Source organism: Alteromonas sp. MTD1, from assembly GCF_042848195.1.
In the GTDB taxonomy this organism is placed as follows: domain Bacteria; phylum Pseudomonadota; class Gammaproteobacteria; order Enterobacterales; family Alteromonadaceae; genus Alteromonas.
Window position 1 is genome coordinate 288,358 of the sequence record NZ_BTGG01000004.1, and the last position, 57,671, is coordinate 346,028.

Annotated in this window: 46 protein-coding genes (1 of these 46 running past the window's edge); 24 read left to right on the plus strand and 22 right to left on the minus strand. The window is 44.5% G+C overall.

Annotation, left to right across the window (positions count from 1 at the left end):
* Positions 1-26 precede the first annotated feature (26 nt).
* Together dps and nadK are read right to left on the minus strand one after the other, a co-directional pair.
* Positions 27-536, minus strand: coding sequence for a DNA starvation/stationary phase protection protein Dps (gene dps / locus ACGHAV_RS07415; protein WP_390378491.1), 510 nt, complete (start codon positions 534-536; stop codon positions 27-29).
* Between the two features lie 262 nt (positions 537-798).
* Positions 799-1,674, minus strand: a complete 876-nt coding sequence (gene nadK / locus ACGHAV_RS07420) for an NAD(+) kinase (RefSeq protein ID WP_390378494.1) — start codon at positions 1,672-1,674, stop codon at positions 799-801.
* A 195-nt stretch (positions 1,675-1,869) separates the two neighbouring features.
* On the opposite strand from nadK, the gene ACGHAV_RS07425 reads away from it, so the two are divergent.
* Positions 1,870-3,027: an iron-containing alcohol dehydrogenase gene (locus tag ACGHAV_RS07425; RefSeq protein ID WP_390378497.1), complete on the plus strand. Its 1,158-nt coding sequence runs from the start codon at positions 1,870-1,872 to the stop codon at positions 3,025-3,027.
* Here the strand turns inward: ACGHAV_RS07425 and ACGHAV_RS07430 are convergent, their stop codons facing one another.
* The 4 genes from ACGHAV_RS07430 to ACGHAV_RS07445 form a co-directional block, all read right to left on the minus strand.
* Entirely contained in the window at positions 3,028-3,795 is a 768-nt protein-coding gene (locus ACGHAV_RS07430) for a 3-hydroxybutyrate dehydrogenase (protein ID WP_390378500.1), read from the minus strand.
* Between the two features lie 18 nt (positions 3,796-3,813).
* On the minus strand, positions 3,814-4,890 hold the full coding sequence (locus tag ACGHAV_RS07435; protein WP_390378503.1) for a prolyl oligopeptidase family serine peptidase: 1,077 nt from the start codon (positions 4,888-4,890) through the stop codon (positions 3,814-3,816).
* Between the two features lie 2 nt (positions 4,891-4,892).
* Positions 4,893-6,047 (minus strand): homoserine O-acetyltransferase, encoded by a 1,155-nt coding sequence (locus tag ACGHAV_RS07440; protein ID WP_390378651.1) that lies wholly within the window; start codon positions 6,045-6,047, stop codon positions 4,893-4,895.
* A 238-nt stretch (positions 6,048-6,285) separates the two neighbouring features.
* Positions 6,286-7,581 (minus strand): GntP family permease, encoded by a 1,296-nt coding sequence (locus ACGHAV_RS07445; protein ID WP_390378506.1) that lies wholly within the window; start codon positions 7,579-7,581, stop codon positions 6,286-6,288.
* Positions 7,582-7,893: 312 nt separating this feature from the next.
* Between ACGHAV_RS07445 and ACGHAV_RS07450 the strand changes: the two genes are divergently transcribed.
* The 3 genes from ACGHAV_RS07450 (at position 7,894) to ACGHAV_RS07460 (ending at position 11,811) form a co-directional block, all read left to right on the plus strand.
* Complete coding sequence (locus ACGHAV_RS07450) at positions 7,894-10,206, plus strand: TonB-dependent receptor (RefSeq protein ID WP_390378654.1); 2,313 nt, start codon at positions 7,894-7,896, stop codon at positions 10,204-10,206.
* A 156-nt stretch (positions 10,207-10,362) separates the two neighbouring features.
* A complete protein-coding gene (locus ACGHAV_RS07455) occupies positions 10,363-10,995 on the plus strand; it encodes a response regulator (RefSeq protein ID WP_390378657.1) in 633 nt (210 codons plus the stop codon).
* Between the two features lie 93 nt (positions 10,996-11,088).
* Entirely contained in the window at positions 11,089-11,811 is a 723-nt protein-coding gene (locus tag ACGHAV_RS07460; protein WP_390378509.1) for a hypothetical protein, read from the plus strand.
* Here ACGHAV_RS07460 and ACGHAV_RS07465 read toward each other — a convergent pair.
* The gene (locus ACGHAV_RS07465; RefSeq protein WP_390378512.1) at positions 11,808-15,299 is read right to left on the minus strand and encodes a PAS-domain containing protein; all 3,492 of its coding nucleotides are present in this window, start codon (positions 15,297-15,299) and stop codon (positions 11,808-11,810) included. The two genes, ACGHAV_RS07460 and ACGHAV_RS07465, sit on opposite strands and share 4 nt — an antisense overlap.
* A 277-nt stretch (positions 15,300-15,576) precedes the next feature.
* Here ACGHAV_RS07465 and grpE point away from each other — a divergent pair, with 277 nt between their 5' ends.
* The 6 genes from grpE to ACGHAV_RS07495 all read left to right on the plus strand — a co-directional run bounded on the left by grpE (position 15,577) and on the right by ACGHAV_RS07495 (position 25,304).
* Positions 15,577-16,203: a nucleotide exchange factor GrpE gene (gene grpE / locus ACGHAV_RS07470; RefSeq protein WP_390378515.1), complete on the plus strand. Its 627-nt coding sequence runs from the start codon at positions 15,577-15,579 to the stop codon at positions 16,201-16,203.
* Positions 16,204-16,322: 119 nt separating this feature from the next.
* Positions 16,323-18,248 (plus strand): molecular chaperone DnaK, encoded by a 1,926-nt coding sequence (gene dnaK, locus ACGHAV_RS07475; RefSeq protein ID WP_390378518.1) that lies wholly within the window; start codon positions 16,323-16,325, stop codon positions 18,246-18,248.
* Positions 18,249-18,464: 216 nt separating this feature from the next.
* A complete protein-coding gene (gene dnaJ, locus ACGHAV_RS07480) occupies positions 18,465-19,598 on the plus strand; it encodes a molecular chaperone DnaJ (RefSeq protein ID WP_390378521.1) in 1,134 nt (377 codons plus the stop codon).
* A gap of 285 nt (positions 19,599-19,883) precedes the next feature.
* Complete coding sequence (locus ACGHAV_RS07485) at positions 19,884-20,366, plus strand: c-type cytochrome (RefSeq protein WP_390378524.1); 483 nt, start codon at positions 19,884-19,886, stop codon at positions 20,364-20,366.
* A 375-nt stretch (positions 20,367-20,741) separates the two neighbouring features.
* Positions 20,742-23,270: an EAL domain-containing protein gene (locus ACGHAV_RS07490; RefSeq protein ID WP_390378527.1), complete on the plus strand. Its 2,529-nt coding sequence runs from the start codon at positions 20,742-20,744 to the stop codon at positions 23,268-23,270.
* A 129-nt stretch (positions 23,271-23,399) separates the two neighbouring features.
* Positions 23,400-25,304: a propionyl-CoA synthetase gene (locus ACGHAV_RS07495; RefSeq protein WP_390378530.1), complete on the plus strand. Its 1,905-nt coding sequence runs from the start codon at positions 23,400-23,402 to the stop codon at positions 25,302-25,304.
* Positions 25,305-25,371: 67 nt separating this feature from the next.
* Here the strand turns inward: ACGHAV_RS07495 and ACGHAV_RS07500 are convergent, their stop codons facing one another.
* The gene (locus ACGHAV_RS07500; protein ID WP_390378533.1) at positions 25,372-26,079 is read right to left on the minus strand and encodes a cytochrome b/b6 domain-containing protein; all 708 of its coding nucleotides are present in this window, start codon (positions 26,077-26,079) and stop codon (positions 25,372-25,374) included.
* Positions 26,080-26,443: 364 nt separating this feature from the next.
* Between ACGHAV_RS07500 and dapB the strand changes: the two genes are divergently transcribed.
* From dapB to ACGHAV_RS07535, 7 genes are all read left to right on the plus strand, one after another.
* Positions 26,444-27,247 (plus strand): 4-hydroxy-tetrahydrodipicolinate reductase, encoded by an 804-nt coding sequence (gene dapB, locus ACGHAV_RS07505; protein ID WP_390378536.1) that lies wholly within the window; start codon positions 26,444-26,446, stop codon positions 27,245-27,247.
* 397 nt (positions 27,248-27,644) lie between these two features.
* Positions 27,645-28,775 (plus strand): glutamine-hydrolyzing carbamoyl-phosphate synthase small subunit, encoded by a 1,131-nt coding sequence (gene carA / locus ACGHAV_RS07510; RefSeq protein WP_274743036.1) that lies wholly within the window; start codon positions 27,645-27,647, stop codon positions 28,773-28,775.
* A gap of 13 nt (positions 28,776-28,788) precedes the next feature.
* Positions 28,789-32,010 carry a carbamoyl-phosphate synthase large subunit gene (gene carB, locus ACGHAV_RS07515; RefSeq protein WP_390378541.1) on the plus strand — a complete coding sequence of 1,074 codons (3,222 nt, stop codon included), beginning with the start codon at positions 28,789-28,791 and terminating at the stop codon, positions 32,008-32,010.
* A gap of 118 nt (positions 32,011-32,128) precedes the next feature.
* Positions 32,129-32,605: a transcription elongation factor GreA gene (greA, locus tag ACGHAV_RS07520; protein WP_334013213.1), complete on the plus strand. Its 477-nt coding sequence runs from the start codon at positions 32,129-32,131 to the stop codon at positions 32,603-32,605.
* Between the two features lie 212 nt (positions 32,606-32,817).
* The gene (locus ACGHAV_RS07525; RefSeq protein ID WP_390378545.1) at positions 32,818-34,803 is read left to right on the plus strand and encodes a methyl-accepting chemotaxis protein; all 1,986 of its coding nucleotides are present in this window, start codon (positions 32,818-32,820) and stop codon (positions 34,801-34,803) included.
* 90 nt (positions 34,804-34,893) lie between these two features.
* Complete coding sequence (locus ACGHAV_RS07530; protein ID WP_390378548.1) at positions 34,894-35,286, plus strand: DUF3224 domain-containing protein; 393 nt, start codon at positions 34,894-34,896, stop codon at positions 35,284-35,286.
* A gap of 226 nt (positions 35,287-35,512) precedes the next feature.
* The gene (locus tag ACGHAV_RS07535) at positions 35,513-36,928 is read left to right on the plus strand and encodes a cytochrome-c peroxidase (RefSeq protein ID WP_390378551.1); all 1,416 of its coding nucleotides are present in this window, start codon (positions 35,513-35,515) and stop codon (positions 36,926-36,928) included.
* A gap of 73 nt (positions 36,929-37,001) precedes the next feature.
* On the opposite strand, the gene ACGHAV_RS07540 is transcribed toward ACGHAV_RS07535, so the two are convergent.
* Positions 37,002-37,445 (minus strand): Hsp20 family protein, encoded by a 444-nt coding sequence (locus tag ACGHAV_RS07540; protein WP_390378553.1) that lies wholly within the window; start codon positions 37,443-37,445, stop codon positions 37,002-37,004.
* Between the two features lie 381 nt (positions 37,446-37,826).
* Between ACGHAV_RS07540 and ACGHAV_RS07545 the strand changes: the two genes are divergently transcribed.
* The 4 genes from ACGHAV_RS07545 (at position 37,827) to ACGHAV_RS07560 (ending at position 44,427) form a co-directional block, all read left to right on the plus strand.
* Entirely contained in the window at positions 37,827-39,008 is a 1,182-nt protein-coding gene (locus ACGHAV_RS07545) for an acetate/propionate family kinase (protein ID WP_390378556.1), read from the plus strand.
* 89 nt (positions 39,009-39,097) lie between these two features.
* Positions 39,098-41,239: a phosphate acetyltransferase gene (pta, locus tag ACGHAV_RS07550; protein ID WP_390378559.1), complete on the plus strand. Its 2,142-nt coding sequence runs from the start codon at positions 39,098-39,100 to the stop codon at positions 41,237-41,239.
* Positions 41,240-41,325: 86 nt separating this feature from the next.
* Entirely contained in the window at positions 41,326-43,062 is a 1,737-nt protein-coding gene (locus tag ACGHAV_RS07555; protein WP_390378562.1) for a DUF1800 family protein, read from the plus strand.
* Positions 43,063-43,074: 12 nt separating this feature from the next.
* On the plus strand, positions 43,075-44,427 hold the full coding sequence (locus ACGHAV_RS07560) for a DUF1501 domain-containing protein (RefSeq protein WP_390378565.1): 1,353 nt from the start codon (positions 43,075-43,077) through the stop codon (positions 44,425-44,427).
* A 65-nt stretch (positions 44,428-44,492) separates the two neighbouring features.
* Here ACGHAV_RS07560 and lnt read toward each other — a convergent pair whose 3' ends face one another.
* From lnt to miaB, 5 genes are all read right to left on the minus strand, one after another.
* The gene (lnt, locus tag ACGHAV_RS07565; protein WP_390378568.1) at positions 44,493-46,031 is read right to left on the minus strand and encodes an apolipoprotein N-acyltransferase; all 1,539 of its coding nucleotides are present in this window, start codon (positions 46,029-46,031) and stop codon (positions 44,493-44,495) included.
* Between the two features lie 170 nt (positions 46,032-46,201).
* Positions 46,202-47,059 carry a CNNM family magnesium/cobalt transport protein CorC gene (gene corC / locus ACGHAV_RS07570; protein ID WP_390378571.1) on the minus strand — a complete coding sequence of 286 codons (858 nt, stop codon included), beginning with the start codon at positions 47,057-47,059 and terminating at the stop codon, positions 46,202-46,204.
* Positions 47,060-47,229: 170 nt separating this feature from the next.
* Positions 47,230-47,700, minus strand: coding sequence for an rRNA maturation RNase YbeY (gene ybeY / locus ACGHAV_RS07575; protein ID WP_390378574.1), 471 nt, complete (start codon positions 47,698-47,700; stop codon positions 47,230-47,232).
* Positions 47,697-48,800 carry a PhoH family protein gene (locus tag ACGHAV_RS07580; protein WP_390378577.1) on the minus strand — a complete coding sequence of 368 codons (1,104 nt, stop codon included), beginning with the start codon at positions 48,798-48,800 and terminating at the stop codon, positions 47,697-47,699. The genes ybeY and ACGHAV_RS07580 overlap by 4 nt, the downstream gene beginning before the upstream one ends.
* A 41-nt stretch (positions 48,801-48,841) precedes the next feature.
* Positions 48,842-50,275: a tRNA (N6-isopentenyl adenosine(37)-C2)-methylthiotransferase MiaB gene (gene miaB / locus ACGHAV_RS07585; RefSeq protein ID WP_390378580.1), complete on the minus strand. Its 1,434-nt coding sequence runs from the start codon at positions 50,273-50,275 to the stop codon at positions 48,842-48,844.
* 255 nt (positions 50,276-50,530) lie between these two features.
* Here miaB and ACGHAV_RS07590 point away from each other — a divergent pair, with 255 nt between their 5' ends.
* Positions 50,531-51,706: an FAD-dependent monooxygenase gene (locus ACGHAV_RS07590; RefSeq protein ID WP_390378583.1), complete on the plus strand. Its 1,176-nt coding sequence runs from the start codon at positions 50,531-50,533 to the stop codon at positions 51,704-51,706.
* The gene (locus tag ACGHAV_RS07595; RefSeq protein ID WP_334013230.1) at positions 51,706-51,882 is read left to right on the plus strand and encodes a hypothetical protein; all 177 of its coding nucleotides are present in this window, start codon (positions 51,706-51,708) and stop codon (positions 51,880-51,882) included. Before ACGHAV_RS07590 ends, ACGHAV_RS07595 begins: the two co-directional genes overlap by 1 nt.
* A 125-nt stretch (positions 51,883-52,007) precedes the next feature.
* Here ACGHAV_RS07595 and ACGHAV_RS07600 read toward each other — a convergent pair whose 3' ends face one another.
* Entirely contained in the window at positions 52,008-52,976 is a 969-nt protein-coding gene (locus tag ACGHAV_RS07600) for an aldo/keto reductase family oxidoreductase (RefSeq protein ID WP_390378586.1), read from the minus strand.
* 142 nt (positions 52,977-53,118) lie between these two features.
* Between ACGHAV_RS07600 and ACGHAV_RS07605 the strand changes: the two genes are divergently transcribed.
* Complete coding sequence (locus ACGHAV_RS07605) at positions 53,119-54,009, plus strand: LysR family transcriptional regulator (RefSeq protein WP_390378589.1); 891 nt, start codon at positions 53,119-53,121, stop codon at positions 54,007-54,009.
* Here ACGHAV_RS07605 and ACGHAV_RS07610 read toward each other — a convergent pair.
* The 7 genes from ACGHAV_RS07610 to ACGHAV_RS07640 all read right to left on the minus strand — a co-directional run.
* Positions 53,987-54,604: a PEP-CTERM sorting domain-containing protein gene (locus ACGHAV_RS07610; protein ID WP_390378592.1), complete on the minus strand. Its 618-nt coding sequence runs from the start codon at positions 54,602-54,604 to the stop codon at positions 53,987-53,989. The genes ACGHAV_RS07605 and ACGHAV_RS07610 overlap by 23 nt on opposite strands.
* 212 nt (positions 54,605-54,816) lie before the next feature.
* Positions 54,817-55,161 carry a hypothetical protein gene (locus ACGHAV_RS07615; RefSeq protein WP_390378595.1) on the minus strand — a complete coding sequence of 115 codons (345 nt, stop codon included), beginning with the start codon at positions 55,159-55,161 and terminating at the stop codon, positions 54,817-54,819.
* A 152-nt stretch (positions 55,162-55,313) separates the two neighbouring features.
* Entirely contained in the window at positions 55,314-55,538 is a 225-nt protein-coding gene (locus ACGHAV_RS07620; RefSeq protein ID WP_390378598.1) for a hypothetical protein, read from the minus strand.
* Positions 55,539-55,917: 379 nt separating this feature from the next.
* Positions 55,918-56,172: a hypothetical protein gene (locus ACGHAV_RS07625; RefSeq protein WP_390378601.1), complete on the minus strand. Its 255-nt coding sequence runs from the start codon at positions 56,170-56,172 to the stop codon at positions 55,918-55,920.
* A 262-nt stretch (positions 56,173-56,434) separates the two neighbouring features.
* Positions 56,435-56,935 (minus strand): hypothetical protein, encoded by a 501-nt coding sequence (locus tag ACGHAV_RS07630; protein ID WP_390378604.1) that lies wholly within the window; start codon positions 56,933-56,935, stop codon positions 56,435-56,437.
* Between the two features lie 135 nt (positions 56,936-57,070).
* Positions 57,071-57,442 (minus strand): hypothetical protein, encoded by a 372-nt coding sequence (locus ACGHAV_RS07635; RefSeq protein ID WP_390378606.1) that lies wholly within the window; start codon positions 57,440-57,442, stop codon positions 57,071-57,073.
* 80 nt (positions 57,443-57,522) lie between these two features.
* Positions 57,523-57,671, minus strand: partial view of a hypothetical protein gene (locus ACGHAV_RS07640; protein ID WP_334013239.1) — the final stretch only. 274 nt of this gene lie beyond the right edge of the window; only the last 149 of its 423 coding nucleotides appear in the window; the start codon falls outside the window, past its right edge; it ends in the stop codon at positions 57,523-57,525.

Below are 57,671 nucleotides of genomic sequence, written 5' to 3' on the forward strand. Positions count from 1 at the left end.
TCAACAATTCAAAAACCTTTAAGCATTTATTGCTGTAGTTCACCGTCGCTCGATTCGATGTGTGCACGTACAAACCATTGAAATTGCTCTAAATCAGCTAGCTGTCCTGTAATCATGTCCTCAGATACAGCGTCTAGTTCGCCAATGGTTTCAATGGCAGCACGATGATCGCCGTTTACGCCATCGTATACTGCATCCAGCGCTTTCAAATGGTCCATTACCAAGCCTTTACCAATGCTGTAGTCATCCCAGCTTCGGCCCTCTACAATTGCTTTCGGTGTACCTTTTGGCACGCCACCTAATGTTGCAATGCGTTCGGCAATAGTGTCTGTCATATCACGCACCGCATCAACTTGTGGGTCTAACATTTCGTGTACACCGATGAAATTTGGACCCACTACATTCCAGTGAATGTGTTTCAATGTTAGTTGTAAGTCCAGCAATGCAGTTAAACGCTTCTCCAATACCTCAATGGTTTTCGCAGCCGCATCGTTATCCATACCTGGTGCTGTAAATTTGATATTGGTATTACTCATGACATCTCCTGATTATCTAGTGTAAAAGTGTTTAAGCCGTTGTAAACACGACTAAACTCGATGTAGAAGATGTTGCAACGCGTGTGCCGACAATACAGCTTTTTATAAGCTCATGAAACGCATGGAAAAAACGCGGTAGGTTAAAAAGTCTTTATTTTTCAATGCGCTAAAGGTGAGTAAAAGGTACAGGGGCATGTAAGAAGTGCAGAGCGCTACCGTCTTTAGTACGTTAAACCACAAACGAAGCGCATTTCAACTTGAATTAATATAATTTACTGCCCCAGCCCAGCTTTTTACGTAACACGTTAAAGTAACTGTAGCCCTTAGGGTGAACAAGGTGCAGCTTGTCGGCGCTTTTGTTTATTCTTATTTCGTCGCCAGGAAGCACTGGAAGGACAATATGGCTGTCGCAGCTCACCTGCAGTGAATCGCTGTTTACTTTAGACACCTTCATCGATACCTGGCTATCGGCATCAACCACAATTGGGCGGCTGCTAAGGGTGTGCGGAAACATAGGTACCAGTGTTAATGCATCTAATTTGGGCATTATAATTGGCCCGCCAGCAGAAAGAGAATAAGCGGTAGAGCCTGTTGGCGTAGCAACAATAAGACCGTCGCTACGCTGACTGAAAACAAACTGATCGTCGATGTAAATTTCAAACTCCATCATGTGTGCTACTTTGCCATGATGCAGAACCACTTCGTTCATTGCGGAATTATTACTTTTAAGTTTCTCGTGTCGATACACTTCCACTTCTAGTAAGAAACGCTTTTCTACTACGCAGTCACCGGTGAATATTAAGTCTAATTGTTGAACAATCTCGTCGGGATGAATATCGGTTAGAAAGCCCAGATTGCCGCGGTTAACACCAACAACGTGAATATCGAAGCGCGCAAGCACGCGTGCTGCTCCCAACATACTTCCATCGCCACCTACAACAACCGCTAAATCGGCTTCTTTGCCTATGGTCACTAGGTTGCAGCTTCGAAAGTTGTCTGTTTCGAGTTCTTCTGCAATACATTCTTCTACCAATAATGAACACCCTTTGGCCAGTAGATATTCTGCAAGAATATTTAGACTGTCGTGGGTGGCGGCGTGTTGAGGTTTTCCAATTAAAGCAACGGTTTGATAGGGCATGGAACGCAACTATCCTTTCATTTCCAATATTTGGACAGTAGCACAGGTTTTTTGCAAAATAAAAGCGTTTAGCGTGCAATTACGCGTATTAATGACGTCTTATTTTCTTTATTTATTTCATTGGCGAGTAAATAGACGATACTGTTACAAGAAACATCAGCTTTGCTGTCAGGCATTAAATTTAAGGAGTTGTTTATGTCACATCATATTTTGCTGCCAAGAATGATGGAAATCGGAAAGGGCGCAAGTGAAAAAGTGTCTGACATACTTGCAAGCCTTCATTGTAGCAAGCCGCTTATTGTCACAGATAAAATGATGGTTGAGCTTGGTTACGCTGAAAAAATAACAGCACAGCTTGCGGACATTGGAATAGTGGCTGATGTTTTTGCCGACACGGTTCCCGAGCCTACAGTGTCTTCAATTGAGTTTGGCGTATCTATGGTGCGGGAAAATGAGTACGACTGCATTGTTGCGCTTGGTGGGGGCAGCCCAATTGATAGCGCTAAAGCGATTTCCATACTTGGGAAATACGGTGGTCAAATGCGTGACTATAAATTTCCAACCGTTACTGATGCAGCTGGATTACCTATTATTGCAATACCGACTACAGCCGGTACTGGGTCAGAAGTTACTCGTTTCACTATTATCACCGATGAAAAAACAAGTGAGAAAATGCTGTGTGTAGGGCGTGGTTTTATGCCAACCGCGGCACTGGTCGATTACACGTTAACGCAAAGTTTACCTCAACGAGTTACTGCCGATACTGGCATAGATGCACTAACACACGCTATTGAGGCGTTTGTTAGCAAAAAAGCGAACCTTTACAGTGATGCACAAGCCTTGTCTGCCATGGCGCTTATCGCCCCAAATTTGCGCGCTGTTTTCGTAGATGGAAATAACGAGCAGGCACGAGAAGCGATGATGTTGGGTTCTACTTTAGCGGGTATTGCATTTTCCAATGCATCTGTTGCACTTGTACACGGTATGAGTAGGCCTATTGGTGCAGCGTTTCATGTACCTCATGGGTTATCAAACGCCATGTTGCTTCCAGCAGTTACCGCTTTTTCGTTGCCAAGTGCAGCAACTCGATATGCAATGTGTGCACGAGCGATGGGGGTTGCTTCTCAAGCCGACGCCGACGATGTTGCAAATGAAAAGCTGCTGCAAGAGCTAAACGCATTAAATGCGGATCTGCAGGTTCCCACACCTGCAGATTTTGGGATAGATAAGGCTGACTTTTTTGCCATTGTGGATAACATGGCTGAACAAGCGATAGCATCGGGTTCGCCAGGCAATAATCCTCGCGTGCCAACGGCGGATGAAATCGTCTCTATTTACACATCGTTGTGGTGATTAGCGCGCAGTCCAACCACCATCTAGGATCATGGTTTGTCCAGTAATGTTTCTCGCACTGCTTGACATCAAAAACGATGCTGTATCTGCCAGTTCTTCAACGCTGATAAACTGCTTTTTAGGCATGGGCTCAAGCATTATCTTGTTAACCACATCCTCTTCGGTAAGGTTGTTTTCTTTTGCTTGCGCAGCTATTTGCTGCTCAACTAGGGGCGTTTTCACGTAGGCGGGGCACAGTGTATTAATAGTAACGTCACAGTCGCCCGTTTCTAATGCTACGGTTTTTGCAAAGCCAAGAAGCCCGTGTTTTGCTGCAACATACGCCGATTTATAGGGCGATGCTACCACAGAATGAATAGAGCCCACGTTTATTATCCGCCCAAAATTTTGCGCACGCATTGCAGGCAAAAATGCTTGAGTAAGAAGGGCTGGGCCAACTAACATAATGTTGATCAGTTGCTGCCATTTTTGTGGGGGAAAGTCCTCTAGCTTGGCAACATGTTGGATACCCGCATTGTTTATAAGAACATCTACGCTTAGCACGCCCAACGCTTCGGGCAACATTGCAACTTGTTCGGCGTCGCAAACGTCAACGGCAATGGCACTGGCCGAGCCTTCAAACTGCGCTAGTTTAGCCGCAGCCTCTTGGGCTGCTTGTTCATTAATATCGGCAATAATTACGTGATGCCCCTGTTTAGCCATGGCTTCTGCAATGCCAAAGCCAATACCACTAGCACCACCAGTAATAAAAACTGTTCTTTTATTCATTATTCGTCTCTTGCCAAATTAATTGGCTTTCTTGTGCGAAAGCGCTGCACTGTCGCTTGCAAGATAATGCACCATGCTTGTTACCGCTTTTACTTGCGACCCTTCTCTGTTGGCGTAGTCGGGTGACGCATATCCCCACCAGTCCCAACAACCTTGAGGGTTAAGCGGCATAAATAAAGACTTTTTCGTTTGCGGATAAAGTACAACAATTGCGTTGTCGTCAGCCCATTCATTAATGCCAGTTTGAGTTACGTAGGCATCTCCAACCGTTTCTGCGTACTGGTTGCATCCATGAAAGCTGATGTGTACGCGGCATTCGTCTCCCTCAGCGCAAGACGCCGGAACATATACAAACCCTTCACTGGCAAGCGTTTTGGCGCTGTCGCCCGCAATCGCTTGCTGATCAAGTGAATGTACGGTACCGCTAAGTGCATCGTCTGGCATTTTAAGGCCATCAATTAGATGGTTAAGCATGTCGCCAGCGGCGTCATAATAACAGTTTCCAATAAACGGGCTTTCCGATTTCATACAGTTAACGCCGTTGTTTTGGGTTGGAAATACATGAGCGATGGGTTTGTCGTTTATGTACTTAACATTTTGAGTGTCTGTCCACGTTAGGTATTGTTCGTGGAGCTTGTCGGAAACGTCACCAATAACGCGGTTGTCTTGTGTGCCGTGAAATAGCCATACTTTTGCATTCTTTAAATTATCAAGAGACGCAATTTTGCCTTGTTCTTCGTATTTTTTGGCAGTTTGCGCAAGTTCTGTCGCTGATGTGTCACCTTCCACCTTGTTTACGCATTGGGAAAGTGCTGTTGTGATATCACCTTTTGCACAAAAATACGGGCCAGCCGCAAGCACACCTGCGCCTTTCACCCAATCGCTGTGCGCTATGTGAAATTGCGTTGCCATATATCCGCCAGAAGACAGACCTGACACTGTGACGTTAGTTAAATTCAGGTTTAGCCCGCCCTTTTGCTCAGAATTCAACGCCATTTTACTTTCATCATGGCTATCTGCAGTGCAGACGTTCGTGGTAAATAGCGTACCAAGTGCAACTACACATGCTGCTGAAAGTCTATTTCGTTTTGTCATAATTAGTCCTTTTCTAAAAACGTTTTGATGGCTGCCGCTTGTGCACTAATGTTTGAGACGCCTTCTAGGTGTCCAAGGTTGCCGTCGAGTTCTAGGTAATGCGTATTGTTGCCCAGTTCGTTAAGTTGCTTATGCGCTTCTTGCGATAAGTAGGGCATTAATAGCAAGTCTGAATTGGACGGAATAAAAAGGGTTTTCGCTTTAATGTTAGACAAACCCGCTGTAAGTGAGCCTTGATGACCTGCGATAAAAAGCTGGCACGCTCTAACCAAATACAATAAATGATTTGCATCCATTTTTGCGCTTCGCGCTTCGGCGCGTTTTCTTAACCACTCCACGATGGCAGGTTCGTTGTTGATGTGCGCAAGCGCGCTGGCATCTTCAGCTTGAAGCTTGCTATCTTGCAGATTAAAAAAGGCAGGAGTAAGTGCGTTTTGAGTTATCAGCATTAACGATGCCACTAAGCCTGAGGTAGGTGCCGAGGCGGCGTAGTAATCACCGTTATTAAAGTGTGTGTCCAGCTTAATAGGTGTTGCCCAATGTTCCAGTGCGCTGGTGGTCCATGCATCACTTTGCGCGCTTCCTATCACTGATATCATGCGCTCCACCCAATCTGGATATGTTGCTGCCCAGTCGATTGCTTGCATTGACCCCATCGACGGGCCCAAAACAGCATGAAGTTTGGTTATGCCTAAGCTTTCCAGTAAGGCTTTTTGTACATTTACAAAATCACGGATGGTGACCACCGGAAAGCTTAACCCATATGGCTTTCCGGTATCCGGGTTAATGCTAGCAGGGCCTGTCGTAATCACGCGTTCATCAAACGCATTCAAATTCGCCAGTGTATCGATAGATACTACATAGAATTTGTTGGTATCAATGGCTTTTCCTGGCCCTATGATACTGTCCCAATAGCCCGGCGATGCATCATCTGGCGAGTATTTTCCTGCGGCATGCGAAGAGCCAGAAAAATAATGGGTAATTAACACTACATTGTCTTTATTGGTAGACAGCGTGCCGTAAGCTTCCCAACCCACTTTTACTTGCTTGATGGTTTGTCCGCCATAGGTTGTAAAGCTGTCTAAGCTAAATGAACGCTTTTTAACTAGCATACTGCTATGCTGATTAACTGCTTGTGCGGTAAGTTCAGCCGCCATAAGCGAAGCAGAAGGCAGCAGGCCACCGCTTACTAAAGCCAACAGTGGCTGCCCAAGAACACTCGCAATAAAACCTGCAAGTAATACAGCACACTTCAACGTGCGGTTCTTATTTCTATTAGAGGTTGAGCATTGTTGGGCGTTAAACGCTCTAATGGACGTCGTCATACATTGAAACCTATTATAATTTAGCATCTTGCATAATCTGCTGTTCAGTATTCATTGGTTTAGTCACTGGTTATAAAATACTAAATAAACCAATGGCCATGGCTAAGCCAATAAGCGGTACAACCACGGTTAATGCGCCCACAGCCCAATACGCAGCCTGATGGGTTTCATGGCAAATGGCGCGAATGGTGGTAACCACATAGCCATTATGCGGCAATGAATCTAGTGCACCGGATGATATAGAAACTATACGATGTAGCTGGTCGGGCTCTACGCCTTGATCTAGGTAATGAGGTGCTACTAAGGGCAGAGCAATTGCTTGTCCGCCTGAGGCGCTTCCCGTCAATCCTGCAATTACGCTCACCGCGATGGCTGCGCCAATAAGTTCGTTGCCTGGAATTTGTGTCATCAAGGCTACCGTGCTTTGAAACGCTTCAGTATTTTTGGCAATTGAACCAAAACCTACCACCGCTGCGGTATTGCCGATAGCTATTAAAGCGCCTGTTGTACCGGCATTTATGGCTATGGGTAAGCTGTTAAAGTGTTTGAAATTGATGGCCAGCAAACAAAGTACACCGCCGCCAAGTGCCAAAATTAAGGCTAACTGTGCTAGCGATTCGTGGAAGAAAAATGAGATAAGTAAAACCACTACAAGAGGAAGAATTCCAGTCATTGGGTGAGGTAATGCACGTTCTCGAATTTCAGGGTCGCTGTCGCGCGCCTCGAACACTTCACCGTTATTCACGGCTTTACGAATCATTTTAGCAAGCCACCAATAGCCGAATACGGCCATGAAAACGGCAACAATTAAGCTTACTTCCCATGCGGCAAAAGGTGATGTGCCCAAATATTTAATGGGGATCCAGTTTTGGATTTCAGGTGAACCTGCCGATGTCATGGTAAACGTCACCGAGCCAAAGGCCATGGCGGCGGGAATAAAACGTCGAGGTAAATTGGCGTCTTTAAATAGGCTTACTGCCATGGGGTACACTGAAAAAGCAACAACAAAAACGCTTACACCACCATATGTTAGCAGGGCGCATGCGATAACAACGGCCAGTACTGCGCGTTTGTAGCCTATTTTATTAATGATCCAACCCGAAACTGCATCTGCAGCTCCCGTATCTTCCATAAACTTGCCAAACAAAGCGCCAAGTAAAAACATAAAGAACCAAGACGCAATAAAGCCCGAAAAGCCACTCATGTAAGTTTCAACAAAGTTTACCTCACCGGTAAACACGGCAATATTATTGGTGAGGGCGACAACAAGCGCACACAAAGGGGCCGCAATAAACAAATTCATACCGCGTATTGTTAAAACAATAAGCAGTACTAATCCACCTACTAAGCCAATCATACTTAACATAGTTATTATCCTTTAAAAATCTGTGACCGCAGATGCTCCGGAACAGTTAAGTCGATGAGTAACTGATATGCTATGTAAAAAGAAAAAACGTAAAAGCATATACAAATCAATAAAAAAGCATTTTATAACCAGATGAAGTTTGACGTTACTTTTCCGAAAATCCCATAGTACGATGGTACTACATACTGTTAACAAATAATTAACTAAAGTGATTTGGACCGTAGGCAATACATCCGGCAGTGAAACAAAACCTAGAACAAAAAAGGACTCACTATGTCACTAACAACACACAATGCTTTTAGCACTACAAAAATGAGAGCAGCCATGTCGAAACCTTTATCAATTGGCAGCACGCGCGCTAGCCTATGTGCCATAGCGGTAGCAACTAGCTTGTTTGCACTACCATCCTACGCACAAGACAACGGCGAGGCCGCAGAGAATGAAAAGGGCAAACTCGAGCGTATTGAAGTTACCGCGCGTAGAACCGTTGAGTCTTTACAAGAAACGCCTGTCGCCATCACATCAATAGGTGCAGCAGAGCTTGGCGAAAAGGGCATAGCCGTATTAACCGAAGTTCAGCAGTTCTCTCCAAACACCACACTTCAAACAAGCCGTGGTACCAACTCAACGCTTACTGCGTTTATTCGAGGGCTGGGTCAGCAGGATCCGCTTTGGGGTTACGAGCCAGGCGTGGGTATTTATGTTGATGATGTATACATAGCGCGTCCACAAGGCGCGGTTTTAGACTTACTCGATGTGCAAAGAATTGAGGTGCTGCGCGGCCCTCAGGGTACACTATACGGTAAAAACACCATCGGCGGCGCGGTTAAGTATGTTACTAAAGAGATGTCTGGCGACACTCAAATGAATGTAGAAGCGACGGTGGGTAGTTACAATCAGCGTGATATACGAGTAACCGGTCAAATTCCGCTGGTAGAAGATACGGTTTACTTAGGCGTGGGCTATGCCAACCTTAATCGTGACGGTTTTGGTGAGTATCTAGTAAGTGCTTTGCCAAACCAAGATAGAGAAAACTATAACAAAGACTTATGGGCAGCCCGTGTTTCGCTAGAAATTCACCCAAGTGAAGATTTATTCTTTAGAATTGGTTGGGATAAAACCGAAGATACCTCGAATGCAAAAGGGGGCTACCGTTTGCTTCCAAGCATCTTAACTGACGCACCAGTGCCAGATTCAGTGTTTGATTCTTACACCAGTCTTCCAACGTGGAACAAAGTTGAGCTTGAAGGCTACAACTGGCTTGCGCGCTACAATGTAAGTGACAAATTAGAGCTTAAATACATAGGGTCGCACCGCGAAAGCTACTCACCAACAAACATCGACTTTGATAATACGCCGTTGCCAATTTTCGACGTGCCTGCAGAGTATGATGACAGCAATGACACGCACGAACTTCAAGCAAACTATTTTGGAGATAACTTCAGCCTAGTTTCTGGTCTGTATTACTACGACGGTGAAAGCTGCGGTAACTTCGATGCCATACTTGGCGTGCTAGGTGTAGCGCTTGGTGCTCCTGGGTTAACGCGTGAAGTAACGGGGTGCAATAACTCAGAAAGCTGGGCGGCTTACACACAGCTGAACTACGATATTAACGACAAGCTATCACTTTCTTTGGGTGCCAGATACACAGACGAAGAAAAGTCGGCGTTCGTAAACAACGGGCTTATTTTCGACAACGTTTACCCGTCTACTGGCTGGATTGACGGTTATGTACGTCCTGATGGTCAGCTTGTTCCACAAGCACTAGGTACTGATACTGACGGCGACGGCGTGCTGGATGCGCCAGCTGTACAAAGCTGGTCACGCTTTACACCACGCGTAGGTGTTGAATATCAAATGAACCGCGACACTATGTTCTTTGCTAGTTATTCGCAAGGCTTTAAGTCAGGCACGTTTAACCCAAGAGCGACAGTGAACGAGCCTGGCGTGGCACCAGAGGTGGTTGATAGCTTTGAAGTGGGTATGAAAAGCGACATTAACGACGCGCTTCGTTTAAACGTTACCTTATTCTCGTACGACCACAAAGACCGTCAGTACATTGGTGTAGAAGGGGATTTATCCGACCCAACAGCACTTGATCAACGTTTGCGTAACGCAGCAGAAACAGCGGCGAAAGGTGCTGAACTTGAAATGACATGGGTAGCCACTGAGAACCTTCAGTTTGACGTAGCTTATGGTTTCATCGATTTTGAAATTAAGGAAAACAACGCTACTCCGCCATTGATTGGTTTGGCCAGCACACCTGAAAACACCTTTAACGTTAATGCTAACTATTTGCTAGAAACCAGCTTTGGTGACATTACGTTTAACGCCAACTACTACTATCGCGACGACTACCTGTTATTTGAAACAAGCGATCTTATTCAGCAAGATGCCTACGGCATGGTTAACCTAAGTGCTAGATGGGAAAGCGTTGAAGGCGATTGGTACGCGGGTTTACATGTTAAAAACCTTACCGACGAAGAGTACCTTGTGGGTGGTTACGATTTTGTAACGCGTGACGAAGACGGTAACTTTGGACCAGGTCTGGGCGGCGATACCACATTAATTGGTTATTATGGCGACCCACGCACCGTACACCTTACGGTAGGTTATCGTTTCTAATCAAGTAAGCGCGTTTGTGTTTTTGTATAAAACAAAGCAAGCGCGCGCTTCTTCACTACAACCATCACTTTGCGCTGCAGCATAGGTAAAGGCAGTTTATTTACCTGCGCTGTGGTGTTATGTTCTTTCTAAAGAAGTAACTCTAAACACTGTATGATGCCTGTACATATTCTAATTGCTGATGACCACCCACTTTTTCGCGCTGCAATGTGCCACGCGCTAAGCATCATGGACGGCACAGAGCTGTGTGAAGCATCATCCTACCCAGAAACTATTGCGACGTTGGAAGCAAACGACAATATTGAGCTTGTATTCTTAGACTTGTCTATGCCAGGGAGTGAAGGTTTGCATGGCCTATCAGACCTTCAAGCCAGGTTTCCAGACGTGCTAGTGGTAATAGTTACGGCGCAGGAGTCACCAAACTTAATTCAAAAAGCGATTTCTCTTGGCGCAAGTGGTTTTATTCCCAAATCGGCGTCGGTAGAAACCATTGTCGATGCGGTTGAACAAGTGTTAGAAGGAGAAACTTGGGTTCCCACAACGCCAGCACCTGAATCGATACATCAAGATGAACCGGACGACTTCCATGCACGATTGCGACAGCTTACTCCGCACCAACTGAAAGTGCTCAAAATGGTGTCTGATGGCCTGCTTAACAAACAAATTGCCTACGAACTTGCTATTTCAGAATCCACGGTGAAGCAGCACGTTTCTGCAGTGCTTAAAAAGCTGGGTGTAATTAATCGCACTAAAGCAGGCATAGCGTTTAAAAATGCCATGCATATATAGCAAACTACTCACGCTTCAAATAGCCAGATTTCAGAAATCCGTCACAGCATTAAATGCGTAACAACATTATCTTTGTTCGCTTATGTAAATGCTGTGCTGTCTAGAATTTTTAAAAACATTAAAAAGCGTCGTGATAATACAACGGCAGTCCAAGACACTTCACAACAGGTATCTATATGGCGTGATACCGGGCGAGTGTACTACCTAGAAAATACGATAAAGCTTACTTATCAGTCTAGAGCAGGTGCCGTCACCATTGAGAAGTTATCTATTGACCGCCTTCATGAAGTGGTTAAAGAACTTCAGGCATTAAATGAACACTCGACACTGGCCCGAGAAGAGGTTGCCAACCAGACAGATGCCTTCAATATAAGTGTGTGCGGTGTTACGTGGCAACAAAGTGAGGATGGCAAAAGCGTTAGAATTAAAGCATTACCAGAAGCTGCATTATTGCGAAGCCCAACGGCCTGTTTTACGAAGTCTCAAGCGGTGTTTAAACATGCATTTATGCTTGAGCACGATGATTTACTTACCCCTTCAACGTCGGGGAAACCGGGCATACATACGTATAATCGTATTTCCATTAACCAGTTCACTCAGCAATTAGCAAACGCTAACGCGCGCCTAGCTCCCGCTGAGAAGAAGAAAATTACGGTTGGATTTGATAACTTTTCAACAGCGTTTACCGCGCATGAGCAATCGGTTATTGATACGCTAATTCAACCTGAAGCTACTGAACTTAAAGAAACTAATCCCGAGAAAAACCTGACAAAAGAAACAAGCACCAGCGACACTACCGATGCCAAAACACTTTAATAGTCTGTGTTTAAAATAAGTGATTGTTTAAGCAGTCGCTTCAACGCTGGTGGCTTAGCTGGTTTCGGTAGGTAAGCCATGCCAAGCTCATCCGCTTCTTGGCGAACTTCGTTGCCTCTATTAGCGGTAATAAGCACGCTTAAGGTGAACTGCATTCCTGCTTCGTAAAGAGAATTTGCTACGTCAGTGCCTTTCTCCCCATGATTGAGGTGGTAGTCTGCAATAAGTACGTCGAAGTCTTCTTGCGAGTAACGCAGTGCTTGTTCTGCACCTTTTACCCACGTTACTGTTGCTCCCCAATCTTGAAGTAAAGCACACATGGCACTGGCTACCTGCTCATCATTTTCTATTAGCAAAAAGGCGCTGTTTTTCAAAAAGGCCGAGCTATTTACCGTACTGTTTTCAATGCTATTATCACCACTTTCTTCAGTGCCCCCTACAAGAATATTTGCCTCATCAACAGGCTTATCCTCCACGTCCATTTCAGCGCATACGCGCGGTACAGTAACACTAAAACTGCTGCCGCGATTGGGCACCGATGTTAGCGCAACGTTGTGCTCCAATAGCTTACAAATTTTATCTACTATAGTCAGGCCCAGCCCAATACCTTCTCCGCTATGATTACTCTCAAGCTGGTGAAATTCGCTAAATATTTCCTGCTGCTGCTCTGGCGCAATACCACTGCCGGTGTCGTATACAAAGATACTTACGCTAGACCCATGCCTATGATGCGTTAAATGTCGCCTTATACCCACTACAATCCTGCCCGTGTGGGTGTAGCGAACGGCGTTAGAAAGTAAGTTCTGGAGTACTCGTCTAAGTAAGTTAATGTCGCTATACACCTTTACTTTAGTGGGTACATAGCGCAGCTCAATGTTTTTCTGTTGCGCAAGAATACTAAACTCTTGTACTAACGATGCCAGCACATCATCTAGGTCAAACGTTACTTTTTGTGGGGTTAAAACGCCAGCATCTAGCTTTGTCATATCAAGCAGCATCGTTAATAAACTTTGGGCGTTGTTAAGCGAATTCACTACACCTTCTGACAAACTCGCTAATTCGCTGCCCTCTGTCTTCTTATTTAACATAGACGCGAACAGCGATGCTGCATTAAAAGGTTGCATTAAGTCATGACCCGCGGCAGCAAGAAAACGTGTTTTACTTTCGTTGGCTTTGTCGGCTTGATGCTTTGCTTCTTCAAGCTCTGCAGTGCGCTGTATTACTCTTGCTTCAAGGTCCGATTTTGCCTCCTCGAGGGCGTTTTGAATAGCAATGTACTCGGTAATATCGCTGTATGTTGTTACGTAACCACCGCCGGGCAAAGGTGCGCCATTAAGCTCAATTACGCGTCCATCGGGTTGCTTGCGAATAAATTTATGTCGGCTACCCGTAAGCATGTAACGAATTCGTTTCTTTATCTCAGCTGCTGACGCCGTATTTGTATTGCTGTTATTGTTATTTTTAGTGTTGTGTTTGTCAGTGTGCGAGCTGAACAGACCGCGATTGGCATTAAATTGTAATATGTCAGCTATGGGCATACCCGCTTTCAAGAAGCCTTTGGGGTAGTTAAACAGCTCAATGTATCTGTCGTTCCACGCTAGCAGCTGCAGCTTCTCATCAAGAACGCTAATACCTTGTTCAATATTTTGAACCGAAGACTGCAACACTTCGTGATTAAACTGAAAAGACTGAGAGGCTTCTTCAACCCAATCAACCAGCTCTGGTAATGTGTCGCTACCGGTGTCTGCAATTGCACCAAGTAAAATGCGTGCACTTGGCGCTCCTACCTGTGCGGCTAATAGCTTATCGACACGCTCAATTAATGCATGGCTAGCGTAACCTCGGGCAAATGCGCGATTAACATCGACAGAAAGTTGCTGGGTAAGACGTTCTTGAGAAGGTTCGTCTAGCACGCGTTTTGTGAGTGAAATCAGATCTTTTACCTTTACCATCAAGCGTGGTGCTTGGGTTGAATGCGCGCCTTCTGTAACAACGGTTTCTGACGCCTTATAGGTAAGTAAAGCAATAACAAAAAAAGTAATGCAGTTCGCTATAAGCGAATAAATAAAGCCTAAACCTAGGGCTTCGTCGGTTGGTGGGGGATTAAAGTAGTAGCTTGATAAAATACTTGGATAAAGTAAAAAAATTGACCAGCAAACAAAGCCCGCCAGCAGCGCACATATGGCAGCAGACCGTGTGCTTTTTTTCCAATACAAGCCAAACATTAGTACCGGCATACATTGCCCTAACAGCGCAATAGCAATAACGCCGCTTTTCACCAATGGCGCAGCTTGGCTAATATTTAGGTGATACCATAGCGCGGTCGTCAACACCACCAACACGGTAAGCCGTCGAATTGCAAGGATCCTTCCCGGTTGCATTGACCTGTCGGGCGCTGTTTTTAAGCGTGCTTTTAGCCAAAGAGGCGTAATCACATTGTTCGCAATCATGATCCCCATGGCAAGTGTGGCAACAATAACCATACTGGTTGTGGCTGCCAGTCCGCCAATAAAAGCAAAAGAAGAAAGTGCCATGTTTTCAGCGTAAAGCGGTATTGCTAGTACATAAGCGTCTGAATTGGTGCTGCTTGGTAGCAGCATTTTACCGGCAAGCGCAATGGGGATAACGAATAGAGTCATTCCTAAAAGGTAAAGGGGAAACAGCCATCGCGCTGTGCGTAGTTCACCTTCACCATTTTGCTCAACAAAGTTCATATGAAACTGTCGTGGTAACACGAACATTGAGCAAATGCCAAGCACAACGTGGGTTACGTAAACGCCTATTGCGCTATCTGCATATATCACCGCTTTCGCCGCTTCATGTGCTGATGCCTTTGCAATTAAATCAAGGACGCCTTCAAATAAGTAAAAACAAACAAAAATGCCAACAGCCCAAAGCGCTAAGAGTTTTATAACCGATTCGAAAGCAATGGTAAGCAAAAGGCCGGGGTGTTTGTCGGTTAAATTAAGCGAACGCGTACCAAAAATAATAGCAAATAGCGCCATAAGACCAGCAACGTAAACACTTACCTGAGGGTTACTCGATTGTGGTGCGTCTGTAATTAAGCTTATAGACTTTGTGATAGCGTCTAATTGAAGCGCGATATAGGGAATAACACCAATAAAACACAACAGCGTAATAAGCGCTGCAATGAGGTGAGAGTGACGGTATTTAAGTGAGATAAGGTCGGCAAGTGAGCTTATGTTATGTTGTTGACACAGTCGGCTAATGCGCAGCACAACAGTAAAGCCAAAAGCCATGGTTAACATAATACCTAGGTAAGTGGGTATGATAGCCCAGCCGTACTGCGCACCTTGTGATGCAGTTCCAAAAAAAGCCCACGACGTACAGTGTACACCCAACCCCAAGCTGTACAGAACAGGGTGTTGCTGGTTATCTCGCAGGCGTTTATCACCCCAAAACGCCACAGCAAAAAGCGCAATAAGATACACGCCCACCAACGTGCCAACTGTCCAAATACTCAGCATAGAAGGTCCATATAAAAACAACTGCTTAGCTTAAATTACATTAACACGTTTTTCACATATCGTCGTATTTTGAAGTGCGCTTACTCACGGTACTTTAGTACAGAGTGCGCATTGAAACAGTGTGTTTTTATACTTTTTAAAAAATCATCCACAAAAATTGTGTGGATACCCTTGATCGCCCCAAAACTAGCCCCATAACTAAGCCCATCTGAAAGATTCCCATAAATTTTAATCATTTTTGGGCAATGCCTAATTAAAAAAACGTTTGGAGGTAGGCATGAGCGACAATCGCGACGTGCAGGCAGAACAAGAGAATACAGTGGACGAAACTGTGCAAGCAGCTGATACACAGGTTGAAGCTGAAGCGGTTGAAGGGGCAGAGGCGCCTCTTGATGAGAACGCGCAACGTATTTATGAGCTAGAGACTGCATTATCTGAAGCGCAAGCGACAGTAAAAGAGCAACAAGATAGTGTTCTTCGTGCTCGCGCTGACGCTGAAAATGCTCGTCGTCGTGCCGAAGGCGAAGTAGAAAAAGCGCGTAAGTTTGCGCTAGAACGCTTTGCTGGCGAGCTTCTTCCGGTTATCGATAACCTAGAGCGTGCTATCGAAATGACCGATGCTGAAAACGAAGCTGTTAAGCCATTGCTGGAAGGCGTGGAAATGACCCACAAAACTTTCTTAAGCACTATTGAGAAATTCGGATTAAGCCTTATTGATCCGCAGGGCGAAACCTTCAACCCTGATTTGCATCAGGCGATGTCGATGCAAGAAAGCGCAGACCACGAGCCAAACACAGTAATGGCCGTGATGCAAAAAGGTTATCAAATTAACGGCCGTTTGCTGCGCCCTGCCATGGTAATGGTATCGCGCGCACCAAGTGGTGGTGTGGACACGCAAGCGTAAGTCACGCTTTTTGCGATAAACACACAAAAATGTCAGTTTTTTTACTGACATCTATTGAAAACATTGGGGAATAACCCCACTAAAAGTACAGAATTAAGAAACTTTTTCGGAGACACGAAATGGGTAGAATCATTGGTATCGACTTAGGTACAACGAATTCATGTGTCGCAGTTCTAGACGGCGACAAACCTCGCGTAATTGAAAACGCGGAAGGCGATCGTACAACACCTTCAATCATCGCTTACACAAACGATGGTGAAACACTTGTAGGTCAATCAGCGAAGCGTCAGGCGGTAACAAACCCTGAAAACACTTTATTCGCTATCAAGCGTCTAATTGGTCGTCGCTTCCAAGACAAAGAAGTACAGCGTGACATCGACATTATGCCTTTCAAAATTGTAGGCGCTGATAATGGTGATGCATGGGTAGAAGCGAAAGGCGAGAAAATGGCGCCACCTCAGATTTCTGCCGAAGTACTTAAGAAAATGAAGAAGACCGCTGAAGATTATCTTGGCGAGCCAGTAACAGGCGCAGTTATTACTGTTCCTGCATACTTCAACGACTCTCAGCGTCAAGCTACAAAAGATGCGGGTCGCATTGCTGGTCTTGAAGTTAAGCGTATTATCAACGAGCCAACTGCTGCTGCACTTGCGTACGGCATGGACAAAAAGCAAGGCGATAACGTTGTTGCAGTATACGACTTAGGTGGTGGTACGTTCGATATCTCTATCATCGAAATTGATGAAGTAGACGGCGAGCACACGTTTGAAGTACTAGCAACCAACGGTGACACACACCTTGGTGGTGAAGATTTTGATAATCGTGTTATCAACTATCTAGTTGAAGAATTTAAGAAAGATCAAGGCATCGACCTTCGTAAAGATCCGCTTGCAATGCAGCGTCTTAAAGAAGCTGGCGAGAAAGCGAAAATTGAGCTTTCTTCTTCACAACAGACTGAAGTTAATCTGCCATACATCACTGCTGATGCAACAGGTCCTAAGCACTTAGCAATTAAGCTTACTCGTGCGAAGCTTGAGTCTTTAGTTGAAGATCTAGTGAAAAACTCGCTTAACCCGCTTAAGCAAGCACTAGCTGACTCAGACCTATCTGTAGGCGACATCAACGACATCATCCTTGTGGGTGGTCAAACGCGTATGCCACTAGTACAGAAGTATGTAACTGAGTTCTTCGGCAAAGAGCCACGTAAAGACGTGAACCCTGATGAAGCGGTAGCAGTAGGTGCGGCAATTCAAGGTGGTGTACTTTCTGGTGACGTTAAAGACGTACTACTTCTAGACGTAACACCTCTGTCTCTAGGTATTGAGACAATGGGTGGTGTAATGACTGCGCTTATCGAGAAAAACACGACTATCCCTACTAAGAAGTCGCAAACGTTCTCAACAGCTGAAGACAACCAGTCTGCGGTAACAGTACACGTACTACAGGGTGAGCGTAAGCAATCAAGCGGCAACAAGTCGCTTGGTCAGTTCAACCTTGAAGGTATTCGTCCAGCAGCACGCGGTGTACCGCAAATCGAAGTAACGTTCGACCTTGATGCTGACGGTATCCTACACGTGTCTGCGAAAGACAAAGACACAGGTAAAGAGCAGAAGATCACCATCAAAGCTTCTTCAGGCCTAAGCGATGAAGAAGTAGAAAAAATGGTAGCAGACGCAGAAGCGAATAAAGAAGCTGATGCGAAGTTTGAAGAGCTAATTCAAGCACGCAACCAGGCTGATGGTATGATCCACGCTACACGTAAGCAGCTTGAAGAAGTTGGCGATGCGCTAAGTGCAGAAGACAAAGCGCCAATTGAAGAAGCCCTTACTGCGCTTGAAACAGCGTCTAAAGGCGAAGACAAAGCAGAAATCGAAGCGAAAACGCAAGAACTTATTCAAGCGTCTAGCAAGCTGATGGAAGCTGCGCAAGCACAACAAGCGGCCGCTGGCGGCGCTGAAGGTGCAGAGCAACAAGCGTCTGGTAAAGCGGATGACGATGTTGTTGACGCTGAGTTCGAAGAAGTAAAAGACGACGATAAAAAGTAAGCTGTTGCGAAAGGCCCGTTTACAACCTAGCGGGCCGTAAATAGCAGTTCAGGCGCAGCAGGGTTTTCTTGTTGCGCCTTTGTTGTGTAAATAACTTGGTGTAAATGGCGTAGCGCTATCGCAATGCTACTCACTTAGGTTATTTTCACAACAGTCAGATGTAGATTCGATGGGCACTGCGTGCTTGTCGACAAAAAAGTAGGATAAGTGAACGATATGTCGAAACGTGACTACTACGAAGTGCTCGGGGTGGATAAGAGCGCAGGCGACCGCGAAATTAAAAAAGCGTATAAAAAGCTTGCGATGAAATATCACCCTGACCGTACGCAAGGCGATAAAGCGCTAGAAGATAAGTTTAAAGAAATCCAAGAAGCCTACGAAATCCTGTCAGATTCACAAAAACGTGCCGCTTACGACCAGTACGGTCATGCGGGTGTTGATCCTAATCGCGGTGGCGGCGGCTACGGCGGCGGTGCTGATTTTGGCGATATCTTCGGTGACGTATTCGGCGACATCTTTGGTGGTGGAGGTCGTGGCGGCCGTCAATCGCGTGCACGCCAAGGCTCCGACCTTCGCTACAACCTAGAATTATCACTAGAAGAAGCGGTACGCGGAAAGAGTGTCGACATTCGCGTACCTACACTTGTAGAGTGTGATGTATGTGATGGCTCTGGCGCGAAGAAAGGCTCGTCACCTAAAACCTGTCCAACGTGTCATGGAAATGGTCAAGTACAGATGCGTCAGGGTTTCTTTGCCGTACAGCAGACATGTCCTACATGTTCTGGTAAGGGCAAGATTATTGAAGACCCTTGCAACAGCTGTCACGGCCACGGTCGTAAAGAGAAAACCAAGACCCTTAACGTTAAAATCCCAGCCGGCGTAGATACGGGGGATCGTATTCGCTTATCTGGTGAAGGTGAAGCGGGAGAAAACGGTGCACCAGCAGGCGACCTTTACGTACAGGTGCATGTACGAGACCACGAGATCTTCCAACGTGACGGAAATAACCTTTACTGTGAAGTACCATTAAGCTTTACAACAGCAGCGTTAGGCGGAGAGCTTGAAGTACCAACGCTTGACGGTAAAGTTAAACTAAAAATTAGTCCTGAAACGCAAACGGGCCGTATGTTCCGTCTACGTGGAAAAGGCGTTAAGTCAGTACGCAGTGGCGCAGTGGGTGACTTGATGTGTAAAGTTGTTGTGGAAACGCCGGTTAACTTGTCTGCACGTCAAAAAGAGCTGCTTCAAGAGCTTGAAGACTCGGTTGGCAAGGCATCTGGTAAACACAGTCCAAAAGCACAAGGCTTCTTTGACGGTGTGAAGAAGTTTTTCGACGACTTAACGAACTAACTGTTTAAAGGATTCATAGTATCGTAAATAGTTAAAGCCCTCATTTGAGGGCTTTTTTTGTTGTTAGCCCCTTCAATAATGTCATTCAGCGTTATAATTCTTGCGCTTTATTGCACTATTAGTCACGATAGAAAAACACATTCATAGGAACGAAAGCGCTATGGAAGCGGCAAATCGGTCGCTATTTTCTACATAACACTACTGTGTGCATTTATGTTGTTCAGAACAACACAGTTTGAATTCGTTCGATTTATAAAATTATAAAAAATGAAATAGGGAACAGGCATGAAATTTTTTTCAAAAGCAATAGTAGTGGGCGCTGTAGCAGCATGCATTTCAAGTGCGACGTTTGCTGCAGAAGTTAAGTCAGCATCTTCAGAAAAGCATGCTAAAGCGGCTACCCAATATCGCCAGGCAATTTTTCAGCTTGTACGCAGCAATATGGGGCCATTAGGTGGCATGGCAAAAGGCGCACTTCCGTTTGACGAGTCTGTCATGAAAACCAACGCCGTCCGCCTAGAACAACTAGCGGATATGATGAGTGACTACATGGCGGTCGATACACGTGAATTTAGCGTTGAGACAGGTGCAAAAGATGCAATTTGGGAAAACTTCTCAGACGTTGAAAAGAAAGTTATGGCCCTTAAGGCCGCATCACAAAACCTTCAAACCGTGGTTGATGCTGGCGATGAAAGTGCATATCGCAGCGCTATTGGTAAAATTGGCGCTAGCTGTAAGTCTTGTCATGATGATTACAAAAAAGACTGACTATAAGAAAGACTGAATTAAAAAAGACAGGTCGTTGTAAAAACGGCTGCATAAGAAGCTTTAGTTAGCAAATATACCAATTTACACACGAGCAATTCAGCACTATACAATGTTGCTTGTGTGTAAAGTTGATAAACATCAACGAATTAAAGCCGAATATTTTTGACAAGCGTCAAACATTTGATTTGCAGTCGGGTAAAAAATCGATAGAAAATTGCACGCAAAAACACAACACAAACTGGATATTGGAGGGTTTATTGACTAAAATTCAGACTAAGGGATGAGCTGAAATGCTTGGCATATGCAATTGCATATTTTTGGCGGAGACACGCCGAGCAACCGAATTACGTTTTTATTTTGTGGGGCATAAGTTAGATGGAACTACGCAACAGCAACACACTCTCAACGCATTACGCTGACAACCCTGAGTTTGGCAGCTTGCTCGATGAGGGGAGGCAACAGTCACAAGCGCTCTGCGTTTTGATGGCCTCTATCAACATTCACTCAGGTGTGGCTGTTGTCACACACGCTGATTCTTCACACACCAATCTAGAAAAGCTGTCTATTAGGTTGCCCAACGATATACATCAAATGCTTGCAATGTCGGCAATGAGCGCGCCAATTGCAGCAGAAGAGCTTGCATTACCGCCTGAGCTTACGTGTTACGAAAACACCTATATCGTTGTGAAAGCAATCAAAAATGTTCATGGTGCAATAGAGTATGTTGCGCTCACCTTTTTGAAAAACAAATCGTTGAGCACAGTTCAGCACAGCTACCTAGACATTACTCGCCAAAGGATTGAAATAGCGCTTCACTACCACCTTGCCAAACACCCGTATTCTGAAAAACTATCACAGCAGCTAGCATTACTTGAAAAAGTGAGTGAAGTTTCTCGTGTTGGGGCGTGGGAGTTAGATAGAGAGTCTGGAACGTTACAATGTACTGCCATAGTTAAAGAGATACTGGGGCTCGAGCATGTTGGCTTTATGTCTTACCAACATATTCTTGACATATTGACTTATGAAGAAAGGCGTAAGTTTATTACATCTTTACTGCGTGCGATAAAACGTAGTGATTGTTTTGATTTTCACTTCAGTCTACGCGATAGAAATAAAGGCAAGCGAAGTATAAAGTTTACTATTTATTGCCAGTTAGAAAAACGTGATGGTGTAAAGCTCAAACGTCTTTATGGTGCAATTCAGGATGAAACGCAAACCCAACTGTTATCCGATTCTCAAAATAACTTTGCTGACTACGTTTCTCTTATACTTAACCACATTGACGCAGTGGTAATGACCGTTGATGAACACGGTACGGTGCTGACTGTGAACGAGCAGGCAAAACCGACACTAGGCTATTGTCCTGATGAACTTATTGGACAGGACATCAACATTATTTTTGCCCAATCAGCAACAAGCCATTTTCCAGCTACAACATTTAGCAACGATGTATCAACGCGTCACGTGCGGCATAAAAATGGTAAGCGGTTAAGTTGTGAAGTGTCGCAAAAACAATGCAATATTCATCAGCAGTCTTTAACGGTAGTGACCATTAAAGATAACTCTGTGCATGAACGAGACCTGACGCACTACAAGCAACTCGCTTTTGAAGATTCTGTTACAGGGTTATCGAACCTTTGTAAACTGGAGAGATACATCAATGAAATTGGTGCCAAATCAAGTTCTATCCCCAGCACGCGCGTGTTTATGCGTGTGGCAATAAAGCATATTAGTGAATACGAAGATGTATTTGGTGTAGCCACCTTCGACTATATCATGCGAATTGTTTCCAATAGGTTGGCGCGAACATTTTCATCAAGTGCGTATATGGTAGCGAAAGGAGAACGCGGCGCTTTTTATGTTGTGCCAATGCAGTCGTTTATCGATTCAATAACATCGTGTGAAGCCATTTCAAAAGTGTGCAACCTGCTCGAAGAGCATGTGTTAATTCCATTTACACTTCATAATAATGCACTTCAAATTGAGGCTGAGACTGTTAGCTGCACCATTTCTTCAAAGCATGTGAGCTATAAGAAGTTAATTGATTGCATGGCGATAACAGCAGTTAATAGTGGAAAGGCTATGAACTCAGGAAGCCTGGTGCACGATGTTACCCATATCAATACGCAAGATATTGAGAGGTATAGCTATATCAAGCGTTCTCTTGCTCGAGCCTTGTCTAGCGATGAATTGTTCATCGAACTTCAGCCGCAATATAACGCAGAAAAAAATATTATTAGTTCTGAAGTACTTTTACGTTGGCATCACCCACATTTAGGCGTAATTCAACCCAATGAGTTTATCCCGATTGCTGAAGAAGACGATGCTATTGCTGACTTGGGGTTATGGGTTTGTGACCGCGCTTGTCAATTACTTAGCGAGTGTTTGGAGAATAACGTTACCACTCAGCTTTCGTTGAACATAAGCACGAAGCATTTGGCTCGTGCTGATTTTGTATCTAAGTTTGTCGCTACTGTTGAACGATGGAAGATACCAAGCAATATGCTCACGTTAGAATTGGCCGAAGGAGCGTTGAAGCGCGGTATCAGTATTATTCAATCACGAATTAAAGTGCTTTCTGAATTTGGTTTTAACATATCCATCGGTAACTTCGGAAAAGCAGAATCGAATTTAAATTATTTAGAGTCTCTGCCCATTAAAGAGCTAAAAGTTGATCGGCTTTTCATAGAGGACATAGATGACTCGGACCAAAAGCGACTGTTAGTTCGCAGTATTTGTAACTTTGCAAATGCAATGAACATTAATACCGTGGCTGAAGGTATTGAGACTGATCATCAACTATCACACGCTCGTACCTGTGGATGTGATTGTTTTCAGGGGTTTTGGCTTGATAAACCTATGAGTGTTGATGTTTGGCGAGAAAGAATATTTAACGCACAATAAGTAATGAAAATTTAAATATTAAATTTCTTTATTTTCAATAATATAAGACCCTTAAGCCTGAAGTCTTATAAGCATTAGCCATCGCGATGAAGTAGGGTAATAACTACTTCATCTCTATTGGACATCGTTATGCTTTATAAGAAGGAATATTCAGCTGCCACGCAATCGCCACAGGCATTTTGGCTTGAAAAAGCTAAGGCTATCGACTGGTTCAAGACCCCTCCCTCTGCGTTTAATAATATATCCGGCGGCACTGTTGAGTGGTTTAAAGGTGGCACCCTAAATACTAGCTACCTCGCGCTCGATCATCATGTCCAATCTGGAAAGGGTGATAAAACAGCACTTATTTATGAATCCCCCGTAACGCAAAGCACAGTATCTTTTACTTATAGCGAACTGCTTGGTGAGGTTTCAACATTCGCAGGTGCACTCTCTAGGCTAGGTGTCACAAAAGGCGACCGCGTCATTATTTACATGCCTATGATCCCACAAGCCGCTATCGCTATGTTAGCTTGTGCGCGAATAGGCGCTATTCATTCTGTCGTTTTTGGTGGGTTTGCAGCCAATGAGCTTGCGGTGCGGATAGACGATGCAACGCCAAAAATTATCGTAACTGCATCATGTGGCATTGAAGGTAAAAAAGTATTGCCCTATAAGCCATTGGTTGATGAGGCAATTAATTTGGCAACGCACAAACCTCAGGGTTGTATTTTGGTTCAACGAGAACAGCTAAAAGCACGGCTTGAGACTGGTTACGATCACGATTGGCATTACCTTATGTCAAGTAGCAGCCCAGTAGAGGCAGTAGAACTAGATGCCACGCACCCTTTATATGTGCTTTATACATCGGGCACAACAGGAAAGCCCAAGGGCGTGGTAAGAGACAACGGCGGGCATGCCGTTGCGTTGAATTATTCACTAGATGCCATTTACGGTATAAGTGAAGAAGACGTTTTTTGGGCGGCATCTGACGTTGGCTGGGTTGTCGGGCATTCATACATTGTTTACGGTCCTCTAATTAAGGGGGCAACCACGGTGATGTATGAAGGTAAACCTGTTGGTACACCCGACGCGGGCGCATTTTGGCGTGTAGTTCAAAAACATAAAGTGAACGTATTGTTCGCTGCACCAACGGCGTTTCGTGCTATACGAAAAGAAGATCCCAACGCGCTACTTTTATCAGAATATGACATTTCAAGTTTACGCACACTCTTTATGGCAGGTGAACGTCTTGATCCTTCTACCTACTATTGGGTAAGCGAAAAAGTGGGTGTACCGGTTATCGATCACTGGTGGCAAACCGAAACGGGGTGGCCTATTTGTTCAAACCCAATGGGTATTCAACCACTTCAAACTAAACCTGGCTCTTCTAGTGTGCCTACGCCAGGTTTTAATGTGCAAGTACTTAAAAGTAATGGCGAGCAACAAGATGTAGGTAAAAAAGGTGCTATTGCTATAAAACTGCCGCTGCCTCCAGGGTGCTTACAATCTATCTGGCAAGATAATGACCGCTTTATTCAAGGCTATTTAACCGAGTATGAAGGGTATTACAGTACAGGGGATGATGGTTTCATCGATAATGATGGATTTGTATTTATTATGGGGCGTACAGACGATGTAATTAATGTTGCAGGTCACAGGCTCTCTACCGGTGAGATGGAAGAAGTTCTAGCTTCACACCCTGCCATTGCCGAGTGCAGCGTAATCGGGGTTAACGATACGCTAAAAGGCCAACTTCCCATTGGCTTGGTGCTGTTGAAAGATGGCGTTGATATTGATGAAACGCAGTTGGAAAGCGAGCTTGTAAGCCTTGTACGAGAGACCATTGGACCTGTCGCTAGTTTTAAACGCGCCATTGTAGTAAACCGACTACCGAAAACTCGCTCGGGTAAAATTCTTCGTAAACTTATTAGGCAAGTCGCCGCTAACGAAGATATTACCGTTCCGTCTACTATCGATGACCCTGCTAGCGTAGCTGAAATTCAACAGGTAATGATGCAAAAAGGGCTAGTTACCAAAGCTGAACCGCAGTAAACGCCACGTTGGTGTCTATTGCGCGCCTCGCAAATGCCTGATGAAAGTTAGCGGAATACAGGCGCTGCTAATAATAGAAGTCGTCCACCTGCGGTACGGGTGGATACACTTCAATGGCTAAGTACACAACGAATGCAGCTATTAAAGCCACTATTAATGCACGAATTAACTTTGAGTGTTCGATACTTATATGCTTTCCATCTGCTTCATTGTGGAAAACCTCTTTTTTACCATGGACCATTGCAGGTGCGAGTTTTTGCTTTTTAAATGTTGTATAGAAGATAACAGCACCAATATGTAGAGCAATCACATAGAGTAAAGCGTCGAAAGCAATATGATGTAATGATGACATCACACTTAACACTTCTTCAGTTGCCAGTGCTCTGTAAGGGCCATCTAAAAAGATGTCGTCAGTCATAAATAGGCCTGAAATAGCCTGTATAGCCACCAAAATCAGCATGACAATAACAAACCATCCGCCTAACGGGTTGTGTCCTGCCGTTGGAGTCGCGTGCTTATCAAAGAGTGATTTTAAATAATTCATCACTAACTTAGGGCCTTTAACAAACTGCGTGAATTTGGCGTAGTGCGTGCCCACCACACCCCAAAGCAGTCTAAATACAACAAGAAAAAGCGTAAAATAACCAATATAGAAGTGCCATTGCACAGCATTATCTAACCAGTTTACAGTGGCATATTGGGCCACAATACTTCCTACAAGCAACCAGTGAAACAGGCGAGTGGGGATGTCCCAAATTAGCGCGTTTTTCTTCATGTTTTTATCTTTTGATTTGTTTTGAATAAGAAACGAATAAAAGCATACTGGCGAGCACAGACAAGGATTAACTGGGCACAGTATGAATGCAGTTAACAGTGTATCTAAAAGCAGTGCCCAGTGTATCTAAAAGTAAGAGTAGGCGGCAGCTAATGAGCGTTTTTTCTGTGTAGACTCTCGCATAGTTACCGTTACGCTTCTTGTATGGTTACAGTTAAACGGTAGTGTGAATTTATATTGAAGGTGCAATTTGCATTAACGCGAAACGTAATTGATATATTTAATGCCATTCTTGCATTGCAATAGTATTTTCATTTGGCAGAATGCAGAGCAATTACCCAATAATTAAAAAGTGTGAAATAGCATGAAAGTAGGTTTGTTTGGCGCCAATGGGCGTATGGGTCGCGTGCTTATTGAAGCGTTAGATTTAAATGAAAATGCGCAGCTTGGTGTTGCGACCGTAAGAGACGACTCGCCTTGGGTTGGTATGAATGTAGGTGAACTTGCTGGTATTGGAAAAAAAGACATTAATTGTACCGCAGTGTCGTCGCTTAGCAGCAGTGATGCCGATGTAATGATTGATTTTACGTTGCCTTCAATTATTGAAAGTAACCTTGAATGGTGCGTGAAAAATAATATGCCGGTAGTAATAGGCACTACAGGACTGAATGAAGCGCAGCTAGCTGCATTGGATAGCGCAGCAAAGCACATCCCTATTGTGTTTGCGGCAAACTACAGCGTAGGGGTAAACCTAATGCTGTCGCTTGTTCGCCAAGCCGCTAGCGTGTTGGGCGAAACGGCAGACATTGAAATTACCGAAGCGCATCATAGGTTCAAGCAAGATGCACCTTCAGGCACCGCGATGGCCATAGGTGAAGCAATTGCTGATGAGCTTGGCAGAGATTTAAAAACATGTGCAGTATATGGACGCGAAGGTAAAGAGCCTGAGCGAGATCAGGGCACCATCGGTTTTGCTACGGTGCGCGCAGGGGACATTGTTGGTGAGCACACGGCACTGTTCGCTGACATTGGGGAACGATTAGAAATAACGCACAAAGCATCTAGCCGACTCACCTTCGCAAAGGGAGCGGTGCATGCTGCACAATGGTTGAATGGCAAAGAACCTGGTCTATACTCCATGGTGGATGTATTGAACTTAAAGGTTTAGCAACCACTACTGTTAGTTAAAACACAGTGTGTTAGTGCAATGTATTCGTGCACGCTCCTCGTTCGATTAAGTATTCCGTTGAGTAAATGTTAACGTTATGTTGTGCTAATCTTGACCAACGAGTCATACTTTTGGTGGTTTTAAGCGAAAAACGCGTTAAAGTCTCTATTTTGATAAATTATTGCAAATAAATTTGCCATTTTCCGACAGTGATGTATACTCGCCGGAATTTGCCAGAATTTCGTATTCTAAAGCCAATAAAACGGCTGAAGAGTGCGGTTTTATTAGCTGCAAAGATCGTAAAACGGGATGTATTGTTATCAATAACTCCCGTTTTTTGTGGGGTTTGTGCAAAAAACTGCACAAACACATAGTTATCCTTAATCTGGAGGTTGACTTGGCTAATTCTGCCCTTTTGGTGTTAGAGGATGGTTCTGTTTTTAAAGGTACGGCGATAGGCGCTACAGGCTCCGCCGTCGGGGAAGTTGTTTTTAATACTTCCATGACTGGCTATCAAGAAATTCTCACCGACCCATCCTACGCTGAACAAATCATCACCCTTACTTATCCACACATTGGCAACACCGGCACTAACGACGAAGACGTTGAAGCAGATAAAATCTGGTCAAAAGGTCTTATCATTCGTGACCTACCTCTTGTTGCTAGTAACTTTCGTCAACAGCAAACACTGTCTGAATACCTAAAAGCGAAAGGCGTTGTGGGTATTGCTGACATAGATACACGTCGTTTAACGCGTATCTTACGAGACAAAGGTGCACAAAATGGCTGCATCATTTGTACTGATGAATTAGACGAGTCTAGCGCACTAGCGCAAGCAAAAGCTTTTCCGGGCCTAAAAGGCATGGATTTGGCAAAAGTAGTGAGCATTACTGAGCCAAAAACATGGACTGAAGGTAGCTGGGAACTTGGTAAAGGTTATGTCACGCCAAGTGAAACTAAATACCACGTTGTTGCTTACGACTTCGGCGTAAAAAACAATATCCTTCGCATGCTTGCTGACCGTGGTTGTAAGGTTACCTTGGTTCCGGCACAAACGCCTGCTGAAGATGTGTTAGCCATGAATCCAGATGGCGTATTCCTATCAAATGGCCCGGGCGACCCTGAGCCTTGTGATTACGCGATTACAGCTATTAAAACTATTGTTGAGACTGGCATTCCTGTTTTCGGAATCTGTCTTGGCCACCAATTACTTGCCCTAGCAAGTGGTGCAACAACAGTGAAAATGAAATTCGGTCACCATGGTGCAAACCACCCGGTTAAAGACCTCAAGCGTAATGTAGTTATGATCACCAGCCAAAACCACGGTTTCGCTGTTGATGAGTCTAGCTTGCCAGATAACCTAGAAGTAACTCACATTTCGTTGTTCGACAAGTCGTTGCAAGGTATTCACCGCACCGACAAACCTGCGTTTAGCTTCCAGGGTCACCCCGAAGCCAGCCCAGGTCCACATGAAGCGGCTCCGTTATTTGACCACTTCATTGAACTTATTGAACAACACAAGCAGTAGGAATTAGCCCGCTATGCCAAAACGTACCGACATAAAAAGTATTCTTATCATTGGTGCTGGCCCTATTGTTATCGGCCAGGCTTGTGAATTTGACTATTCAGGCGCGCAAGCGTGTAAAGCCCTTCGCGAAGAAGGCTACCGTGTTATTTTGGTGAACTCTAACCCAGCCACCATTATGACAGACCCAGAAATGGCAGATGCCACTTACATCGAGCCAATTCACTGGGAAGTAGTGCGCAAGATTATTGAAAAAGAACGTCCAGACGCGATCCTTCCAACTATGGGTGGTCAAACGGCACTTAACTGTGCGTTAGACTTAGACAAACATGGTGTTTTGGAAGAATTCGGTTGTGAGCTTATCGGCGCGACGGCAGATGCTATCGATAAAGCGGAAAACCGCGAGCGCTTTGACAAAGCAATGAAAAACATCGGCCTTGAATGTCCACGTGCGGAAATCGCGCACAGCATGGATGAAGCGCACGATGTACTAAGCCGCATCGGCTTCCCTTGTATCATTCGTCCGTCTTTCACCATGGGTGGAACCGGCGGCGGTATCGCGTACAACATTGATGAATTTAATGAAATTTGTCACCGTGGCTTAGACCTTTCTCCTACCAACGAGCTGCTTATCGATGAATCGTTGCTAGGTTGGAAAGAGTACGAAATGGAAGTAGTACGCGATAAAGCAGATAACTGCATTATTGTGTGTACCATTGAAAACTTCGACCCTATGGGCGTGCATACCGGCGACTCAATCACAGTTGCTCCAGCACAAACCCTGACTGACAAAGAATTCCAAATTATGCGTAATGCAGCCATGGCTGTGCTACGTGAAATTGGTGTTGAAACCGGTGGTTCAAACGTACAGTTTGGTGTAGACCCTAAAACTGGTCGTATGGTAATTATCGAGATGAACCCGCGTGTATCGCGTTCATCTGCGCTAGCGTCTAAAGCAACAGGTTTCCCAATTGCAAAAGTAGCAGCCAAGCTTGCAGTTGGCTACACGTTAGATGAGCTTGCTAACGACATTACGGGTGGTTTAACACCTGCATCATTCGAGCCATCAATTGACTACGTAGTCACTAAGATCCCACGTTTTAACTTTGAGAAGTTTGCCGGCGCTAACGACCGCCTTACCACGCAAATGAAGTCGGTAGGTGAGGTTATGGCCATTGGCCGTAACCAACAAGAGTCATTGCAAAAAGCCCTTCGCGGCTTAGAAGTAGGTGCAACTGGCTTAAACCCAATGGTTGACCTTGACGACCCTGAGTCGCGCAACAAGGTTGTTTACGAGCTACGCCAACCTGGCGCAGAGCGTATTTGGTACATCGGCGATGCCTTCCGTATGGGCATGACGGTTGATGAGGTATTCAACCTTACTAATATTGACCGCTGGTACCTTGTACAGCTTGAAGACCTTATTCTTCTTGAAGCAAAGGTGGCCGAACTTGGTTTACCGGGCATCGACGCAGATCTAATGCGCTCGCTTAAGCGCAAAGGTTTCTCTGACGCACGTCTAGCCGAACTTACCAAAGTAGCTGAAAGCGATGTACGTGAAACTCGCCGCGGTTTTGGCATTTCACCTGTATACAAGCGTGTAGATACTTGTGCTGCTGAGTTCTCGACCAGTACTGCTTACATGTACTCGACGTATGACGAAGAGTGTGAAGCAGCCCCAACCGACAACGACAAGATTATGGTATTGGGCGGTGGTCCAAACCGTATCGGTCAGGGTATCGAATTCGATTACTGCTGTGTTCACGCGGCGCTTTCAATGCGTGAAGACGGTTACGAGACCATTATGGTTAACTGTAACCCTGAGACAGTATCTACCGATTACGACACATCAGACCGTCTGTACTTCGAGCCAGTAACGTTGGAAGATGTACTTGAGATTGTTGCGAAAGAAAACCCGAAAGGCGTTATCGTGCAGTACGGTGGTCAAACGCCGCTTAAACTAGCACGCGCTCTTGAAGCGGCTGGCGTACCAATTATTGGTACTTCACCGGAAGCCATTGACCGCGCTGAAGATCGTGAGCGTTTCCAGCAAATGGTTAACAAGCTCAACCTTAAGCAGCCAGCAAATGCCACGGTAACTAACGTTGAACAAGCCCTTGCAATGGCGGAAGAAATTGGCTTCCCGCTGGTTGTTCGCCCAAGTTACGTACTAGGTGGTCGTGCGATGGAAATCGTATACGACATTAAAGACCTTAAGCGCTACCTAAACGAAGCAGTAAAAGTGTCTAACGACGCGCCAGTACTGCTAGACCGTTTCCTTGACGATGCTATTGAAGTTGATATCGACGCAATTTGCGATGGCAAAGAAGTGGTAATCGGCGGCATTATGGAGCATATCGAGCAAGCGGGTGTTCACTCTGGCGACTCTGCATGTTCACTGCCTCCACATTCACTGTCTAAAGAAATTCAAGACGTAATGCGCGAGCAAGTTAAAGCTATGGCCCTTGAACTTGGCGTAGTTGGCTTGATGAATACACAGTTCGCAATCAAAGATGGTGAAGTGTACCTAATCGAAGTCAACCCGCGCGCTGCACGTACCGTACCGTTCGTGTCGAAAGCGACAGGTATTCCATTAGCAAAAGTTGCCGCACGTGCAATGGCAGGTGTAAGCCTGGCAGAGCAGGGCGTAACGGAAGAAGTTATTCCTCCTTTCTACTCTGTGAAAGAAGTAGTACTTCCGTTTGCTAAGTTCCAAGGCGTTGACCCACTATTAGGCCCAGAAATGCGTTCTACTGGTGAAGTTATGGGTGTGGGCGATACGTTTGAAGAAGCGTACGCTAAAGCGAACTTAGGCGCAGGTGCTCCGCTTCCTAAAGAGGGTAAAGCACTTATCTCGGTTCGTGATAACGACAAACCTCGCATGATTGAACTGGCAAAAGCGCTTGTTGAGGCGGGCTTTAAAATTGAAGCAACGCGCGGAACAGCGACAGAGCTTTATGATGCTGGCATTATGAGCACGGTAGTGAATAAAATGTCGGAAGGTCGTCCTAACATCGTTGATGCAATCAAAAACGGTGAATACGCCTATTTGGTTAACACAACTGAAGGCCGACAAGCTATTACCGACTCGGTATATATTCGTCGTGAAGCGTTACTTAATAAAGTAACCTACACAACAACAATGAACGCTGCGTTCGCTACAATTAGAGCTAAGTCAGCTGATGACCGCAACAAAGTATCATCAGTTCAAGAACTGCACGCTAGAATTAAACACTAATGACAACGGCTAGGATACGAGGTATCCTAGCCATATTACATTTGTGTGAACGAATAAAAAGTGCGCCTTCGCGGCGCACTTTTCTGTTTTAAATAACTAGCTAGGCGAGACTGTATCCATGAGTCAGTATCCAATGACAGCGCGTGGCGCTCAAATGCTGCGTGACGAACTAAACGAGCTTAAAACCAAAACCCGTCCGCGTATTATCGAATCGATTGCTGAAGCGCGTGAGCACGGCGACCTTAAAGAGAACGCCGAATATCACGCAGCTCGTGAGCAGCAAAGCTTTTGTGAAGGTCGTATTCAAGACATCGAAGGCAAGCTGTCGAATGCGCAAATCATCGACGTTACTAAAATGGACAACACCGGAAAGGTTATTTTCGGTACTACTGTAACCATTTTAAATGTTGATACCGATGAAGAGACTACCTACCGCATAGTGGGCGATGATGAGGCAGATATTAAAAACAATCTTATCTCTGTGAACTCTCCTATTGCTCGTGGCCTAATTGGTAAAGAGCTTGATGATATGGTAACCATTCAAACGCCAGCAGGTGCTGTTGAAGTGGAAATCATTGAGGTCGAATACATCTAAGCTATGTTTTGATATAGCCATATTGGAAAGCCGAGCATTTGCTCGGCTTTTTTGTTTTCACAATACAAAACTAATCCTGAGCAATGAGCTAAATATCGTTATTTGCGCTTATTTGATTGTTTTCTATACTGGAAAAAGGCACCTTTCAGTTGGTTACAACCGTAGGTCATGTATTTTCTTTCAACAGTACATCATATACACGGAGTTCGATCGTGCGCGTGCTACAACGATTATCAATTTTCCAGCTAACCATCTGCGGTGCTTCAATTCTTCTTATCAGTGTTGCTTTCCTTGCATTTAAAGATGTTAGCCGTTCTCTTTCAGATACAAGTGCGGCAAGTAGCGACGTTGAAATGATTAACCTTATCGCGTCTGTCGAGGCAATAGCACATCATCACGCAGTTGAGCGAGGGCTAACCGCTGGCTATCTTGGTAATCCTAGCGATGCAGCATTTGACAAAGTAAAAGCTCAAAGAAAAAACGCAGACGAGGCGCAACGAAAACTTGAATCTTTGCTATCCGACAACGCAGTCTATGGGGAAAAAGTGAGTCGCATTTTACTTGCTTTGAAAGAATATTTAGCGGGTAAGGAAGCTTTGAGGCGTGAGGTCGACAGTGGCAGTGGCGGGAGAGCATTTACTTTTTATAGTTCACTGAATGCTGCGGCGCTCAACGCTGCAAATTCACTCACAATCTATGTTAATAACCTTGCATCAAAGGAATCACTGGCTAACGCTATTTTACTTGCCCAACTAAAAGAGCGCTTGGGACAGCAAAGAGGGAAAGTAAATGGTGTGATTGCACGAAAAAGTGCCAATAGTTTGATTAAGAGCCAGCTTGCAAAATACAAGCAGGAAGTGGAATACATTTCAGGCAAATTGAAAAACAGTTTACCTCCAGACAATTTTGCTGTGTTTAATGATGTTTTGTCATCACAAGAGGCCGCTTTAATAACGCGCACACTTGTATCACTAGAATCAGAAAGTATAGATTTTAACTCACTTCCTTCAAACGATAATTGGTTTGGCGCTGCAACTTCGCAAATAAAGGGCGTGAAAGGCATACTTGATGATATTTGGCAGAAAGTAGCGCAAGACGCCCGTGCCATGCACGATTCTGCTGTTCTTGCACTTACCGTTACTGTTTTAATTATTATTGTCGGTGCTTCGGTTGTTGCGCTTATTTATCGTTCGCTACTTCATATCCTCAGTACGCAGTTACGTCGCCTTATCCAAAACCTACACAACATAGCGGATAACGGTGATTTAACAGTAGACGTCAGCTCACAAGCAAGAAATGAGCTAGGCTCGGTCTCTCGCGCAGTTAATAAAATGATCCTGGCTTTGAAAGATCTTATCCGTGGCTTAGAGCAATCAATTGAGGCAAGTACTCGTTTGTCATCAGAGTTAGAGGAGTCCTGCGCCGAAATGGTTGTAGATGCAGGCGATACACAGCAACGCTCGCTGAATATTGCATCTGCCCTGGAGGAGGTATCAGTGACGAGCGATGAAATTGCAAAATCGGCATTTGACACATTATCTGCCAGTCAATCCTTAGACACATTATCAAACACAGCATTCGAGATAAATGAGTCAATCAGAAGGGAGATGAAGCAATTAGAAGAGGACATGAGTTCCGTTGAAAATAATGCTGCTGATATGGAGAAACAGGTAACAGAAATTAGCGGCATATTAGAGACCATTAATGCTCTGTCAGACCAAACTAATTTACTGGCTTTGAATGCTGCGATAGAAGCAGCCCGAGCGGGTGAGCATGGTCGTGGTTTCGCCGTTGTTGCTGATGAAGTGAGAAAGCTAGCACAGAGCAGCCGCAACGCGTCGGACCAGATATCATCGCTACTCGCATCGCTTCAGCAAGCGAGTATGGTCGTGGTGGAGGATATAAATAAGAACGCGAGAGCGGTGAAAAATTCAGTGGAGGTCACAGGTGACGGAAGAGAAACGGCTAAAAAGGTAAAAGATGCAGCATCTCAATTAGAAGCGATGGCAAACAATATGTCTGCGGCGGCAGAACAGCAGTCAGTGACAACAAGAGAAGTTGCAAAAGATATCGTCGATGTAGAATCAGCAGCTAAACACGAGGTTGAATTAGCTGAGTCACTTTCTAAATTATCTCAGTCAATGAAAGAAAACAATACCGTATTGAGAAGAGCCATCTCGAGCTTCACTCTTGATTAAAAGCACAACTTAACACTCTGTTACACTTTTATTACTTTGCACTATTTATTAACCACGTTAGCATCCTAAAAAAGCGTTGGAGGAAATAGTATGGAATGCAGAGGTGATTTTTCTATCGTAGGTTGGGAAGAGGATACGATTTCTGAAAAATCTGGAGGTGCAAAGCTAACCCGCGCTTCCGTAAAACAAACGTACGCTGGTGATATCGTCGGTGAATCCAATTTAGAGTATGTCATGGCATATGAAACTCAAACGAAAGCTTCATTTGTTGGTTTTGAATCATTTGTAGGTGTAATAAATGGCTTGAGGGGGACAGTAACTTTAAAACACGAAGGTATTTTCGATACGGGTGTGGCTACTAGTTCTTTTCAAGCAATAACGTCGGCTTCCACGGGGGAGCTTTCCAATAAGTGTATTTCGGGCACCTTTTCTTCGGGTGAGGCTGGCAAAGCAAGCTATGTCATATCCCTCACTAGTCCATGAATTAAATTAACTAGCTTTGCGATAGTGATGTCGACATTTGATGCAGTATCGCAAGGTGACATTATTCCTACTAAAGTTCAGTCGTTACAATTGGCTTTCCATGAAGTGCTAGACTATATTAATATTAATAAATTTTAATATGTGTTTTCAGCCGGCACCATCGTCATGTTTTGCCCTTGATGCTTTGAGAATTTTGATGTGACTAGTTTGAAACAGAGGTAACGTCATGAAGTTAAATTCTAATGTCCAATATGCATCATTGCTTGTAAGTGCAATTGTTCTAGTAGGATGCGGCGCTGAAAGCGAGGAAGAGCCAGTTCTTGTAGAAAGTTCTCTGTCTGTACAGCTAATGGATACCCTGAATGAATCATTAGACGGAGGAGTCGAAGGATTAGTGCTTCCTCATTCTTCAGATTTTGCGAATATTCCTGCCGATCCAAATAATCCAATTACTGCTGAGAAAGTACAGCTAGGAATGATGCTTTTTCATGAGACAGCGGTTGCTACTGACGGCGTCAATGCGGAACGAGCTAATACGTGGTCATGTGCAAGTTGTCACCACGCTGCTGCTGGTTTCAAATCCGGTGTTGTTCAGGGCATTGGGGAAGGGGGAACGGGCTTTGGCGTTGCGGGAGAACTGCGTGTCTTGGCAGCTGGCTTTGATAAACTGAGTGATAACCCCAGCCTTGTTCCTGATGTTCAACCGTTAACATCACCAAGTATATTAAATACGGCATTTCAAGAGGTTATGCTTTGGAATGGTCAGTTTGGTAATCAGGATGGTGGGTTAATCAACGCAGAGTTACCGGCTAATATTTTAGCAACACAAGGTACACCTAAGTTCGAGAATGTTCGTGGTCTGGCGGGGTTGGAAACCCAAGCTGTAGCAGGTACAAAAGTGCATAGGTTAAACACATTCAATAACTCTTTTGTGCAGCAAAATATTGAGTATCAGCTCTTATATGAAGCAGCTTATCCTGATGGGGGGGATGATATTCTTGAAAATATGGGGAAAGCAATTGCTGCATTTGAGAGGACGGTACTCGCGAACCAAGCACCATTTCAACGCTGGTTAAGAGGAGATGACTCTGCGCTCACTGATCAAGAAAAAAGAGGCGGTATACTTTTCTTTGGTAAAGCAGGTTGCGCAAACTGTCATATTGGGCCTGCCTTAAGTTCAAAAGTAGGCGCAAATAACCAGGAAATGTTTATGGCTATTGGGTTTGCAGATCTTGATACATCAGACCCTAACATAACTGGTGTGGTTACAGAAAATGATGCGAAAGGAAGAGGTGGGTTTACAGGTCGTGAGGAAGATAACTATAAATTTAAAATACCGCAGCTCTACAATTTAAAAGACTCTACTGTATTTGGACACGGTGGTAGTTTTACAAGCATAAGGCAGGTCGTGGTGTATAAAAATGCTGCAGTACCGCAAAAGCGCTTGGCCAATAGTCTACTGGACGAACGATTTGTACCATTGAATTTAAATGAAGAAGAAATTGACGATTTAGTGGCATTCTTAAAAGAGGGGCTTTACGACCCTGAGCTCGAAAGATATACGCCTGACGCTTTGCCGTCGGGTCAATGTTTTCCTGTTGCAGACGAGCAATCTAAAATTGACTTAAACTGTGCGCCCTGACCAATATAAAAAACGGCGCCAAAAGGCGCCGCAAAAAATGGGGAACAAACCAAGAAGTTATGAAATTGGTTGATTAGTTTTCGATAAGTCGAGAACCAATTTCAATTTGACGTGGTTTTTTCGATTCTGGAATGACTCGCTCCATATCGATATGTAGAAGGCCATTTTCCATATCAGCTGCCAATACTTTCACATGGTCGCCAAGTTGGAATTTACGCTCAAAATTGCGCTCAGAAATACCTTTATGTAAGAACTTACGTTCGTTACTCTCTTTCTCTTCCGCTTTTTTAGTGCCAGTAATAGTCAGGGTGTTATCTTCAACCTGAATCGAAACGTCGTCTTTACTGAAACCTGCAATCGCCATGGTTACGCGATATTTATCGTCGCCTAAAAGCTCGATGTTGTACGGAGGGTAAGTACTTTGTTTCTCAGAGCGCGAAGCCGCGTCAATAAGAGAAGCAAGGTGGTCTGAACCGATGAATGAACGGTAAAGTGGAGATAGATCGATAGTACGCATAGTCATATCCTCAAAATAAAGCAATATGTTTAAATTAATGTGCCCCGACAATTCGGCGGCGTTTGTGTCGACCTGACCTTTCAGCGCCGACAAATACTATGTAGGGATAGGCCAAATACTTTTCAACACCAAAAACAAAAAATTTTTAAAATTTTTGTTTTTGTGTTCGTTAATCCCATCCCAAAAGGGTTTCCAAAGCCCTTTTCCATGGGAAAGTTAAGGCCTGTTGAAATAAATAGAAAACCTAAAAGACCCTTTGAAAAACAAGTGAATGCGATGTTTTTTATAAAAGATTTAGCATAACGTTAACCAACCTTTTTGTTTATAAATGCTACAATTCAAACTCATTGTTTGACCCACCACTTTTAATTTGAAATCCAAATGAAAAAAGACGTTATTGTTTTAAATTGCGGCAGCTCTTCTGTGAAGTTTGCCATTATTAATGCTGAAACTGGTGAAGCAGGGCTATCTGGAATAGCAGAGAGCCTAGGCAACCAAGACGCTAGCTTGTCGTATAAGATAGACGGCAAAAAAAATACGTTAGCACTGCCCGAGAAAGCGGGTCACACAGAAGCATTGAATGCTATTCAGTCGGTAATTGCGCAAACTGATGTTGTGCCAATCGCTATTGGTCACCGTGTGGTGCATGGTGGCGAGAAATTTAAACAAGCAGCATTGGTAGATGAAACCGTTCTGGCTGCCATTGAAGAATATGCCAGCATGGCGCCGCTTCACAACATGGCAAACTTGAAAGGCATTACTACTGCTCAAGAGGCCTACCCGAATTTACCGCATGTTGCAGTATTCGATACGTCATTTTTCCAAACCATGCCCAAGAAAGCCTTTGTTTATGCGCTTCCAATGGCACTTTACAAAGAACACGGTATCCGTCGCTACGGATTCCACGGTACTAGCCATAAATTTATTTTAGACAGTACTGCTGCTCAACTAAATAAATCGGTAGAGGACACAAGCATCATTAGTGCACACCTTGGCAATGGCTGTAGCGTATCAGCCATCGAAAAAGGTCAAGCGGTAGACACTAGCTTAGGCTTTACACCGCTTGAGGGGTTAGTGATGGGTACCCGATGTGGTGACTTAGACCCAAGTCTACCTGGAACATTGCAACAAAAGCATGGTAAAACGGCAGAAGAAATAAACGACCTGTTGAACAAACAATCTGGTCTATTGGGTATCTCCGAGTTAAGTAACGACTGTAGAACATTGGAAGAAGCTGCACTTAACGGGCATGAAGGTGCGTTACTTGCCATTGAAATTTTCTGTTATCGCTTGGCCAAATACATATCGGGCTACATGATTGCTGTACCAACCCTAGATGCCATTGTGTTTACCGGCGGAATTGGCGAAAACTCGTCACTGATCCGCGAAACCACTATGGGCTATTTCAAGCATTTTGGTGTAGCAATTGATGAGCAGAAAAACCTTGATGCGCGATTTGGAAACGCGGGCGAAATAAGTGCACCATCATCAAGCACCAAAGTACTAGTTGTGCCTACCAATGAAGAGTGGGTTATTGCAGCACAAGCCGCACAGTTTGCATAGGCTTGCATTAGCCAGTCTAAGTTTGCATCAGGTTTTTAATTAGTTTTGAACCAGTGCCTTTGCAATAAGGCGCTATATCAGGAGCATTTATGTCTCGCAAAATAATGTTGATCCCAGTGGGCACCAGTGTGGGCCTTACTACTGTCAGCATGGGTCTTGTTCGCGCTATTGAAGAGCAAGGCATTAAGCTCAATTTCTTTAAGCCAGTCGCACAGCCTCGAAGAGGTGATAATGGTGAAGAACGTTCAACGGCCATCATTTCACACCACGCCAGCGTGTCACCTATTTCTCCGTTTACGCTAGATTATGTAGAGCGCATGATCAGTAACGACAGCACAGATGAGTTGTTAGAAGAAATTATCGAGCGTTTTGAAGATAACAGTGAGCATGAAGCCGTAACGGTGATTGAAGGCTTAGTTACCACACGACACCATCCCTATGCTGAGCGTTTAAACCTAGAAATCAGCAGAGCATTAGACGCTGATATTGTATTTGTTGCTGTGCCTGGAAACGACTCGGTAACCGACATTAATCACCGTCTAGAAATTGTGGTTGATACTTACGGCGGCCATAAAAGCCAAAAAGTAGTTGGCTGCATATTCAACAAAGTTAATGCGCCTTTTGATGAGCATGGGCGTTTACGTGCCGATATTGGTGCCATTGAAGCGCCTGAGCACGACGAAGCTCGCACACAAGCACTGCGTGACCTTCCAATCTTCAAGAAAGGCTTAAGCTTATTAGGCACCATAGACTGGAGCGCCGATTTAGTGTCGCCACGGGCAACCGACGTGGCAAAACATTTAAATGCTACCTTGTTAAATGAAGGGGAAATGGCAGAGCGCAGATTAAGCAGTGTTTCATTTTGTGCCCGTGAAATTCACAACATGACTCATACCCTAAAACCAGGCGCATTGCTTGTAATGTCTGGCGACCGCGGTGACGTGTTTGTATCGTGCTGTCTAGCCGCATTAAACGGTACCAAGCTAGGTGCGTTATTACTGACTGGTGGCTACGAGCCAGATGAGAACATTATGGCGTTGTGCAGCCAAGCAATGGAAACAGGCTTGCCGGTGATGCTGGTCAATACCAATACATGGCAAACAGCACAAAACCTGCAGGCGTTTAACCAAGAAGTGCCGGTTGACGATAGCAATCGTATAGAAAAGGTAATGGTACATACTGCAGAAAGCTTAGATGCAAAGTGGGTAACCTCGCTTACTGAAAAAGTATCACGACAGAGAAAGCTGTCACCCTCGGCGTTTCGTTTTTACCTGACTAACCGTGCACGGCAGGTTAACAAGCGCATTGTGCTTCCCGAAGGTAACGAACCACGCACAGTTGTGGCCGCGTCAATTTGTGCAAAGCGTGGTTTAGCGCGCCCCGTTTTACTGGGTGACGAGACTGAGATAAGACGCGTAGCAGAACAGCAGGGTGTAGTGCTTGGTGACGGCGTTGAAATATTATCGCCGAGCAACATTAAACAAGACTATGTTGAAGGTTTAGTAGCACTGCGCGGCCATAAAGGCGTAACCGAGGTTGTTGCTAACGAGTTGTTGAGCGATAACGTAACGCTTGGCACCATGATGCTTCAGCAAGACCACGTAGACGGCTTAGTGTCAGGCGCGGTTAATACCACGGCCAATACTATTCGCCCAGCATTACAGCTTATAAAAACCGCAGAAAATGCATCACTCGTTTCGTCTGTGTTCTTTATGCTGCTGCCTGATCAAGTGTTGGTATATGGCGATTGTGCTATTAACCCAGACCCTAATGCACAGCAGCTTGCCGACATTGCTATCCAATCGGCTACTTCTGCTCAAATGTTCGGCATAGAGCCTCGCGTGGCAATGATCAGCTACAGTACAGGTACTTCAGGCGCGGGCAGCGATGTGGAAAAAGTGCGAGAAGCAACCAAAATTGCACAGTCATTGCGCCCTGACTTACTCATTGATGGACCGCTTCAATACGATGCGGCGGCCATTGAGAGTGTAGGGCGAAGTAAGGCGCCAAATAGCCCTGTTGCAGGTAAGGCAAACGTGTTTGTGTTCCCAGACCTTAATACTGGAAACACCACTTACAAAGCAGTACAGCGCAGTTTTGACTTAGTGTGCATTGGCCCAATGCTTCAAGGCATGCGTAAGCCGGTTAACGACTTAAGCCGCGGCGCGCTGGTAGATGACATTGTATTTACAGTAGCGCTAACGGCAATACAGGCTGCCGGTGGTCAGTGATTTTATACCTAAAGCACGCGTGTAATAACCAAATGTTGCACGCGTGATATACACTTAAATGGTGTAAATCATCGTAGGCAAGGGTTATGAGAGCACTCTATATCTTCCTTTTTTGTTTGTTTCTAACTGCCTGTGGTGGTTCTGGTGATAGCGCGTCACCACAAACTCCCATAGAGGGAGACGGTGCAACACCGGTTTCACCTTCCCCAGCACCACCTGAAACACCGCCGCCTGAAACACCACCAGAAGCGCCACCTGAAACGCCCCCACCCGAAGCACCGCCTCCGCCCGAAGATGAGCCAACACCCATGGGGCAGGAAAGCGCTGCGTTATTTTTAATGCAGTCTACGTTTGGTCCAACGCTACAAAGTATTGAGTATGCCGCCAACATAGACAGGCAAACTTGGCTAGCCGAGCAATTTAATACGCCTGCATCACTACACTTGCCATTGCTTAGTACCAAATATGCCGCCGATGAAATGTATTCACAGCATTGGGTTGAATCATGGTGGGACAGGGTAGTCAACAGCGATGACCAGCTTCGTCAGCGTGTAGCCTTTGCACTATCACAAATCTTCGTTGTGTCGACCAAAGACGTTCGTTTGTTGGTTGACCCACTCGGTGTCGCCAACTACTACGATGTTTTGGTACGAAACAGTTTCGGTAATTTCAGAACCCTTTTGGAAGAAATTACCCTTAACCCGATGATGGGTATGTATTTGAGCATGCTGGGTAATGAGCGCCCCGACGACGAGCGAAATATACGACCAGATGAAAACTTCGCCAGAGAAGTGATGCAGCTATTTACCATTGGCTTGGTTGAACTTAACCCTGACGGCACCGCAAAACGCGATGCAGCGGGCAATACAATTGCTACCTATGGACAAGATGAAATAGAAGGATTTGCCCATGTGTTTACAGGTTGGCACTTTGCTGGAAAATCACATTGGTGGGAATGGCATTACGACAGTTTAACGCCTATGTCGGCCTACAACGCGTTTCATGATGAAGGTGAAAAAGTACTGTTAAACGGCACTGTGTTGCCTGCAGGTCAAAGTGCAGAACAAGACTTAAGCCAAGCGTTAGATGACTTATTTCATCATCCTAATGTTGGCCCATTTATTTCAAAACAACTAATACAAAGGCTCGTAAGTAGTAATCCGTCGCCACAGTATGTTGCGCGGGTATCGCAAGTTTTTAATGATAACGGCGATGGCGTAAGAGGCGACTTGCAAGCGGTTGTTCAGACCATTTTGCTCGATGAAGAAGCGGTAACGCTTAGCGCTCGACAAACTGGAAAGCTGCGTATGCCGTTACTTAGGTTAGCGCATACCATGCGTGCATTTAGTTCAGGTGCACGGGACAACGGCATGGGCCATGAGTTTGTTGAATATAATTTAGGGCTTTCACCACTAGGCTCGCCTAGCGTATTTAATTTCTATCGTCCTGATTACAGCCTGCCAGGCGACATTCGCGATAGCGGCCTAACCTCGCCCGAGTTTCAGTTAGAAAATGAGATTAGCGTGACGCGTTATATCAACTATATGTTCTACATGGCTTGGTTTAACAACTTACGTGGCGACGAGATAGTGGAAGATGATGTTGGCATCGTTAACTTCGACCAATTGGTAGCGCTTCAAAGCGATGACGCCATTATCGAATATATAAACCTGGTGTTGTTCGCCGGGCAAATGAATGATGAAACGCGGCAGGCGTTACACAACGCCGCAGAGCACTGGTCGGGTGCCGAAGTCGCTTGGATGAAATACGCAAACTTAGTGTATCTCGCTACCATATCCCCTGAATTTGCCGTTCAACCTTAGGCTTGGAGCACAATGATGAATAGACGTACATTTCTAAAAAAAGGAATCGCTTCAGCCGTTGGTGCTAGCTCACTATATGGTGTGTCTTCACAATTTTCTTTAGTGCAGGCCATGTCTCAAACCCAACCGTTTAATGACTATAAAGCGTTGGTGTGCGTGTTTTTACTTGGCGGTAACGACAGCCTAAACATGCTTGTACCAACAGAGTCGGCAGCGTATAGCGCTTATGAAAGTACACGCCAAAACTTAGCAGTAGCCCTTGAAGAAACACTACCTATTGCTACACGTTCTGCACAGTACTCTTCGCTTGGGTTGCATCCATCGCTTGCAAGTTTATCTAACGTTTACGCAAACGGGCATGCCGCATTTGTGTCGAATATGGGGCCGCTTATTCAGCCGGTAACAGTAAGTCAGGTGTTATCGGGTCAAGCTGTATTACCTCCGCAGTTATTCTCTCATAGTGACCAGCAAAATCATTGGCAAACTGCTGACCCACAAAACGTTGCACTTACTGGGTGGGCGGGCAGAATGGCCGACTTGATTTATGACTCGGGGCATCCGTTGTCTATGAACCTTTCAATGGCTGGTGGCAATTTATGGCAAACGGGTCGCAACGTGCTGCCATTTGCTTTAGGGCCAAACGGCGCAGAAGAAATGGTGGGAATTAATACAGATGTGTCTTGGCAACAAGCTAATGCGGCCTTTTACGATACTATTAACAGTGGTGCGTCTAACCGTTTTCAGCAAGCCTTTAGTGATATTGTGCAGCGTACCCGAAGAACTGGCTCTTTGGTGAACAGTGCATTAGCAACAGTTGATGAGTTACAAACCGAATTTCCAGCATCGCGCTTTGGTGCGCAAATGGAAGGTGTGGCAAGAATGATAGCTACGCGACAAACTCTGGATCAGCCACGGCAAGTCTATTACGTTGCAATGGGTGGGTGGGACACACACGACAACCAAAACGCCGACCATCCACGTTTGCTAACCGAGTTAGCAGAAGGTTTAGCAGCGTTCTACAGCGCAACTCAAGAGCTTGGTGTAGCGGATGCTGTTACTACGTTCACCGCATCAGATTTTGGTAGAACAATGACAAGTAATGGTGATGGCACCGACCATGGTTGGGGCGGGCATCAAATTGTACTTGGCGGTGCAGTAAATGGTGGCGATGTATATGGCGAAGTGCCAGAGCTAATGCTAAACGGTAATCAGGACATTGGTGACGGCAGGCTGCTACCTACTATTGCGGTAGACCAATACGCCGCCACGTTGGGCGCATGGTTTGGACTAACGGATAACCAATTGCTAGAAGTATTTCCAAATTTAGCTAACTTCTCTACGCGTAATTTATCGTTTATGCGTTAGAAGCTATTTTATTCATAAATAGTATTGGTGCTTTAGGTACTTACATCTTAAAACGAGGCTAAATACTAACCTCGTCTTCTAACTAGCACAGCACCAATGAGTAGTAGGGTAACTATAAACCAAACGCCTAAGTCTTGTAGGTGGTAGAAGGGTGTAAAGCCAACAGTTGCAATAATCGGTGCGGTAATGCTCGCCGCTTCAAATTGAGGCAGCACGGCATTTATCTTGCCTTTATGGTCGATAAACGCAGTAATACCATTATTGGTTGCACGCAGCACAGGGCGCCCCATCTCCAGTGCACGCATTTGCGCAATCTGTAAATGCTGCGCAGGGCCATGTGAACGACCAAACCATGCATCATTACTTACAGTAATGATCATATCAGTATCAGCATGCACATTAGCCATTACCTGCCTTGGAAACGCAATTTCAAAACATATGGCCGGCGCTAACTTAATGCCGTTTGCTTCTAAATTAGGTTGCTGAAAACCGCCTCTTGAAAAGCTCGACATGGGTAAATCGAATAAAGGGGCAAGTGGGCGAAGCCAGTCTTCAAAGGGAACAAACTCTCCTACAGGTAGAAGATGATGTTTAGCGAAGCGGTTGTTGTGAAAGTACTGATAGTCAGGATACGCAGCATCTTCATTGCGTTTCCCCAACACAATTAGGTTATTCCACGCTTCGTCGGTTTCCCAGTTGTAGTTCACAATGCCAGTAATAAGCGCTGTGTTTTCGTTAAAAGCGCGCTCGTTCACTTTGGCTAAAAATGGCTGAGCAAGCGGTTCCAGTTTGGGTACGGCTGCCTCAGGCCATACAACTAAATCATTGCTCCAAAGCCCTTCAGTAAGCGACCAGTAAGTTTGCATAGTGGGTTCGTCTTGCTCGGGAACCCAACGTAGACTCTGCGCAATATTGCCTTGTGCCATCCCCACACTGTAGGTCTGCTTTGGCTTCACCCACGTGTGCTGCGAAAGCAAATAACCACTTACAAATAAGCAGCTAATAACTAATGCGGCGTTAAACACCGTACGTTTATTATTTACTAGTGCTAACAGCGCCGCACTTAACACTAACAGTGCGGTAATGCCGGTTTCGCCAATAATTGGGGCAAACCCAGCTAGTGGGCTATCAAGCTGGCTGTACCCAAGCGAAAGCCATGGAAAGCCAGATAACATCCAGCTTCGCAACCATTCTGCTACCACCCAGAAAAAGGGCAGAGCCATTGGCCAAAGCCTTGTTGGAAAGTACTTTGCAGTAAACTTGATAGCGAGCGCAGGGTACAGTGCAAGGTAGCCACATAATAGTGCCATTAAACCGATAGATGCTATAAGCGGCAGACCGCCAAAGTCGGCAATACTCACATGCACCCAACTTACGCCTGCACCAAACCAACCTGCGCCAAATAGCCAGCCAGCTAAAAAAGGCTTGTGCTTCAGTTTTATAATTTGACGAAAAGCCAGCGCAAGAGCAGGAATGGTAATAAGCCACAAGTTAAAGGGCGCAAAAGCAAGGGTTAAACTTGCACCACTCATAACAAGTAACAGGTGCGGTAAGAAGCGTGAAAAGCGGTGAGATAAAAAACCTGAAGAAATGCGTTTTAACATGATGGTGAGCGACTTACCGTATGTTTCATGAGTTTAAGCTGCTGCAGCGATAGCCTAAAGCCAGCGTTGTAAAGAGTGTTCTTAAAAAAGCAGTAAAAAAGCGATAAAAACTGCTTAAAACAGTACAGGTGCCTTTCAGCACCTGTATTAGTAACTTGGTTTTACTTACTTTACTCGAGTGACGGTACCGACACTTTTAGCTGAATTAAGCGACGCTTGTCTGAGTTTGTCACTTTAAACTGAATATCGTTTATCACAATTTCGTCGTTGGTCTCTGGCATGTGGCCAAATGCTTTTAAAACAATACCACCTATGGTGTCGGCTTCTTCTTCACTAAACGTTGTTTCGAAAAACTCGTTAAAGTCATCAACAGGCGTCAGTGCTTTTACCGTGTAGGTCGATTTGTTCAACGGGCGAATATCGTCTGTACCGTCTTCTTCGGTATCGTACTCGTCTTCAATTTCACCCACGATGATCTCTAAGATATCTTCAATGGTAACCAGGCCAGATACACCGCCGTACTCATCAACAACAATTGCCATGTGGTAGCGCTGCTGGCGAAACTCTTTTAATAAGACGTCTACACGCTTGCTTTCTGGCACAATCACAGCAGGGCGAAGAATATCGCGAAGGTTGAATTCTTTTTCGGCATTAAATGCAAAAGACAGTAAATCTTTTGCTAGCAATATACCTTCAATGTGGTCTTTGTCTTCGCTAATTACAGGAAAACGGGAGTGGGCAGATTCAAGCATTACAGGTAAAAACTCTTCTACCTTTTGCTCTACGTCTATGGTGGTCATTTGAGCGCGAGGGATCATAATATCCCTTACTCGCATTTCGTTTACCCCAATTACCCCTTCAATCATTTCGCGGGTTTGTGGGTCGATGATTTCGTTTTGCTCGGCATCAGTGATTACTGATACCAACTCTTCTTTACTTCTCGGCTCGCCAGAAATTGAATTTTTTAGTTTATCTAACCAACTCTTGCCTGATGAGCCGTTGGTAGAGTGAGGATTATCGTCGCTCATAATGTCCGTTTAATTGTTAGTTCAACGCCAACGTTAAAATGCTTCTTGCTGGTCGTCAATGATTTATTGTTGTTAAGTATAAAAAGATAGGTGTTACATACACTTATAAAGTATTGTAACGCCTCTTCAGTACAGTATATTCAGCTTTCTTTCTAAACGAATTGCGCTGCCTATGCTTCGTAGGGATTCTTAATATCTAAGCCCGCAAGAATAGCAATTTCTTTGCTTTCCATTTCCTCGGCCTCTGCATCGTCAATATGGTCGTAGCCTAACAAATGCAAGATGCCGTGTACCGTCATATGGGCGTAATGATGCTGCACTTTTTTATTCTGCTCGGCAGCTTCACGGCTGATAACAGGAGCACAAATAATAAGGTCGCCCAGCAGATTCATGTCAATGCCAGGCGGTGCTTCGAACGGAAACGACAGCACATTGGTGGGTTTGTCTTTCCCGCGATATTCACTGTTTAGGCTCTGGCTTTCGCTTTCATCGGTAAAACGAATGGTAACTTCTTGATGCTCAAGCCCTTCACAAGCAAGTACTGCGTTAGCCCAAGTTTCAAGGTCAGCGGGTGAGGGGATTGCAGCTAAAATGGCGTTGTCGCCCTCAAACGCTTGCTGATAGTCAATAATGGCGCTCACGATGGGGTGTTATCGCTGTTATTAGCATTACTGCTAGTGCTATTACTACTTTGTGCATCGCTTGCTGCTTGCTCGCGCTGTAGTCGAAGCGCTTCTTCTTTACGCTCTTTACGCAAACGTTCTTGTTCAGCATCGTGAACTTCATAGGCACGCACAATACGCGCTACAACAGGGTGACGTACTACGTCTTCTGCGTTAAAGAAGTTAAACGAAATATCATCCACTTCGCTTAATACCTCAATAGCGTGGCGTAGCCCTGACTTAGCACCGCGTGGTAAATCTACCTGAGTGATATCCCCGGTGATAACCGCTTTTGAATTAAAACCAATACGGGTTAAGAACATCTTCATTTGTTCAACCGTGGTGTTTTGGCTTTCATCCAAAATAATAAAGGCGTCGTTAAGCGTTCTACCACGCATATACGCTAATGGCGCTACTTCAATAACGTTGCGCTCCATAAGCTTTTCTACTTTTTCGAAACCCAACATTTCAAACAGGGCATCGTAAAGCGGGCGTAAGTATGGGTCCACTTTTTGAGATAAATCGCCAGGTAAGAAACCAAGCTTTTCGCCTGCTTCAACCGCTGGGCGGGTAAGCAATATTCGGCGAATTTCTTGACGTTCTAAGGCATCAACTGCAGCGGCAACGGCTAGGTAAGTTTTACCCGTACCAGCAGGGCCAATACCAAATGTAATGTCGTGGTTAACAATGTTTGCCACGTATTGCGCTTGGTTTGGATTACGCGGCTTAATAACGCCACGTTTGGTTTTGATGTTTACTTCCTTGCCATAACCGCCTGTTGCATCTTTCTCAATAACGCGGGCTTCTTGAATAGCAAGGTGAACTTGTTCTGCTTCAAGCTCGGGAACACGGCCTTTAACAGGCTGTGTTTCGATATAAAGTAGCTTCAGTAGCTCGCTGGCGCTTTTTATTTGCTGTGGCTCGCCTAGTACCTTAAATGCATTATTGCGGTAGGTAATCTCTACCCCTAATCTGCGTTCTATTTGCTTGATGTTGTCATCAAAAGGGCCACATAAACTGGACAAACGTTTGGTATCTGCCGGTTCTAAATCAAATTCATTACTAACCAATGTACTCAAGCTACTTTATTCCTCGCTTTTATAAAAAGTAAAACGTGTTGTTAGGCTGGGTTGAATTGACCCACGCCAAGTTCATCCGGCAAATCTGCCTGATGCTTTGCCATGATAGATTGGGGCGAAACGGCAACACGCAAGCCCATTTCGCTTTCTCTACGCACAACTTCACCACGCAATGAGTTGGTGAAAACATCGGTAATGTTCACATCAACAAACTCACCAATCATGTCTGGCGTGCCTTCAAAGTTAACCACGCGGTTGTTTTCAGTACGACCTGAAAGCTCCATCGGGTTTTTCTTAGACGGGCCTTCAACCAAAATACGCTGCTCTGTACCCACCATATGGCGTGCAATACGCAGTGCTTGCTGAGTAATACGTTGTTGAAGAAGGTGAAGGCGTTGCTTCTTGGTATCTTCGCTTACATCATCTACGGCATCGGCTGCAGGTGTACCTGGACGCGCACTATAAATGAAGCTGAAGCTAAGGTCGTAATCTACGGCCTGAATTAAATCCATGGTAGCTTCAAAGTCGGCGTCGGTTTCGCCAGGGAAGCCAATAATGAAGTCGCTCGACAAACTAATGTTAGGACGGATCTTCTTAAGCTTACGCATTTTAGATTTATATTCTAACGCCGTGTGACCACGCTTCATCAAGTTCAATATGCGATCTGAACCGCTTTGAATTGGAAGGTGTAGGTGATCTACAAGCTCAGGAATAGAGGCGTATGCTTCAATAATGTCATCAGTAAACTCCACTGGGTGTGACGTGGTATAACGAATACGGTCAATACCATCGATAGCGGCAACAAGCTCTAAAAGCTCTGAGAAGCGACAAATAGTGCCGTCGAAGTGCTCACCACGAAACGCGTTTACGTTTTGGCCTAGTAAGTTAACTTCGCGAACGCCTTGACCAGCAAGTTGCGCAATTTCAAGTAACACGTCATCTACTGGACGGCTTACTTCTTCACCACGAGTGTAAGGTACTACGCAGAATGTGCAGTATTTCGAGCAGCCTTCCATAATAGAAACAAACGCCGTTGGCCCTTCAGCGCGAGGCTCGGGTAAGCGGTCGAATTTTTCAATTTCTGGGAAGCTCACATCAATGACTGACTTTGCGCCGCCTTGAAGTTCGTTAATCATTTCAGGCAAACGGTGCAGCGTTTGTGGGCCAAAAACAAGGTCTACAAACGGCGCGCGCTGGCGAATGGTATCGCCTTCTTGAGAGGCAACACAGCCACCAACACCAATAATAAGTTCTGGCTTATCTTGCTTAAGGGTTTTCCAACGACCTAGTTGGTGAAACACTTTTTCTTGTGCTTTTTCGCGAATAGAACACGTGTTAAGCAAAATAACATCGGCTTCTTCAGCGCTTTCTGCCGCTCTGTAGCCGTGCGTTGAGTCGAGTAAGTCCGCCATTTTCTCCGAGTCGTACTCGTTCATTTGGCAGCCCCAGGTTTTGATATACAGCTTTTTAGTCATAACAACTATTCGATAACCTGATAAAGTTCCAAGTAAGTGGTGGCGGTTTGTTGTATGAGTATTTTCAACAAAGGCGCTGCACCCGTTACGGAAGATGTTCAAAATAGCCGCATATTTTACCTGTTATGCACGCATATTCCCAGTGTCTTACGACGATTCATTGCGTTTTGATCTAAGGCAAACCAATTCTACGTTTTACTTCACACAGCAAAGTGTTTTATTACATAATGTAAGTGCGTGTTTTAAGGAGAATAAATGGTCGATTTTTGTATTAATGGCGGCGGCATGGTGGGCGCAGCGTTAGCGTTGGGGTTAGCCCAGCAGCAGTATAACGTGGTGGTGATAGAGCCATTTTTACCCAAGCCGTACAGCGATAGCGATGGCCCTGATCTTCGCGTATCAGCCATAAGCGATGCGTCGGTCACACTTCTTGAAGCATTAGGCGCATGGCAGCACATTAAAGCGATGCGTGTAAAACCTTACACAGGTTTAAGCGTATGGGATGAACCACAGCATCGTACAGACTTTACTTCGCAAAGCATCAACGTACCTCAACTAGGCTATTTTGTTGAAAACAGGTTGTTGCAGTTAGGCTGCCTACAAGCACTTGAACAATTTGAGAACGTAACTGTTGTTACAGGGCAAAAGGTTAAGCGTATCGCGCTTGAGCAAACGGCTACAATAACGCTAGACGATGACACGCAGATTCAAGCTCAGTGGCTTGTTGGTGCCGATGGTGCTAATTCTCAGGTGCGACAAGCGGCTGGTATAGGCACCAACGGTTGGCAATACGCTCAGCAAGCGATGGGCATTACAGTTGAAATGCACAGGCCGGTAGACGCCATAACGTGGCAGCAATTTACGCCTAGCGGGCCTAAAGCCTTCTTGCCCATGTTTGGTAATTACGCATCGTTAGTGTGGTACGACAGCGTTGACGAGTTAACGCGTTTAAAAAGCCTAAACAACATGCAGCTTACGCAAGAGATTATGTCAGCGTTTCCACAAGAATTAACGCTAAACAACAATACATTTACGGTGGTGGACAAAGCCGTATTCCCGCTTACTCGTTCGCATGCGAACAGTTATATCAAGGGTTGCAGTGTTATTCTTGGTGATGCAGCGCACACTATAAACCCGTTAGCGGGGCAGGGCGTTAATTTAGGGTTTAAAGACATTGAAGCCTTTTTGTCGGTAACCGCCAAGCGCATGCCATTACATTCTGATGCGTTTGTGAGTGCCTTAAAACAAGACTTTGAACGACCTAGAAAGCGCGATAACTTGATAATGATGACGGCAATGGATGGGTTCTATACCTTGTTTAGCAACGACGTTGCCCCCATAAAATGGATAAGAAATCAGCTTCTTTCGGTTGCCCAGCGCATAGGACCAGCAAAGAAAGAAGTGCTTAAATATGCGATAGGAATGCGATAATGGAAGTCATTATTTTATTGGCCGTATTGTTTGGGGCATTAGCGCTCATCATACCGCTTATCGAACGCTCAAAGATGCGTATTAGTAACGAAGATGCAGCAAAGTGGGCAAAGTGGATTTGGCCATTAATGGGTATTTTGCTCATTGCGCAGTTGGTGCGCATGTTGTTGCAGTAAAAAAGAAATCGAACCACAAATGGCACGCCACGGCGTGCCATTTTTACTTTATTACGCCCATTTAATAGCGTAATCAGTGACTGCTCGCGCTTGCTGCATGCCTATTTGCGTATCATTGGCAAATATCATGGTAATTCAGCTCCTCTGGCAAGTACGTAAAGCGAATACCAGTCTTCACGGGTTAACTGAATTGACGTTGCTGCCGCTGCGCTTTGAATTCGCTTTGGCTTAGCCGACCCGATAATAGGCTGAATGTTCGCACTTAAGCGCATTAACCAGGCAAGCACAATAGCGTCTGGTGACACGTTATACTTCTCTGCAAGCGAATCTACGCATGCCTTGGTTTGCTGTTCTTTTTCGTTAAGCTGTACTGGTGCACCCGTATATTTACCTTGGCTTGCTGCGCCCCACGACTGCAGCTGAATTCCATTCTGTACCGCGTATTCAATGGTGCCAGGCGTGAAGTTCACTGAACCACCTTCTGGATTGCCTACCAAAATACCTTCCTCAACAAATTGAAGGTTCGTCAGGCTCATCTCAATTTGATTGGCAATAAGCGGTTTATCAGTAAAGTGTTGAAGGTGCTGAATTTGAAGCGCGCTCATGTTTGATACACCAAAGTGTTTTACCTTGCCGCTCTCGTAAAGTTTATTCATAGCGCTGGCAATGTCGGCAGGATCCATCAATGGGTCGGGGCGATGGAAAAGTAGTATATCTAAATAGTCGGTTTTTAGACGCTTAAGCGACTGCTCAACGCTTTCTATTATCCATTCAGACGACAAGTCATAACGCTTTGGGCCAAACTCATCATCAAATCGAATGCCACATTTCGACTGTATTACCATCTTTTCACGTAGCGACGGTGTTTGCGTAAGCACATTGGAAAAAGCCTGTTCTGCTTTGCCCATTTTGTAAATGTCAGCATGGTCAAACACTGTGATACCGCTGTCTAGCGCGGCATTTATCGCGTGGTCTGCTTGCTTTTGGTGCTCGCTACTAAGTGGTGAAGTATTCCATTCACCGCCAATGGCCATGCAGCCGTACACAAGCTGGCTAGCATGTGGAAAATAATGTTGAAGAGGAAACGTGCTCATAATTCTTCTCGTCGTATTTATTACTGTGAAATTTATTACACAAAGTGTATAGGGCTTTTGGCAATTCTTCAGCGTTAATAAAACGAATTCATTGTATGGTATAGTGAATAATAGATAGCAGCTATAGTGAATAGTGTTGATTGTGAAACCACATAAAAAAATTGAGCGTTTAGTGTTGTTTAGCGCGGTTGCAGATACCTTAAATTTTGGAGAAGCGGCTGAACGCTTAGGCATTTCTAGAGGGTATTTGTCTGAGCAAATCAAGGCGCTTGAAGAGACGCTAGGCGTAAAGCTTTTGCAGCGTTCAACTAGGCAAGTGCACCTTACTGCGGAAGGGCAACAAGTACATGCCGATACAAAGAAGCTGACTAAATGTGTGCAAGATATAGAACAAAACTTAATTCGTGAGCAAACCCAACTAGAGGGGAAAATTTCGTTAACGGCGCCAAACCTTTTTGCGCATTTTGTTTTGGGCGAATGCTGTTTTCAATTTTCTCAAGAAAACCCAGGAGTGTCGCTGCATATTGATACCAGCTATCACAGACACGACCTCAACAAAGGTCAATTTGATATTGCCTTTAGGTCAACCAATAATCCGCCGCAGGACATGGTGGCAAAACCGTTGTTTCAATATGAGCATATGATAGTGGCTTCGCCAGATTATATTCGAGCCAACGGAATGATAGAGCACGTAAGTGAATTAGCTTCACATGCGTGTTTAACAGGGCCTGATCAAGACAGCTGGACCATAAACAGAAAGCGTGTGGCGGTATCTGGCTGGCTTAAAGTGAACGACAATTTGTCGTTAATAGCACACGTGAAAAAGGGAAGAGGTGTGGCTAGGCTGCCTAGTTACGCAGTATCACAATGTATTGAGCAAGGTGAAATGGAAGTTATCTTTAAAGAGGCTAACCCGATGCAGCACACGATGTATATTGTGCATCCTCAGCGACTTCATCAGTCGGCAAGAATGCGTGCGTTCCTAAATGCCGTTAAGCATTGGCGCTATCCTAGTGGTTCTTTTTCTTCCTAGAGAAGCCAATGCCGGCTAGCGCCAAGCCCATAATGGCTAAGCCAACAGGTTCAGGCACACTAAAAAGTTTAACTTCTTCAAACACAATGTCGTCGTAGCCAGTACCATCACTTATTGAAAAGATATTCAACCATGCTATATCGCCAATTTCTTCAAGGGTTAGCGTTTCATTCTTACCGCCGTCTATCGTTGAAATGCTGGTAAGCAAGTTATTGTCTACGTCGTATGCTTCAAGTGTAGTGTCGTTTCCATCGGTAACTAATATTGAAAAGAATGTGGTAAATGCACGCTCATTTATATCGTTAGGATTAACAAAGAACATTTTAATATCTGGCGTGTAGTCTCCGCAGGCGCCTTTTCCTTCGCTGTATAGATGCACAACACCCGTACCAAATGCGCTATTAGTACAATCACCCACTAATGCATTTTCGAAGACAATGCCAAGACTAGCAAATTGATTGTTGATGATTTGTGGTTTGAATTGTGGTTGCGGGGTGTAACCAGCCTGAACTTCTTCAAAACCGATGCTTATCAATCCAGCATGCGCAACGCTAGATAATACAAATAGAAAAGCGCCAATTACTGTTCGTTTCATTTCAGACTCCAAACCAACATACAACCAATAGTAGTATTTTATGCAAAAATCACACCTTCTATGTAAGGCTATGTTATAGCATTGGTTTATTTTTGAGCGCCGTTTTTTTCACTTCAAGTGTTAAGTAAGCTGACAGTGTTAAGAACAAAAATTCACCTTGAAACACGTTTGTTCAGCAGCGTGGGCTTGCCATAAGCGGTATGGCTGTTTTTCTAATTGCAATTATCCAGCAGAGCCGCTTCATTGTTTTCAATTTCCGAAACCAACAGAGATTGGCTAAATTGATCAATCTCGTCACTTTTTCTGCTGCTCATCATTGGCTTTGCCAGGTTCATAATATTCACTCTGGCTTTCAGTGAGCTACATATCAACTCTCTTGCTTTTTCATACCTTTGAGTATCAATGTAATGCTGAATAGCTTGTAATTCTAAAGCGCCGTAATACAGTTGACTTACATTTGAACCAGCAATGTTTGAGGTACCTGCTACAAATCCAGCAAAAAGCGAAAGTAGCGAAATAACAACTGTAAAAAGCGCGAAGAGAAGTTTTGATTTCATTGTACAGTCCTTGTGTTTAAATATGGTTCCCTTGGTTATTCCTTTAACTAGTAATAAGCAATAGGTTAAAAAAGCTAACCATGAGATTACAGTAGCCGGTAGGCTTGATAAAAACTTATCCTTGTTCCATCTATCAAATTATTGATGAGAATCTAAAACCTTGCTGCGTAGCTATAAATTTTCCTTGCAAGGTAAACTGCGGTTTTTAAGTCGGTATTGTTTACCGTACTGTCTAGTGTTTGTGCAGTAACGCCTGCGTGACAACCCAGCCTGTTCACGCCTTTCACACTATCGTGATAGGTTGCATCTAGGTTTACCCATAACATGCCATGTTGGCCTGCGTTCAACTCGCTTTGGAAAAGCGTTTTTATCAACATCAGCTAGCGCGTCTTCAAGCTCTAAGGTTGAGTAATCTGAGTAGTTGGGTTCCATTTTATTGTTATGTTCCTTGGTGGTTCTTATGTAAGTGGTTTACTGTGTTTTTTCTAGCTTTTTACTCAAAAAGTTAACTATTTCTTCTTTAGTTTCAAGGTCTCTAATTGGTATCAAGACAGCACTTGATGTTTCAAAAAGAGGGCCAACAATCCGTTTTCGCTTTTCAATACTTTCGGGGCGCTTCATTGGATAAGAGTTGTTGACAAGTAATCCAGTCATTTATTGTAAGGTTTATTGTAAATTTCATAGCTTCCGTGAATATTAATCTAGATAAATACTGGTAGAAATAAGCGTGTTGTAAAACGTTCCTGAAAGGCAGCGCTACTCGTTCACAATTTTTGAATTGAAGAAAACGAAGCTAGCATTAGAGGAGTTGAGAGTAATTATCCCCTTTTCAGCGAAACTCATTTGTACAAAATCATCACTGCTAATATCAAAGTTAAGACTGCATGTATTTAAATCAACTGTACCTTTGTAAAACTGTTGCGGCTCGACCAGCCCTGTTGCGTGAAAAATAAAATAATCTGACCCTGAACGATCGAATGAAACGATAAACAACCCTTCTTCTAGTTGCACTGGTAAATACCGTAATACGATATAGTTATGAAGAACAGAGTAACTTTCCACACTACCATGCTGTTTTACATGCGAAGAATATGTAGCTTTGAAGGAGTCGACGGAGCCAATAGTGTCAAAAATGGTTGATGCGTTTTTAAACCTGTCTTCTGATAGAAGGCAATTGGCGATAACAGATTGTGACCAAAAAAACAGAAAGAATGTTAGTAGTAAACGTGAATGTGTTGACGTTAGACCATTTACGTTGTTTGTTAAAAAAATACTACCCACGAATTTTTACCATCATTTTATTCATAAAGTTGCTGCCAACTATTAGCAATGCACCAATAGCAATCTGTACGATAGTAGCCACGAAACCAGCTTTATCGCTAGGCTGTAGTTCTGCTGAATATTGACGCTGCAACTCACCTTGTAAAGATATAAAGTAAGAAAGGTCGGCTAAGGCCATAGAAACAACGTAGACACCAATAGCAGGTATTATTGCCTTATATAAGGATGCGGCCTGTCCAAGGGAACCATCAAGCTTTGCTGCGTCTGGAGCTACTGAAGTAATGAGTAACTTTGGAAAGAACCAAAGTACTAGTGCTACGAAGGTTTTTATAATAGCGGGAATTACAACTAGCGTAAAAATTGTCGATTCATTGAGCCCCATATCAACAACTTGAATGTTTAAAATGTCGTTTGGCACATTTTTTATAACGTCCAAGAACAGCACTATTGCAGCGATTTTTAACGCAATAACAAGAATATTGATTTGTTGCATTTAACTCTCCTTGTTTTTACTCATTGTATATCTGGCAAAGCCATGAAAGCTACTTTATCTTAAGCTATACAATGGTTTGTGTTTGTATTTCATCGAACAAGGAACTAACCCTTATAAATCGAAAAATAAGTTATGTTAACCTGTTGGGCAGCTCTCGTCGTCGAACGAATATTCGTATATACCATGCTCAGTTTTTAATACTGCATTATTGGAATCTATTATTCTTAATCTTAAGTTCGAGCTAGATAAGGCTGAGATAAGCCCCGAGCAATTGCCAATATCCTTAGGTTGAGGAAGGTTTTGCATATCCGCGAACGCCTGCATTATATTGCTCGACTTGTTTTCCTTATTAATAGTCATTTTGAGTTTTGGGCCAGGCGGAAGTTCTGAACGCTTTATTCTAGTGCCAGTGACAGTTATTTTATTTTCAGATTCCTTTTCCTGAGAGGGTTTAGATGCGCATGCGGAAAGTATGCTAAGTAAGGTAAGAATGAGTAAAAGCTTCATGTTGACTCCGTGTCTTGCGAGTTGTTTTTTATTAAATTCCGTCATGAGATAGCTTTTTACATAACGATTAGATATATCGTCTAGTGAAAAATATTTCCGCACTTATGGCAAAACCATTGTCGATGCCAATGTGCATATTGCAGGGGCCACCGGTATTTATTGAATTTATAGGCGAAATGCACAAGGTATCCGCCAGTTGCTATTAAGAGCAAACCAAAGAAAAACCAGA

Coding starts and splice junctions, on each gene's coding strand:
- nadK (WP_390378494.1), bottom strand. CDS start 1,674: ATGCCCTATCAAACCGTTGCTTTAATTGGAAAACCTCAACACGCCGCC.
- dps (WP_390378491.1), bottom strand. CDS start 536: ATGAGTAATACCAATATCAAATTTACAGCACCAGGTATGGATAACGAT.
- ACGHAV_RS07450 (WP_390378654.1), top strand. CDS start 7,894: ATGAGAGCAGCCATGTCGAAACCTTTATCAATTGGCAGCACGCGCGCT.
- pta (WP_390378559.1), top strand. CDS start 39,098: ATGTCTCGCAAAATAATGTTGATCCCAGTGGGCACCAGTGTGGGCCTT.
- ACGHAV_RS07600 (WP_390378586.1), bottom strand. CDS start 52,976: ATGAGCACGTTTCCTCTTCAACATTATTTTCCACATGCTAGCCAGCTT.
- ACGHAV_RS07560 (WP_390378565.1), top strand. CDS start 43,075: ATGATGAATAGACGTACATTTCTAAAAAAAGGAATCGCTTCAGCCGTT.
- ACGHAV_RS07465 (WP_390378512.1), bottom strand. CDS start 15,299: ATGCTGAGTATTTGGACAGTTGGCACGTTGGTGGGCGTGTATCTTATT.
- ACGHAV_RS07485 (WP_390378524.1), top strand. CDS start 19,884: ATGAAATTTTTTTCAAAAGCAATAGTAGTGGGCGCTGTAGCAGCATGC.
- dapB (WP_390378536.1), top strand. CDS start 26,444: ATGAAAGTAGGTTTGTTTGGCGCCAATGGGCGTATGGGTCGCGTGCTT.
- greA (WP_334013213.1), top strand. CDS start 32,129: ATGAGTCAGTATCCAATGACAGCGCGTGGCGCTCAAATGCTGCGTGAC.
- carB (WP_390378541.1), top strand. CDS start 28,789: ATGCCAAAACGTACCGACATAAAAAGTATTCTTATCATTGGTGCTGGC.
- ACGHAV_RS07445 (WP_390378506.1), bottom strand. CDS start 7,581: ATGTTAAGTATGATTGGCTTAGTAGGTGGATTAGTACTGCTTATTGTT.
- dnaK (WP_390378518.1), top strand. CDS start 16,323: ATGGGTAGAATCATTGGTATCGACTTAGGTACAACGAATTCATGTGTC.
- ACGHAV_RS07595 (WP_334013230.1), top strand. CDS start 51,706: ATGGAAGTCATTATTTTATTGGCCGTATTGTTTGGGGCATTAGCGCTC.
- ACGHAV_RS07630 (WP_390378604.1), bottom strand. CDS start 56,935: ATGCAACAAATCAATATTCTTGTTATTGCGTTAAAAATCGCTGCAATA.
- ACGHAV_RS07440 (WP_390378651.1), bottom strand. CDS start 6,047: ATGGCGGCTGAACTTACCGCACAAGCAGTTAATCAGCATAGCAGTATG.
- ACGHAV_RS07435 (WP_390378503.1), bottom strand. CDS start 4,890: ATGACAAAACGAAATAGACTTTCAGCAGCATGTGTAGTTGCACTTGGT.
- ACGHAV_RS07620 (WP_390378598.1), bottom strand. CDS start 55,538: ATGTTGATAAAAACGCTTTTCCAAAGCGAGTTGAACGCAGGCCAACAT.
- ACGHAV_RS07540 (WP_390378553.1), bottom strand. CDS start 37,445: ATGCGTACTATCGATCTATCTCCACTTTACCGTTCATTCATCGGTTCA.
- corC (WP_390378571.1), bottom strand. CDS start 47,059: ATGAGCGACGATAATCCTCACTCTACCAACGGCTCATCAGGCAAGAGT.
- ACGHAV_RS07545 (WP_390378556.1), top strand. CDS start 37,827: ATGAAAAAAGACGTTATTGTTTTAAATTGCGGCAGCTCTTCTGTGAAG.
- ACGHAV_RS07495 (WP_390378530.1), top strand. CDS start 23,400: ATGCTTTATAAGAAGGAATATTCAGCTGCCACGCAATCGCCACAGGCA.
- ACGHAV_RS07615 (WP_390378595.1), bottom strand. CDS start 55,161: ATGAAATCAAAACTTCTCTTCGCGCTTTTTACAGTTGTTATTTCGCTA.
- ACGHAV_RS07430 (WP_390378500.1), bottom strand. CDS start 3,795: ATGAATAAAAGAACAGTTTTTATTACTGGTGGTGCTAGTGGTATTGGC.
- ACGHAV_RS07635 (WP_390378606.1), bottom strand. CDS start 57,442: ATGAAGCTTTTACTCATTCTTACCTTACTTAGCATACTTTCCGCATGC.
- grpE (WP_390378515.1), top strand. CDS start 15,577: ATGAGCGACAATCGCGACGTGCAGGCAGAACAAGAGAATACAGTGGAC.
- ACGHAV_RS07555 (WP_390378562.1), top strand. CDS start 41,326: ATGAGAGCACTCTATATCTTCCTTTTTTGTTTGTTTCTAACTGCCTGT.
- ACGHAV_RS07425 (WP_390378497.1), top strand. CDS start 1,870: ATGTCACATCATATTTTGCTGCCAAGAATGATGGAAATCGGAAAGGGC.
- lnt (WP_390378568.1), bottom strand. CDS start 46,031: ATGTTAAAACGCATTTCTTCAGGTTTTTTATCTCACCGCTTTTCACGC.
- dnaJ (WP_390378521.1), top strand. CDS start 18,465: ATGTCGAAACGTGACTACTACGAAGTGCTCGGGGTGGATAAGAGCGCA.
- ACGHAV_RS07530 (WP_390378548.1), top strand. CDS start 34,894: ATGGAATGCAGAGGTGATTTTTCTATCGTAGGTTGGGAAGAGGATACG.
- ACGHAV_RS07500 (WP_390378533.1), bottom strand. CDS start 26,079: ATGAAGAAAAACGCGCTAATTTGGGACATCCCCACTCGCCTGTTTCAC.
- ACGHAV_RS07590 (WP_390378583.1), top strand. CDS start 50,531: ATGGTCGATTTTTGTATTAATGGCGGCGGCATGGTGGGCGCAGCGTTA.
- ACGHAV_RS07490 (WP_390378527.1), top strand. CDS start 20,742: ATGGAACTACGCAACAGCAACACACTCTCAACGCATTACGCTGACAAC.
- ACGHAV_RS07610 (WP_390378592.1), bottom strand. CDS start 54,604: ATGAAACGAACAGTAATTGGCGCTTTTCTATTTGTATTATCTAGCGTT.
- miaB (WP_390378580.1), bottom strand. CDS start 50,275: ATGACTAAAAAGCTGTATATCAAAACCTGGGGCTGCCAAATGAACGAG.
- ACGHAV_RS07455 (WP_390378657.1), top strand. CDS start 10,363: ATGCCTGTACATATTCTAATTGCTGATGACCACCCACTTTTTCGCGCT.
- ACGHAV_RS07535 (WP_390378551.1), top strand. CDS start 35,513: ATGAAGTTAAATTCTAATGTCCAATATGCATCATTGCTTGTAAGTGCA.